Raw genomic sequence first — 50089 nt, forward strand, 5'->3', positions numbered from 1 at the left:
TAAAGGTGCTGACATGATTCATCCTTTCTGGGAGGATGAATCACAAGCAGACCCCTTTGGGAATCCCATGATTCCGGTTTTTGCAGAAACGCTTTAGGCGACATGCCAAAAAAGACAGGTCCGCCCACCCAGAAAAGGGTGGACGGACCTTCCGTCTTGGCGATTCGGCCTTAGGCTTCGGCGCGGGAGGCGCGCTTGCGCTCGTGCGGATCCAGGTGACGCTTGCGCAGGCGGATGTTCTTGGGCGTGACCTCGACCAGTTCGTCGTCGTTGATATAGGCGATGGCCTCTTCCAGCGACTGGCGGACGGGGGGCGTCAGGCGGACGGCCTCGTCCGTGCCCGAGGCGCGAACGTTGGTCAGCTGCTTGCCCTTGAGCGGGTTCACCTCCAGGTCGTTGTCCCGGCTGTGCTCGCCGATGATCATGCCTTGGTACAGCTGCTCCTGCGCGCCGATGAAGAACTTGCCGCGATCCTCCAGCTTCCACAGGGCATAGGACACGGACACGCCGTTCTCCATGCTGATCAGGACCCCCTGACGGCGGCCCTGGATGGCGCCCTTGTGCGGCGCCCATCCGTGGAAGATGCGGTTCAGCACGCCGTTGCCGCGCGTGTCGGTCATGAACTCGCCCTGATAGCCGATCAGGCCGCGCGACGGCACATGGGCCAGAATGCGCGTCTTGCCGACACCGGCGGGGCGCATGTCGACCAACTCGCCCTTGCGCTCTCCGGTCAGCTTTTCGATGACCACGCCGGTATATTCGTCGTCGACGTCGATGATGACCTCTTCGATCGGCTCCAGACGCTGGCCGTTCTCTTCCTTGTAGATCACGCGCGGACGGCTGATCGACAGCTCGAAGCCCTCGCGGCGCATGTTCTCGATCAGAACGCCCATCTGCAATTCGCCCCGGCCCGACACGACAAAGGCGTCGCCGCCCGGCGTGTCCTCGACCTTGATCGCGACGTTGATCTCGGCTTCCTTCATCAGGCGCTCGCGGATCACGCGCGACTGGACCTTCTTGCCTTCCTGACCCGCCAGCGGGCTGTCATTGATGCCAAAGGTCACGCTGATGGTCGGCGGATCGATCGGCTGCGAGGGCAGGGCCTCCATCACGTCGGGATGGCACAGCGTGTCGGCCACGGTGGCCTTGGCCATGCCCGCGATGGTCACGATGTCGCCGGCCTCGGCCATCTCGATCGGGGTCTGGGTCAGACCGCGGAAGGCCATGATCTTGCTGATGCGGAACTGCTCGATCCGCTCACCGTCGCGGGTCATCGCCTTGAGCGTGTCGCCGGCGCGGGCGGTGCCGGCCTCGACGCGACCGGTCAGCAAGCGGCCCAGGAAAGCGTCGGCGCCCAGGGTGGTCGCCAGCATCTGGAACGGCTCGTTGTTGCGGTTGATCTGCTTGGGCGGCTGGACGTGCTTGAGGATCAGGTCGAACAGCGCGTCCATGTTCTTGCGCTCGCCATCCAGCGTCGCGTCGGCCCATCCGCCGATGCCCGAGGCATAGACATGCGGAAAGTCCAGCTGCTCGTCGCTGGCGCCCAGGTTGGCGAACAGGTCGAACACGTCGTTCAGCGTCTCGTCGGGTTCGGCGGCGGGCTTGTCGACCTTGTTCAGCACGACGATGGGGCGCAGGCCCAGGGCCAGTGCCTTGGAGGTGACGAACTTGGTTTGCGGCATCGGGCCTTCGGCCGCGTCGACCAGCAGGCAGACGCCGTCGACCATCGACAGGATGCGCTCGACCTCGCCGCCGAAATCGGCGTGACCGGGCGTGTCGACGATGTTGATGCGCGTGCCCTTCCACTCGACCGAGGTGGCTTTCGCCAGAATGGTGATGCCCCGTTCGCGTTCGATGTCGTTGCTGTCCATTGCCCGTTCGGCGACGGCCTGATTGTCGCGGAACGACCCCGACTGACGCAGCAGCTGATCCACCAGGGTGGTCTTGCCGTGGTCGACGTGGGCGATGATGGCGATATTGCGGATATCCATGACGGCCTTAATCTTTAGGTTTCGCGGTTGCCCTAGCCGATCAGGCCCAAGAAAGCCAGCCTGCAATTGCGAAGGGCCCCCGGCATTGCTGCCGGGGGCCCCCGCTGTCATGGTTCCGTCACGTCGCGCGGGTCAGGCGCGGCGGCGGGTCAGACCGGACCAGACGCGGCCTGCGTCGCGGTCGGTGCCGCCCCGGATGGCGCCCAGCCATGCGGCCAGACCGGCCACCAGCGACGACACCGCCAGGAACAGGGCCGACCAGACGGCGGCACGACGAGCCGATTCCGCGGCGTCGATGGCGGCGTCCTGCGCCTCCTGCAGGCGCAGCTCGGCCTCGGCCTGCAGCTCCTGGGCGCGCTGTTCGGCGGTGGCCAGGGCTTCATCGGCCTGGGCACGGGCCTCTTCCAGACGGGCCTCGGCCTCGGCGCGCAGCTCCTGGGCCTGGGTCACGGCCTGCTCGACACGGGTGTCGATCTGAGCCGGGGTCAGCTCCGTCCGCGCAGCCAATGCGGCACGCAGATAGTCCAGGTCATCCTCGGGGACCTCGCCGGTGCGCAGCACGGTGCCCAAGATGCCCAGGACCTCGCTGCGGATCGCCTCGTCCGAGAATTGCTGCGGGGCCGCAGCCTCGCTGCGCAGCAGACGGTCGGTGACATAGTCCAGCGGATTGCCGCCCATGTCGCCACCCGCAGCCTTGCCCGCGCCGGTGATCGCACCGCCAGCCAGTTGGCCCACGCCGCTGATCGCGCCGCCCGCCAGCTGACCTGCGCCGCCGACGATGCCGCCGGCCAGCTGGCCGGTGCCCTGCAGGGCGCCGCCGACAGCCGCGCCGGTCGCCTCGACCGCGGTGCTGGCCGCGTTACCCGCCGCACGCACGCCGGAGGACAGCGCGCCCGCCGCCAGGATGCCGGTCAGGATCATGCCGATGGCCCACACGGTAAGGCCATGGACGCCGTCACGGGCCTCGGTCTCGTCCTCGGAGGCCATGCCGCGACGACGCATGCGCCCCGCCACATAGCCGCCCAGACCATACACCGCGACCATCGACACAAAGGCGAACAACCCGGTCAGGATCAGGGCGAAGGTGCCCAGACCCTGACCGGGTTCCGCCGAAACCGACCCCAGCCCGATGGCTGCGGTAAAGCCGGTGAACACGACCGAGGCGCCCGCCGCAATCGCGGCTCCGGCCAGGATCGAGGCCCAGTCCACATGCCCGCGGGGGGCTGAACCGGCTGTTTCGAGGGGTTCGTTCATCCCCGTGGGCTCAGCGCAGGCCGAGGAACGACAGGACGAACAGGACGACGACGATCAGGCCGACGATGTAGATGATCGAGTTCATGGCAATTTTCCCTTTGCTTTGGACGTCCGTCACCGCGTTTGTCGCGGCGAGGTGACGCATCTGCCAGCAAACGGGCCAATGCGCGCCCAAGTTCCCTTGGCGGCTGGAAAATTTCGGGCCGTTCAGGCAGGACGGGTGGCGGTCGCCCGCGCGCGGGCCAGCCAGCCAAGGCCGCCCTGCGTGGTTCGGGCCGGTGCATATTCAGCCGAAACCCAGCCGCGATAGCCCCAGTCGTCCAGCGCCTCGAACAGGGCCGGGTGGTCCAGATCACCGTGATCAGGCTCGTGCCGACCGGGGCTGCCCGCGATCTGGATGTGGCGCACCAGCGGCGCCACCTTGCGCCAGCAGGCCAGCATGTCGCCGGTGATCGCCTGCGCGTGATAGGTGTCCAGTTGCAGCCCCAGATTGGGCGCGGCGATCCGGTCGATGATGTCGATGGCCAGATCGTAATCGGCCAGGAAATAGCCCGGCACCTCGGTGCGGTTGATCGGCTCGATCGTCAGGCTGGCATGGGGCGCGCGTTCGGTGGCCCATGCCAGGTTCGCGACAAAGGTCGCCTGCGCCTCAGCGCCCTCGGCGCGTCCGGCCATGATGTGGATGTGGCGCGCGCGCAGCACCTGCGCCACGCGCAGGCTGCGTTCGAAATCGCGGCGAAAGCGGTCCTCCAGGCCCGGCACGGCGGCGAAACCGCGCGGGCCCCCCGCCCAGTTCGGGGGCGGTGCATTGATCAGCACGATCTCCATCCCCGACGCGACCGAGGCGCGATACAGCTCGGGGGCGGCGATGTCATAGGGAAACAGGATCTCGACCCCCTCGAAGCCCGCCTCGGCAGCGGCGGCAAAGCGGTCCAGCATCGGTATTTCGGTGAACAGCGTGGTCAGGTTGGCAGCAAATCGCGGCATCACGGCTCCAGCGCAAAGACCTGCCCGCCCGAACGGATACCCGCCCGGCCATCCGGCCCGATTTCGGCGGCCGCGGCCAGCCGGTAGAAGGTCTTGCGGTCGATCAGCGCCTCCAGCCCACGGCGGATGTGGACATAGGGGCGCGGCGCATCGGCCGTGCCGCGCACCGTGATCGCATGATCCGGCCCCGCCGTCACCCGGTCACCCACCGTCGTGGTGAACGTGATGGCATCGGGCGCGATATCGGCATCGGTCGCCAGAAAGGGCGCGTCCTCGACCCGGATGCCGATCTTTTCCACCGGAGAGACCAGGAAGAACCGGTCCCCCTCGCGCTTCAGGATGCCCGCGAACAGGCGGACCAGCGCCGGGCGCCCGATGGGCGTGCCGTCATGGACCCAGGTCCCGTCGGCGCGGATCACCAGGTCCATCTCTCCGCAATAGGGCGGGTTCCACAGATGGACCGGGGCTGGTCCGCCCTTGGCGGCAATGGCCGCGGCCTGGGCCAGACCTTCGGGGCTCACGCTTTTGTCACCGTTTTCCGCCATTCGATCTGGTCGCCTCTGGTTGGACTGCCTATGGTTGCCCTTAAACCAGCGCGGGGGCAATGTCATGACGTCGGACGAAATTCTGGTGCAAGAGGTTCAGGCCCTGGCCGCCCGCCTGTCGGATGCCCGCGCCAGCACCGAGCGCCGCTTCGTGGGCCAGCACGATGTCGTCGAACAGGTTCTGGCCGCCATCCTGGCCGGCGGGCATGCCCTGCTGATCGGCCAGCCGGGCTTGGGCAAGACGATGCTGGTCGACACGCTGTCGACCGTGCTGGGCCTGGACAGCGCCCGCATCCAGTTCACCCCCGACCTGATGCCCGCCGATATCCTGGGCTCCGAGGTGCTGGACGCGCTGCCCGATGGCAGCCGGGCGTTCCGCTTTATCGAGGGGCCGGTCTTTACCCAGCTGCTGATGGCGGATGAGATCAACCGCGCCAGCCCCCGCACCCAATCCGCCCTGCTGCAGGCCATGCAGGAGCGAGAGGTCACCATCAGCGGCCAGCACCGCCCCCTGGGCCGCCCCTTCCACGTCCTGGCCACCCAGAACCCGATCGAGCAGGAGGGCACCTATCCGCTGCCCGAGGCGCAATTGGACCGGTTCCTGCTGCAGATCGACGTCGATTACCCGGACCGCGACACCGAACGCCAGATCCTGATGGCCACGACGGGCCTTGAAGATGACACGCCGCACGCGGCCTTTACCCCCGACCAGCTGATCGCGGCACAGCGCCTGATCCGCCAGATGCCGGTCGGAGAGGCCGTGGTCGAGACGATCCTGGACCTGGTCCGCGCCGCCCGCCCCGGCGCGCCCGAGGCTGCGCCTTACGTCACCGACGCGCTGACCTGGGGGCCGGGGCCGCGCGCCGCGCAGGCGCTGATGCTGGTCACTCGCGCGCGCGCCGTGCTGAACGGGCGCTATGCGCCGACGCTGGACGATGTGGCGGCGATGGCCGCGCCGGTGCTGCGCCACCGGATGGCGCTGTCCTTTGCCGCCCGCGCCCGCGGAGAGACGGTCGATGCCGTGATCGCCCGCCTGCTGGACGACCGCATCGGGACGCGTCGCGCCGCATGAGCGTCACGCCCTCCGATCTGCGCGCACGGGCCGAAGCCGCCGCGGGGCATCTGCCCGGCCTGATCCTGTCGGCGGAACGGCTGGCGGCGCTGGTCGCGCCCGGCGCGCACGGGTTGCGCCGCGCCGGTCCGGGAGAGGATTTCTGGCAGTACCGCCCGGCAGGCGTGGGCGACGGGGCCCGCAACATCGACTGGCGCCGATCGGGCCGGTCGGACACGCAATTCGTGCGCGACCGCGAGGCGCAGACAGCGCAGTCTGCCGCGATCTGGCTGTCGCGGGGCGCGGGGATGGATTTCACCGGCGGGCCTGACCGCCCGACCAAGGCCGCGCGCGGTCAAGTCCTGGCGCTGGCTTTGGGCATGCTGATGCTGCGCGGGGGCGAAAAGGTCGGCCTTCTGGGCCAACCCGCCCGCGCCGGCCGCATCCAGGCCGACCGCCTGGCCGAGGCGCTGGCGATGCCCGCGCCGGATGCGGGGGACGCACCCGCGCCTGCGCTGCGCCCGAACCTGCGGGTGGTGATCCTCAGCGATTTTCTGACCGATCCGGCCTGGGTCGCGGCGCTGCTGGCACAGGCGGCGGGGCTGGGGGGCACCGGGCTGATGATCCAGATCCTGGACCCGGACGAGGCGCATTTCCCCTATGACGGCGCGGTCGAGTTCCGCTCGGGCAGCCTGCGCCATGACAGCCGCGATGCGGGCGGGCTGCGCGCGGCCTATCTGGCGCGGCTGGCCGAACGGCAGGCCTGGCTCTCTGAGCAGGCGCAGCGGGCGGGCTGGGGCTTTGGCACGCACCTGACCGATACGGACCCGGCGCAGGCGCTCAGCTGGGCGTGGCAGGCCCTGGGGCAGGGGGCGCGCTGATGTTGGTCCTGGGACCTTTGGGGTTCGCGGCGCCCTGGCTGCTGGCGGCGCTGATCGCGCTGCCGGTGCTGTGGGTGATCCTGCGGGCGATGCCGCCCGCGCCGCGGCGCATCGTCTTTCCGGGGGTCGCGCTGTTGGCGGGACTGGCCGACCGCGCGCCGGTCGCCACGCGCACGCCCTGGTGGCTGCTGCTGATCCGGCTGGCGGCGGTCGCGGCGCTGATCCTGGCCTTTGCCGGGCCGGTCTGGCGCCCGGCGGTGCAGGCCCCCGCCGACGGCCCGCTGCTGGTGGTGATGGATGCGGGCTTTGCCGCCGCCCCCGATTGGGCCGCCCGCCAGAGCCGGGCCGAGGTCGCGCTGACCCAGGCCGCCGCCGCCGGGCGCCCCGCTGCGCTGCTGATGGCCGATGGCCGTGACGGGCAGGGGGCGCTGACCTTCCGCCCCGGCGATGCCTGGCTGTCGGCCCTGCGCGGCGCGCAGCCGCAGCCCTGGTCCACGCGCCTGCCCGGTGATCCCACTGCCGCACTGGCGGATGCGCCGCAGGGTTCGCTGTCCACGCTGTGGCTGACGGACGGGACCGGTCATGCGAACCGCGCGTCCTGGCTGGCCGCGCTGAATGATCGTGGCCCGGTGACCGTGGTACCGCCAGCGCGGCCTCTGCGTACGCTGACGCTGGCTGGGGGCGAGACGCCGTCGCTGACGCTGCACGCGACCGATGACGCGGCGCCTGCGGTGCAGGCCATCGGCCCCGACCCGCAGGGCATCGAACGCGCGCTGGCCAGCCTGACGCCCGGCGATGCCGTGACCCGCAACGGGCTGCGTCTGCGCCCCGTGGCCATTGACCTGCCGCCCGAATTGCGCAACCGCATCACCCGCTTTCAGATCGAGGCTGAGACCCATGCCGGCGCCGTCGTCCTGGCCGATGACCGGGTGCGCCGCCGCAAGGTGGCCCTGGTCGGCGATCCGCTGGCCGAGGGGCAGCAGCTGCTGGCCCAGACCCATTACCTGCGCCAGGCCCTGGCCCCCACGACCGATCTGGTCGAGGGCACGCTTGGCGATGTGCTGGACACCGCGCCCGACGTGATCGTGCTGGCCGATCAGGTCCAGCTGGCCGAGACGGCCGAGCTGACCGATTGGGTGGGTCAGGGGGGCCTGCTGATCCGCTTTGCCGGGCCGCGCATGGCCGGATATGACCGCCTGTCCGATGAGCCGCTGCTGCCCGTGGCGCTGCGCCAGGGCGGGCGCGACATCGGCGGTGCGCTGTCCTGGGGCGACCCGCGCGGACTGGCGCCCTTCCCCGAGGACGGGCCCTTTGCCGGGCTGGCCATCCCCGACGACGTGACCGTGCGCGCCCAGCTTATGGCCCAGCCCGCCCCCGATCTGGCGGGCAAGACGCTGGCGGCGCTGTCGGACAACACGCCGCTGGTGACCCGCGACAGGCTGGGCCAGGGGCAGGTTGTGCTGATCCATGTGACCGCCAATGCGGAATGGTCCAGCCTGCCGCTGTCGGGCCTGTTCCTGCAGATGATGGAGCGGCTGGTCGCCACCGCCCGCCTGTCGCCCACCGATGCCGCGCCTCAGGACCGTGCCCAGCCCTTCTGGACGCCCGAGATCGTGCTGGACGGCTTTGGCCGCCCGTCTGAGGCGCAGGGCCTGTCCCCCGTGCCCGCCGCCGATCTGGAGCAGGGCCCCGGCCCCGACCGCCCCGCCGGGATCTATGCCGCGGGCGAGAGGCGGCAGGCGCTGAACGCGGGCGGGCCCTTCGTGCTGGCCGATTGGCCCGGTGCCACGGTCGAGGCCACAAGCACGACCCCCGGCCGCGATCTGCGCGGCGCGCTGCTGGCGGCGGCGGTGCTGCTGATGGGGCTGGATGCGGTGGGCTCGGCCTGGCTGGGGCGGGGCAGGGTTCGCGGCGCGGCGGCGGCGGCGCTGATGGCGCTGACGCTACTGCCCGGCCCCCGGGCGCAGGCGCAGGAGCTGGACCCGCAGCTGATGCAGGCGGCATCCGAGGTGGCGCTGGCCTATGTCGTGACGGGCGATGCGCGCATCGACACAGCATCGGAACAGGGGCTGGCGGGCCTGTCGCAGGCCCTGCGCAGCCGCACCTCGGTCGAGCCGGGGGCGCCCATCGGCGTCGATCTGGACCGCGATGACCTGTCGCTGCTGACCTTTCTGTACTGGCCGATCACCGAGGCGCAACCCGCGCCCGGTCCGCGCGCCTATCTGCGGCTGAACGCGTTCCTGCGGTCGGGGGGGATGATCCTCTTCGACACGCGCGACGGCGATATCGCGGGCGTGGGCGGGCCGGACATGTCGCAGGCGCTGCGCCGTCTGGCGGCCCCCCTGGACATCCCGCCGCTGGCCCCGGTGCCCGACGATCACGTCCTGACCCGCACCTTCTATCTGCTGGAGGATTTCCCGGGCCGCTGGCAGGGCAACCCGGTCTGGCTCGAGGCCCCCACCACCACCGCCCAGGCCGAGGCGGGTGTCCCCTTTCGCCAGCTGAATGACGGGGTCAGCCCGGTCGTCATCGGCGGCAACAGCTGGTCCGAAGCCTGGGCGCTGGACGAAAACGGCTATGCCGCCTATCCCATCGGCCAGGGCTGGGAGGGGGACCGCCAGCGCGAGATGGCCGTCCGCTTTGGCGTGAACCTGATCATGTATGTGCTGACCGGGAACTACAAATCCGACCAGGTGCATGTGCCCGCCCTGCTGGACCGCCTGGCGACCGAAGAGAGGTTGGCCCCATGACGCAGATCCGTTTCGACCCGGCCCTGCCCTGGTGGGCCATCGCGGTGCTGGCGGGGCTGGCCGCGCTGGTCGCGGGCTTTGCGCTGTGGCGCGGGCTGCAGGGCTGGGCGTGGCGGGGGCTGGCGGCGCTGGCCGCCTGCGCGGCGCTGGCGGGGCCTGCGCTGGAACGCGGCACACGCGCGGCGCTGTCCGATATCGTGGTGCTGCTGGACGACCGCTCCTCCAGCCAGCAATTGCCGGGCCGTCCCGCGCAGGTCGATCAGGCCGTGGCCGATCTGTCGTCCCAGATCGCGGCCCTGCCGGGGACCGATCTGCGCCGCGTGACCCTGGGCGACGGAGAGGACGGCACCGCGCTGGCCACCGCCCTTTCACGCGCCATCGCGGCCGAGCCCGAGGCGCGGCTGGCCGGGGTGATTGCGGTTACCGACGGGCGGCTGCATGACGCGCCCCAGCTGCCGCAGGGCCTGCCCGCGCCGCTGCATGTGCTGCTGACCGGCCAGCCCGATGACTGGGACCGCCGTCTGGTGATCGAGGAGGCCCCCGCCTTCGGCCTGATCGACCAGGAGGTCACCATCCGCCTGCGCGTCGAGGATCAGGGCACCGTCCCGGAGGCCAGCCGCACCGGCAGCGTGGCCCTGCGCCTGTCCGTCGATGGCGAGGACGAACAGACCTTTGCCGTGCCGATGAACACCAGCCTGACCCTGCCGGTGATCCTGGGTCATGCGGGCCAGAATGTCGTGCAGATCGCCCTGGACACCGCGCCCGGAGAGCTGACCGACCGCAACAACGCCGCCGCCGTCAGCATCAATGGCGTGCGCGACCGCCTGCGCGTGCTGCTGGTCTCCGGAGAGCCGCATGCGGGGGAACGGACCTGGCGCAACCTTCTGAAATCGGATGCGGCGGTCGATCTGATCCATTTCACCATCCTGCGCCCGCCCGACAAATTCGACGGCGTCCCGGTCAGCGAGCTGTCGCTGATCGCCTTTCCCACGCGAGAGCTGTTCCTGGAGCGGATCGACGATTTCGACCTGATCATCTTTGACCGCTACAGCGTGCGGGGCATCCTGCCGCCCGAATATTACATGAACATCGCCCGATACGTGGAGGAGGGCGGCGCGATCCTGGTGTCCGCCGGGCCCGAGATGGCCTCGGTCGAGAGCCTGCACCTGTCGCCCCTGGGCCGCATCCTGCCCGCGCGCCCCACCGGCCGCGTGATCGAGGAGGCGTTCCTGCCCCGCCTGACCGATGAGGGCCGCCGCCACCCGGTCACCGCGGGCCTGGGCGGGCCGGACCCGGACGCCCCGGATTGGGGACGCTGGCTGCGCATGTCGCAGGTAACGCCCACCGGCGACGCGCAGGTCGCGATGACCGGGGCCGAGGACGCGCCGCTTCTGGTGCTGGACCGCGTGGGCGAGGGGCGCGTGGCGCTGCTGACCTCCGATCAGGTCTGGCTCTGGGGGCGCGGCTTCGAGGGCGGCGGACCGCAGCTGGAGCTGCTGCGCCGCATCGCCCATTGGTCCATGAAAGAGCCGGAGCTGGAGGAGGAGGCCCTGCTGGCCGATATCCGCGACGGGCTGGCGGTGACCTTCACCCGCCGCACGATGCAGGACGCCGCCGGCCCGCTGCAGGTCACCGCGCCCGACGGGTCGGTCACGCCCGTGCCGCTGGTGCCCGACGGGCCGGGGCGGTTCGTGGCCGACTGGACCGCGCCAGAGCCGGGGCTGTATCGGCTGGCCGATGGCGACATGCGCCGCGTCCTGGCGCTTGGCCCCGCGGCGCCCCGCGAATTCGAGGAGACGGTGGCCGACGCCCCACTGCTGGCCCCGCTGATCGAGGCCAGCGGCGGCAGCGTCCAGCGCCTGTCCGACGGCATCCCCGACCTGCGCCAGGTCCGCGCGGGCCGGGCCGCCAGCGGCAGCGGCCTGGGCGGCCCGTGGATCGGCGTCACGCCCCGCGACGCGGCCACCGTGACCGGACTGGAGCGGCGGCCCCTGCTGCCCGCATGGGTCTGGCTGGCGCTGGTGGCGGGTCTGATCCTGACCGGCTGGCTGGCCGAGGGCCGCCGCCGCGCGGCCTGACGCTTGCCATCCGACGCCCCGGTTGGTAACCCCGACGAAACCGTCTCAAGGAACGCAAATGGCTGACGACACGCGCAATCCCGCCCCCTATACCGAGGCTGACCTGTCGCTGATCAAGCGGATCATCCCCCACCGCTATCCCTTCCTGTTCATCGACAAGGTGCGCGACATCGTGCCGTTCGAAGGCGCCGTCGGCATCAAGAACGTCACCGCCAACGAGCCGCATTTCCAGGGCCATTTCCCCAACCACCCGATCATGCCCGGCGTGACCATCATCGAGGCGATGGCCCAGACTGCCGCCGTCGTGGTGGGCATCAGCATGAACGTCATCGACGAGGAAATGCAGACCTATTTCATGGGCATCGACAACTGCAAGTTCCGCCGCATGGTCGTGCCCGGCGACGTCCTTGAGCTGCATTGCCGCGCGATCCGCGGCGGCGGCAAGATCTGGAAGTTCGAGGGCAAGGCCATGGTCGACGGCCAGCTGTGCGCATCGGCGGAATACACCGCGATGATGGCCCGCAAGGATGGCTGATGCCCTGATCCACCCTTCGGCCGTGATCGAGCCCGGCGCCGAAATCGGCGCGGGCGTCACGATCGGCCCGTTCTGCGTGGTCGGACCCAAGGTCCGGCTGGCGGACGGGGTGGAGCTGAAATCCCATGTCGTCGTCACCGGCGACACCTCGGTGGGCGAGGGGACGGTGATCTTTCCCTTCGCCAGCATCGGAGAGGTCCCCCAGGACCTGAAGTTCAAGGGCGAAGATGTCCGCCTGGAGATCGGCGCCCGCAACCGCATCCGTGAATACGTGACGATGAACCCCGGCACCGCCGGCGGCGGCAGCGTCACCACTGTGGGCGATGACGGGCTGTTCATGGCCTCCAGCCATGTCGGCCACGACTGCCGCATCGGCGACCGGGTGATCCTGGCCAACAGCGTGGCCATCGCCGGCCATTGCGTGCTGGAGGATGACGTGATCGTGGGCGGTCTGTCGGGTGTGCACCAATGGGTGCGCATCGGGCGGGGTGCGATGATCGGCGCGGTGACGATGGTGACCGCCGACGTGATCCCCTATGGCCTGGTGCAGGGCCCGCGCGGGCATCTGGACGGGCTGAACCTGGTGGGCCTCAAGCGGCGCGGTGCGACCCGCGCCGATATCGCGGCGCTGCGCGCGCTGCTGGCTGATCTGGGCACCGGATCGTTCCGCGATACCGCGCGCGGCCGTGCCGAGGCGCAGGTGACGGGGATGGAGCGCGACGTGCTGGACTTTATCCTGGGCCCCTCCGACCGCAGCTTTCTGGCGCCGCGCCCGGAATGAGCCGCATCGCCCTTATCGCGGGACAGGGCCTGCTGGCCCCCGCCGTCGCCGCCTGCCTGGACGACCCGCTGATCTACGCGCTGGAGGGGTTCGCCCCCGGAGGGCTGTCCGCGACCCCGTTCCGGTTGGAGCGGCTGGTCCCGTTCCTGGACGATCTGCACGACCGGGGCGTGTCCCGCGTGGTCTTTGCCGGGGCGATCCGCCGCCCGCGCCTGGACCCCGAGGCATTCGATCCGCGCACCGCGCAGCTGGTGCCCCGGATCTTGATGGCGATGCAGTCGGGGGACGACGCGGCCCTGAGAACTGTCCTCGACATCTTCGAGGAAAACGACCTTACTATTTGTTCCATAAGCGAAATCGCGCCTGACCTTATTCCCGCTGCGGGAGTTCTGACCGGCCAGCCCAGTGATGCCGACCGCCGCGACATTCGTCGCGCCGCGCAGATCCTGGCGCAGACCGGGCTCCTGGATCTGGGGCAGGGCGCGGTGGTGGCGCAGGGCCTGTGCCTGGCGCTGGAGACGCTGCCCGGCACAGCCGCCATGCTGAAATTCGCGGCCCGCCATGCCGATTTGCGCCCCAACCCCAAGGGCGCGCGGGGCGTGTTGTTCAAGGCGCCCAAGCCGGGTCAGGACCTGCGCATCGACCTGCCGACGCTTGGCCCCGACAGCGTCGATCAGGCGGCGGCGGCCGGTCTGGCGGGGCTGGCCTGGGCGGCGGGGCAGGTGATCCTGCTGGACCGGGCCGAGATGGTGCGGCGCGCGCAGGCAGCCGGGCTGTTCCTCTGGGCGGTCGACGCGTCCGAGGTCGCCCAGGGCTGAAAAACGCTGGCCCTTTGCGCGCGTCCCCCCTACCCATGACGAGAGATCGAAAAGGCGGCACGGCATGCGTTACTTCCTGATCGCGGGCGAGGCTTCGGGCGACCAGCTGGGCGCCGCCCTGATGGAGGGGCTGCGCCACCTGGACCCCGAGGCCACGTTCCTGGGCGTCGGCGGCCCGGCCATGACGCCCCTGGGCCTGACCAGCCTGTTCCCGATGGATGAGCTGTCCATCATGGGCATCTGGGAGGTTCTGCCGAAATACCGCCACCTGAAACGCCGCATCGCCCAGACCGCGCAGGCGGTGATCGACGAGGCCCCAGACGTTCTGATCACCATCGACAGCCCCGATTTCGGCCTGCGCGTGGCGCGCCTGGTCCGCGCGCAGCGGCCCGATCTGCGCACGGTGCACTATGTCGCGCCGTCGGTCTGGGCCTGGCGGCCGGGGCGGGCGCTGAAGATGGCGCAGGTGATCGACCACGTCCTGGCCATCCTGCCCTTCGAGCCACCGCTGATGCAGGCCGCCGGCATGACCTGCGATTTCGTGGGCCATCCGGTGGCCACCGCCGATGTGGCCGGCCCCGATCAGGCGCAGCTGTTCCGCAACGCGCATGGTATCGCGCCCGACGCGCCGGTGGTCCTTTGCCTGCCCGGATCGCGGCGCGGAGAGGTCACGCGCCTTGGCCCCCGCTTTGACGAGGCGCTTATCCGTCTGCGCGACCGCGTGCCCGAGATTCGCGTGGTCCTGCCCACGGTGCCGGGAGTGTCGGGGCTGATCCGCGACATGACCCGCCGCTGGCCCACCGCCCCCATCGTGATCGAGGAACCGGATGAGAAACGCGCGGCCTTTGCCGCAGCCGATCTGGCGCTGGCGGCGTCAGGCACCGTCAGCCTGGAGCTGGCGGCCAGCCGCATCCCCATGGTCATCGGCTATGACATGGCGCCGCTGTCACGTCTGATCGTGGGGGTGATGCTGCGCACCGATACGGTCACGCTGGTCAATCTGGTCAGCGACACGCGCGCCGTGCCCGAGTTTCTGGGGTCGCGCTGCCAGCCCGGCCCCCTGGCCCTGGCGCTGCAGGACGCGCTGGAGGACCCGCGCCTGCGCGGTGCGCAGCTGGACGCGATGGACCTGACCATGGACCGTCTTGGCAAGGGTGGTGAGGCGCCGGGCCTTCGCGCGGCGCGCTCGGTCCTTCAGGCGATCACAGCACCGCGGTGACGATGATCTCGACCTTGTAGTCGGGGGTCGCCAGCGCCGATTCGCCGGTCGCGCGGGCGGGGGCGTGGCCCTGGGGCACCCAGGCATCCCAGACGGCGTTCATCTCGGCGAATTCGGCCATGTCGGCCATCCAGATCTGGGCCGAGACGATGCGCGTCTTGTCGGTGCCCGCCTGCGCCAGCAGCGCGTCGATCTGGGACAGGATCGCGGTCGTCTGATCCGTGATCGAGGTGCCGGGCTCTCCGACCTGGCCCGCCAGAAAGACGAAACCGTTGGCGATGACCGCCTGGCTCATCCGGGTGCCGGTTTCCAGGCGCTTGATATCGGTCATGATGCTCTCCTTTGGCGATATGCGGGCGGACGCTATACGGGGGCGGCAGGGGCGGCAAGCCGGGTTGCGGGCGTTCCGGTTGCGTTCTATCCTGGGGCCATGTCCGACCTGTCCCCCTTGCCCGCCATGCCCGGCCAGCGCCTTGCGCGTGGAACGGGCCGTCTGCTGCGCAGCCTGGATCACGCGGTGCTGACCGAATTCAGCCCCGTCCGGGGCCTGCGCGTGGACCTGATCAGCCTGGGCCCCAAGGGAGAGCTGTGGGTGATCGAATGCAAAAGCGGCCGCGCCGATTTCCGCGCCGACCGCAAATGGCAGGGCTATCTGGATTGGTGCGACCGCTATTTCTGGGCGGTGGATGGCGATTTTCCCGTCGATCTGCTGCCCGACGATACGGGCCTGATCCATGCCGATGCCTTCGGCGCCGAGATCACCCGCATGGCCCCCGAACACCGCCTGTCCGCGCCGCGCCGCACCAAGGTGCAGCGCGATTTCGCCCGCGCGGCGGCGCTGCGCCTGCAGGTGCTGTGCGACCCCGAGGCGCTTATCGCCGGGGCTTCTTAGGCTTGCCGCCCTGACCCACGGCGCGGGCGGCCTCGGCGGCGGCCATCAGCTCCTCGGCGATCTCGGTCGCCTCCTCGGGGTCGAAATCCATCGGCAGGTCCACGCCCTCGCCCTGCACATAGATCCGCACCATGCCCAGGTCGGTCGGCCCGATCTGGATGTTCGCGGTGATGTCGCTTTCGCTGTTGATGCCCATGGCCTGTCCTTTCGCGTTGAAACTTTCTGTATCCCGGACGCGATTTCGCGGCAAGCGGGGCTTGCATGCCGCGTCCGACGGGGCTAAAGAACCGCCCTGTGCCGCCTTAGCTCAGTTGGTTAGAGCGCTAGATTGTGGATCTAGAGGTCACCCGTTCGAGACGGGTAGGCGGTACCACCTTCCTCTCAGATTTTCTGCAGTGCAGCATCTTGCATACCGTGCACGGTCCTGAAACCATGCCCTTCTGTCATGGGAGGACTTGCGATGGGCCTGCTGGGAATTTTCCTGTCCCTGATCTTGCTGATGTACTTGGCCTATCGGGGGATCAACGTGCTGATCCTGGCGCCCGCGCTGTCGCTGCTGGCAGTGGCGATGTCGGGGGGCCTGCCGATCCTGGCGACCTATACGCAGGTCTTCATGGGGTCGCTTGGCGGCTATGTCATCACCTATTTCCCGCTGTTCCTGCTGGGCGCGATCTTTGGCAAGGTCATGGCCGACAGCGGGGCCGCGCGCGCCATTGCGGAATGGATCGTGGACCGGCTTGGCGCCGATCGCGCCGTTCTGGCGGTGGTGCTGTCCTGCGGGGTGCTGACCTATGGCGGCGTGTCGTTGTTCGTGGTGGCCTTCGCGGTCTATCCCATCGCCAACGCGCTGTTTCGCCGCGCCGACATCCCCAAACGTCTGCTGCCGGCGGCCATCGCGCTTGGGTCCTTCACCTTCACAATGACCGCGTTCCCGGGCACGCCCGCGATTCAGAACGCGATCCCGATGCCGTTCTTTGGCACCAATGTCTTTGCCGCGCCGCTGTTCGGCCTGCTGGCCGGGGTGATGATGCTGGCGGGCGGCACGATGTGGCTGAACCGCCGCGCCCGCAGCGCCGGGGCCGAGGGCTATGGCGACCACTCTGCCACCGCCGCCGACGCGACCCTGCCCGAGGATGCCGACCTGCCGCCCTTTGCGCTGGCGGTCCTGCCGGTGGTGTCGGTGATCGTGCTCAACGCGGTGCTGACCTGGTTCGTCTTTCCCACCATGACCGCAGATTACCTGGCCCAGCCCGAATACGGAGAGACGGACTTGTCCGCCGTGGCGGGCATCTGGGCGATCATCGTATCGCTGGTGGTGTCGATCCTGCTGGCCATCGGGCTGAACTGGCGGCGTTTCACCGACCTGCGCGAAAGCGTGAATGCCGGGACGATGGGCTCTCTGCTGCCGATCTTCAACACCGCGTCCGAGGTGGGATATGGCGCTGTCATCGCCTCTCTGCCGGCCTTTGCGCTGATCCGGGACGTGGTGCTGGGCCTCTTTCCGGGCAATCCGGTCGCGTCGCTGGCGGTGGCGGTGAACGTGCTGGCGGGCATCACCGGCTCGGCCTCGGGGGGGATGTCCATCGCGCTGAACACGCTTGGCGAACAGTTCGCCGCGATGGGGCAGGCCCAGGGCATCAGCATGGAGCTGATGCACCGCGTCACGGCCCTGTCCTCGGGCGGGTTCGACGCGCTGCCCCATAACGGCGCGGTCATCACCCTGCTGGCGATCACCGGGCTGACCCACAAGAAAAGCTATGCCGACATCTTCGTCGTCGCCGTGGCGATCCCGCTGCTGGCGCTGATCACCGTGATCGTGCTGGGCACGATCTTCTAGCGATAGCCCTGGGCCTGCAGCTCGAACAGCTCCTTGTAGCGGCCGGGCCGGGCGACCAGTTCGGCATGGCTGCCCTGGTCCTGAACGCGCCCGCCCTCCAGCACGATGATCCGGTCGGCCATCCGCACCGATGAGAACCGGTGAGAGATCAGCAGCGCCGTCCGCCCCGCCGTCAGGTCGCGGAACCGCAGGAACACCTCATATTCCGCCCGCGCGTCCAGCGCGGCGGTGGGCTCGTCCAGCACCAAGAGCTGCGCGTCTCGCATATAGGCGCGGGCGATGGCCAGCTTCTGCCATTCCCCGCCCGACAGGTCCAAGCCGCGGGCAAAGCGCTTGCCAACCATCTGGTCATACCCCTTGGGCAGCTTGGCGATGACCTGATCGGCCAGCGAGCGTTCGGCGGCGGCCACGATGCGGGGGCGGTCATCGCGGGCGTCGATCCGGCCGATGGCGATGTTCTCTGCCGCCGTCACGGCATAGCGCACGAAATCCTGAAAGATTACGCCCACCGTGCCACGCAGCTGGTCCAGATCATAATCGCGCAGGTCGCGCCCATCCAGCGTGATGCGGCCTTCGTCGGGGTCATAGAGACGCGCCAGCAGCTTGACGATGGTGGTCTTGCCCGCGCCGTTTTCGCCCACCAGCGCCACCGTTTCGCCCGCGCGCAGGTCCAGCGTCATGCCGCGGATCGCCCAATCGTCGCGGCCCGGATAGCGGAAGCCCACATTCTCGAACCGGAACCCCTGCGCGATGGGCTGCGGCACCGGCAGGGGGGGCGCGGGGCTGGCGATGGCGGGGATGGCGGTGAAGAAATCGAACAGGTCGTCCAGATACATCGCCTGTCCCGCCATGCTGGAGAACCCGGCAAGCAGCCCCTCCAGCAGCCCCCGCAGGCGCAGGAAGCTGCCCGACAGGAAGGTCAGATCGCCGATGGACAGCTGCCCCGTCAGGGTGCGCGCAATGATCCACAGAAAGGCCGTGTAATAGGCCAGCGTGCCAAGGGCCGTCAGCACCGCCATGACCGACAGCTGGCGCCGCTGGATCACCCGGTTCTCCAGATAGAACCGCCGGGCCAGTGTCAGATATCTGTCGCGCAGCCAAGGGCTTAGGCCGAATATCTTGACCTCTTTCGCGGTTTCGGCCGTGGCCGCGATCATGCGCAGGTAATCGCGTTCGCGCCGGTCGGCGGCGCGGGCGTGGTTCAGCGCATAGGTGCGGGCGTTGAAATGCATCTCTCCCATCAGGGACGGGATCAGCGCCAGCGCCAGCAGCACCACCAGCCAGGGGTTGTAGACCACCAGACCCACGCCAAAGCTGAGGACCGTGACGGTATCCTGCATCTGCTGCATCAGTTGGTTCAGCAGCGGGATGCGCCCCATCGTCTGGCGCCGCGCGCGGTCCAGACGGTCCTGAAAGCTGGCATCCTCGAACGAGGCCAGATCCAGACCCGCCGCATGGTCCATCAACCGGATCGAGATGTCGATCACCAGCTTTTCCTGCAGCAGCGCATCGACATAGGCGACAAGACGGCCCAGCACGTCCTGCGCTACGGCCAGGCCCAGCTCCACCGCGACCAGCACCATCAGCGGGTCGGCTAGCCCGCTGGACCACCAGCCCGACAGCGTGTCGGGGCCGCCCGAGGCCGACAGGGCCACGACCTGGTCGATGATCAACTTGCCGACCCACAGCATCGCCACCGGCACCAGCGCCCGGATCAGGCGCAGCGCGATCATCGCCATGGTCAGCGCGGGGCTGGCCCGCCAGACCATGACCAGAAACGGGGGGATGTTCTTCAGCGCCGCCCAACGCGCCGCGTAGTCAGGCGTGGCGGGGGCGTCGGGCGGCATCTCAGGCGGCCTCGGTGCGGCGGGCGTGGGCTATTTCCGCGTCCGTCAGGGGGCCGGGGAAATGGCAGGCGACCTGATGATCGCCCACCGTCAGCACCGGCACCGATGCCGCGCATTCCGCCCGCGCGCGGGGGCATCGCGTGCGGAACACGCAGCCCGAAGGCGGGTTCATGGGCGAGGGCAGGTCCCCCGCCAGCGGCACGATGGTCTTGGCGGTCTCGATCGTGGGGTCGGGGACCGGTACGGCGGACAGCAGCGCCTGCGTATAGGGGTGCTGGGGGTTTGAATACAGCGCCTGGACCGGCCCCGTCTCCATCACCTTGCCCAGATAGAGGACCATCACCCGGTCGCTGATATGTTTCACCACCGACAGGTCATGGGCGATGAAGATCAGCGCCAGCCCCAGATCCTTTTGCAGGCGGATCAGCAGGTTGATCACCTGCGCCTGGATCGACACGTCCAGAGCGGAGACGGGTTCGTCGCAGATGATCAGCTTGGGCTCCACGATCAGGGCGCGGGCGATGCCGATGCGCTGGCACTGACCGCCGCTGAATTCATGGGGATAGCGGTTGATCTGGTTGGGCAGCAGGCCGACCTTGTCCATCATCGCCTTGACCCGGTCGCGCACCTGGGCGCGGGGCAGGTCGGGGCGATGGGTGGTCAGGGGTTCGGCGATGATCTGGCCCACGGTCATGCGCGGGTTCAGGCTGGCCAGCGGGTCCTGGAACACCATCTGGATGTCCTGGCGATAGGCCATCATTTGCCGCGGCGTCAGCGCCAGCAGGTCCTTGCCGTCGATCCATTCCGCCTGTCCGGTGGCCGGGACCAGCCCGATCAGCGCGCGGGCCAGCGTCGACTTTCCGCAGCCGGATTCGCCCACCACGCCCAGGGTTTCCCCCGGCGCCAGGGCGAAATCGACACCGTTGACGGCCCGCAGGGGCTGGGGCGCGGCCCAAGGCATCGCGCCCTCGCGCCGGAGCTGAAAGGTCACGCGCAGGTCGCGCACACTCAGAAGATCACTCATGGCTTGGCCTCCGATCCGGGGGTCTGGGTGGCGCCGGCCGCACCGGCACCGGCGACGGCGCCCTTGGGCAGGGTGTCGTCGTGGGGCAGCGCCTCGCCCGCGGCCACCAGATCGGGCTGCGGGTCGGCGCGCATGTGGCGGGCCGCGACCTCGGCCACGGGGGCGTGACAGGCGCGGGCGCGGCCGGGGGCGAATGCCTCCAGCGGGGGATCGATGCTGGCGCAACCCTCTCGGCGATAGGGGCAGCGCGGCTCGAACGCGCAGCCCGAGGGCGGGCGGCTCATGTTCGGGGGCTGGCCGGGGATGGCGCGCAGCTCCTCATCGTCCTGATCGACGCGCGGAATCGCGTCCAGCAGACCCTGCGTATAGGGATGCGTGGGGTCGGCAAAGATCGGGCGCACCGGGCCGGTTTCCCGGATGCGGCCGCCATACATCACCGCGACGCGTTCGCAGGACCCCGCGACGACACCCAGGTCATGGGTGATCAGGATCATCGCCATGCCGAAATCGCGCTGTAAGTCCGACAGCAGCGCCATGATCTGCGCCTGGACCGTCACGTCCAGCGCGGTCGTCGGCTCATCCGCGATCAGCAGCTTGGGGCGGCACAGCAGCGCCATGGCGATCATCACCCGCTGCCGCATGCCGCCCGAAAATTCATGCGGGAACAGGCGGATGCGCCCCTTGGCATCGGGGATGCGGACGGCATCCAGCATGCGCACGGATTCCGTCACGGCGTCGCGTTTGGACAGGCCCTTGTGCAGGGTCAGGACCTCGGCCATCTGGTCGGCCACCCGCATATATGGGTTCAGCGACGTCATCGGGTCCTGAAAGATCATCGCGATCTGTTCGGCCCGGATGCGGTTCAGCACCTTGACGGGGGCGTTCAGGATCTCTTGCCCGTCGAACATCACGCTGCCACTGGCGCGGCCGTTGCGCGCCAGCAGGCCCATGATGGCGAAGGACAGCTGCGACTTGCCGCTGCCGGATTCGCCGACGATGCCCAAGGTCTCGCCCGCGGCGACGGACAGGTTGACGTCGTTGACGGCGCGCACCTCGGCGTCGTTGGTCTGAAAGCGGACCGACAGGTCGGTCAGGGTCAGAAGGGTCATCCTACCGCTCCTTGGGGTCGAGGGCGTCGCGCAGGCCGTCGCCCACGAAGAAGAAGCCGAACAGCGTGATCACGAAGAAGAACAGCGGAAAGGCCAGCTGCCACAGCGTGCCATAGTTCATCGTGCCCGCGCCCTCGGAGATCAGCGCGCCCCAGGAGGTCAGGGGTTCCTGCACGCCCAGACCCAGAAAGCTGATGAAGCTTTCGGTCAGGATCATCAGCGGCACCAGCAGCGTCGCATAGACCGCGACCACGCCCAGAAGGTTCGGGACGATGTGGCGGATGATGATGCGGAACGACGACACGCCGGTCGCGCGCGCGGCCTCGATGAATTCGCGGTTCTTCAGGCTAAGCGTCTGGCCGCGAACGATTCGGCTCATGTCCAGCCAACTGATAAGGCCGATGCCCAGAAACAGCATCGACATGGACCGCCCGAACATCACCAGCAGCAGGATCAGCACGAACATGTAGGGGATCGACATCAGGATATCGACGGTGCGCATCATGATCTGGTCGGTGCGCCCGCCGACATAGCCCGCAGTGGCGCCGTACAGTGTGCCGACGATGACCGCGATGGCCGCGCCCACGATGCCCACCATCAGGCTGATCTGGGTGCCCTGCACGACGCGGGCATAAAGGTCGCGGCCCAGATTGTCGGTGCCGAAGTAATGACCGTTTTCCAGCGAGGGCTGGCCCATCTGGGCGACTTGGCCCATGACGCTGAAATCCAGCTCCTCATTGGACCATTGCGCGAACTGGCCGCCGATCACCGCGAATAGCGACACCAGGACCAGGATCGCCAGGCCCAGCATCGCGGCCCGGTTGCGCACGAAGCGGCGCCGGGCGTCGGCCCAGGGGCTGCGGCCCTTGACATCGGCCTCGACAAAGCGGTCGGCCAGCGACTGCATCTTGGATTGATCGATGACCATGACCTAGTACCTGATCTTGGGGTCGATCCATGCGTAAAGCACGTCGACGATGAGGTTGAAGAGGATGGTCAGCGCGCCCACCAGGATGGTGACGCCCATCATCACGGCATAGTCGCGGTTCAGCGCGCTGTCCACGAAGGCCTTGCCGATGCCCCCGGTCGAGAAATAGATGTCGATCACCACCGACCCGGTGATCATCGACACGAAGACCGGCCCCAGATAGCTGATCACCGGCAGCATCGCGGGTTTCAGCGCGTGGCGGATGATCACCCGGTGTTCGGGCATCCCCTTGGCCCGCGCGGTGCGGATGTGGTTCGAGCCCAGCACCTCCAGCATCGACGACCGGGTGATGCGCGCGATGGACGCCATATAGCTGGTCGACAGCGCGATCACCGGCATCACCCAGAAGCTGGGATCGTTGAACGACCAGCCCCCGCCCGGCAGCCAGCGATACCACAGCGTGAAGACCAGCACCAACAGCGGCGCCATCACGAAATTGGGCAGGACCTGCGCGCCGATCGAGATGCCCACGGCCAGGTAATCGACCCAGCTGTTGTGCCAGATCGCCGCCACCACGCCCAGGGACACCCCCAGGATCACCGCCGCCAGAAAGGACAGCCCGCCATAGGTCAGCGTCACCGGAAAGCCGTTGGCGATCAGCTGGTTCACCGTCCGGTCGGGATAGACGAAGCTGGGCCCGAAATCGAAATGGATCACGACGCTGACCAGATAGTTCCAGATCTGCAGCCACAGCGGGTCGTTCAGCCCGTATTGCGCCTCCAGGTTGGCCAGCACCTGCGGGGGCAGGGCGCGTTCGCCGGTGAAGGGGCCGCCCGGTGCCAGATGCATCAGGACGAAGGAAAAGACGATCAGCAGCAGCAGCGTGGGTATCGCCACCGCCAGCCGTCGCAGGATGAATGCGAACATCGCGAGGAGCCTTCCCTGCGGGATGGGTGAAACAGGCAGGGCCGGGGCGGCCTTCGCCACCCCGGCCCCCGGTCATGATCGCAGCTTATTCAGCGACGCGATACAGGTCCTTGGCATACCAGGTGTTCAACAGGTTCTCGCGGGGCAGGCCCTTGATCGCCGGGTTGATCATGTCGACCTTTGCATAGTGATAGACGAAGACGGCGGGAACCTCCTCGGCCAGGATCTCCTCGGCGCGCTGGTACAGGGGCGCGGTGTCCTCGGCGGTGCGGGCATCGGCCAGCAGCTGGTCGTATTCGGCATTCGACCACTTGCCGCTGTTGTATCCGTCGGTGCGGAACCAGTCCAGGAAGGTCGACGCCTCGTTATAGTCGGCGCACCAGGCATAGCGCGCGACCTCGAAGTTGCCCGACTGCAGGCGGTCGGTATGGACGGCCCATTCGACGTTGTTCAGCTCGACCTGGATGCCCAGGGGGCGCCAGAACTGCTGGGCCGCGATGGCCAGCAGGCGGTGGCTTTCGTCGGTGTTGTACTGCAGCTGCAGGCGGACCGGGTTGTCGGGGCCGTATCCGGCCTCGGCCAGCAATTCGCGGGCGCGCTCCAGGCGCTGGTCCATCGGCATGTCCTGCATGCCGCCCTCGGGCGCTGCAAAGCCGTCGATGGCCCAGTGGGTCCAGCTATAGGCCGCGCGCTGGCCGCCCTGCAGGACCTGGTCCACGATCACCTCGCGGTTCAGCGACAGGGCCATGGCCTCGCGGACGCGCTGATCCTTGAGCGCCTCGGGGCCGGTCTCGCCCAGGTTCAGCACATAGGCATAGCTGCAGCCCTGCGGCACCGAGACGGCCTGGTCGGGGAACTGTTCGGACAGGCGCGGGAACTGGCCCGCGGGGATCTGCACGCGGTCCAGCTCTCCGGCCTGATAGCGGGTCAGGGCCACGTTGGTATCGTTCACGGTGACGCCGCGGACGGTCTCCATCACCACATTCTCGGCGTCCCAATAGGCCGGGTTCTTCTGGAACACGATCTCGACGCCCAGATTGTGGCTGGCCAGCGTATAGGCGCCGTTGCCGACGATGTTGGCGGGCTGGGTCCAGGCCTGGCCGTGCTCTTCGACCACCGCGCGGGGCACGGGATAGGTCGTGGCATGCGACAGGGTGTTCAGGAAATAGGGCGTGGGCGCGGACAGCGTCACCTGCAGCGTCCGATCGTCCAGCGCCGCGACGCCCAGCTGGTCGGGCGTCATCTCGCCCGCGATGATCGCGGTTGCGTTGTCGATGTTCATCAGCTCGATGTACCAGGCGTATTCGGACGCGGTCTCGGGCGTGACGACGCGCTGCCAGGCAAAGACGAAATCATCGGCGGTGACCGGATCGCCGTTGGACCAGGTCGCCTCGCGCAGGGTGAAGGTATAGGTCAGGCCGTCGTCGCTGACCTCATGGCTCTCGGCCATGCCGGGGATCATTTCGCCGGTGGCGCTCTCGGTCATCAGGCCCTCGAACAGCGACCGCAGCGCGTCCGAACCCTCGACATCGGTGTTCAGCGCCGGGTCCAGCGACTTGATCGCGTCCAGCAGCCAATAGGTATAGGTCTGGTTCTCGGCCAGGGTCTCGCCCTCGGCGGGCTGGACGGCGAATGCGGGCATCGCCAGGGCGGTCAGCAGGGCAGTGGTTGCGAAAAGCTTGGTCATCCCAACTCCTCCAAGTTGTGTGTCGGTGTCTTCGGGCACGGGAATGGGGTGACGTTTATTGAAAGTGCAGACATGGGCAAGCGGCGTTTGCGGCTTTCCAAGCCGCGCGGGCTGTGGAAAACAGGCGCGCATGACGGAACGCGGACAGATCACCCTAGTGACCGGCGGCGCGCGGTCGGGCAAGTCGGCCCTGGCCGAGCGGCTGGTGCTGCGCCATGCGATGCCCCGGATCTATATCGCCACGGCCGAGGCCCGCGACGGCGAGATGGGCGAAAGAATCGCACAACATCAGCAGGATCGCGGCCCCGGCTGGCGCACCATAGAGGAGCCTGTGGATCTGTGCGGCGCGCTGCGGGCCAGCGACGGGCAGGGGGCCCGGCTGGTCGATTGCCTGACGCTGTGGATGTCGAACTGCATGGGCTCGGCGGATATTGGCGCATTGGTCGTGACGTTACGTCAGCAATCCTGTCCTGTTGTGCTGGTCACGAATGAACTGGGCCAGGGCATCGTGCCCGACAATGCCCTGGCGCGGCGGTTCCGCGACGATCACGGACGCATGAACCAGGCCGTTGCCCAGGCCGCGGACCAGGTCTGGATGGCCGTCAGCGGGATGCCGCTGCGGCTGAAACCCTTTGGCGAGAATCCCGATGACCCGATTTGACCAGACCGCCGCCGATGCCGCCGCCGCGCGTCAGGCCCAGCTGACCAAGCCGCCCGGATCGCTTGGCCGGCTGGAGGATCTGGCCGTGTTCATGGCGGGCTGGCAGGGCACCGACCGCCCCCGGCTGGACCGCGTGCAGGCGCTGGTCTTTGCGGGCAATCACGGGGTCACGGCGCAGGGCATCACGCCCTTTCCGCCCGCGGTGACGGCGGGAATGGTCGCGAATTTCGACGCGGGCGGCGCGGCGATCAACCAGCTGTGCCGCGTGGCGGGCGCCGATCTGGGCGTCGTCGCGCTGGATCTGGACCGGCCCACCGCCGATTTCACCCAAGGCCCCGCGATGACCATGGCCGAGGTCGCCGAGGCGATGGCGCGTGGCGCCAACGCTGTGGACCCTCAGGCGCAGGTCCTGCTGCTGGGAGAGATGGGGATCGGCAATTCCACCGTTTCGGCGGCGCTGGCGGCGGCGTGCTTCGGCGGTCGGGCCGAGGATTGGGTCGGCCCAGGCACCGGCGCGCATGGCGACATGCTGGCCGCCAAGGTCCGCGTCGTGACCGAGGGGCTGGCCCGCCATGCCGTCACGGGCACCCGCGACACGCTGGCGGCATTCGGCGGGCGCGAACAGGCGGCGATCTGCGGGGCCATCCTGCGGGCGCGCGACCTGCGCATTCCGGTGATCCTGGACGGCTTCATCTGCACGGCGGCGGCGGGGGTGCTGACCTGCGACGACCCGGATGTGCTGGCCCATTGCCTGATCGGCCATGAAAGCGCGGAGCCGGGCCACCGCCGCCTGATCGCGGCGCTTGGCATGCCGCCGGTCCTGTCGCTGGACATGCGCTTGGGCGAGGGGTCGGGGGCTGCCGTGGCGCTTCTGGTGCTGCGCGCGGCGCTGGAGTGCCATAACGGCATGGCGACCTTCGCCGAGGCCGGGCTTGTCTAGACCGCAGCAGCTGATCCTGGCGCTGGTGTTCCTGACGCGGCTGCCGCTTGGGCGGTTTCTGCCTGCGCGTGTCGTGCCTCTGTCGCAGGCGGCCTGGGCCTTTCCGCTGGCGGGGCTGGTCGTGGGTGCGCTGGCGGGGCTGCCGCTGTGGATCATGGGGCCGGGGCTGCTGCCCGCCGCGCTGACGGTGGCGGGCGCGATCTGGCTGACCGGCGCGCTGCACGAGGACGCGCTGGCCGATTTCGCCGATGCGGGCGGCGGACGCGACCGGGCCGACCGGCTGCGCATCATGCGCGATTCGACCATCGGCAGCTATGGCGCGGCGGCCCTGTTGGCCGTGGGTCTGGTGCGGGTCGCGGCGCTGGCGGGCCTGGGGCCGCTGGCGCTGATCGGCGCGATGGCTGCGGGGCGGGTGGCGCCCGTGATGCTGATGCGCGCCCTGCCTGCGGCGCGGGACGACGGGCTGGGGCAGGGGGCGGGGCGGCCGTCGCGCCGCGCCGTCGCGGTCGCGGCGCTGACCGGGGCTGTGGCGCTGCTGGTCTGCGCGCCGGGGCCGTGGGGGGCGGTGCTGGCCATGGCGCTGGCCGGGCTGTCGGTCGTGGCGGTGTCGCGCCGGGCCTGCCGGTTGCTGGGGGGACAGACGGGCGATGTGCTGGGCGCGTCGGTCCTTCTGGCGGAAACGGCGGCACTGGTGGGCATGGCCGCCTTGACCTAGGGTCAGCGTCGGGAAAAACTTGACCGCCGCGGGGCGCTTGCAGCATATCCTGCCAACCAGAAGACCCGGGTCAACCGGAACGCCGCCCATGAACGGGCGGGCCTTGAGGGAGGAACACATCATGGGTGGCCTGTTGGCCCTGTCGCGCGGCATCGACCGCGTCACCACCGTCATCGGACGCAGCGTCGCCTGGCTGATCCTGCTGGCCATCCTGGTCAGCGCGATCAACGCCATCTCGCGCAAGCTGTTCAGCCTGTCGTCGAACGCCTGGCTGGAGGCGCAGTGGTATCTGTTCGGCGGCGCCTTCATGCTGGCCTCGGCCTGGACGCTGCTGGAGAACGAGCACATCCGCATCGACGTCATCTATGGCCGCTGGTCGCGCCGCGCCCAGCATTGGATCGACGTGATCGGCACGGTGTTCTTCCTGCTGCCCTTCACCGCGATCATGCTGTGGCTGACCTGGCCCGCCTTCACGCGCAGCTGGTTCAACGGAGAGGTCTCGATGAACGCGGGCGGGCTGGCGCTGTGGCCCGCGCGGGGCATCCTGGTGCTGGGCTTTGGCCTGTTGTTCGCGCAGGGCATCTCCGAGCTGATCAAGAAGATCGCCGTCATGCGCGGCATCATCCCCGACTCCCATCACCACGAGGGCCCCCACGAGGCGGGCCTCAAGGAGGCCGGCCTCATGACCGCGGGCCTGACGCAGGACCAAGAGGCCGCCGCCCGGCCCGCAGACCCGGAGAACCGCGCGTGATCGACCTTATCGCCCACAACCTGGCCCCCATCATGTTCTTCTCGATGGTGGCGTTTCTGCTGTTCGGCTATCCGATCGCCTTCGCGCTGGCGGCCAATGGGCTGCTGTTCTTTTTCTTCGGGGTGTTCCTGACGCCGCTGTCGGACCAGGTGAACCTGGGCTGGAACCTGCTGGGTGCGCTTGGCGACCGGGTGTTCGGGGTCATGCGCAACGACACGCTGCTGGCCATCCCGTTCTTCACGCTGATGGGCATCGTGCTCGAACGCTCGCGCATGGCCGAGGAGCTGCTCGAGACCATCGGCCAGCTGTTCGGCCCGGTGCGAGGGGGCCTGGCCTATGCGGTCATCCTGGTCGGCGCGCTGCTGGCGGCGACGACGGGGGTCGTGGCGGCCTCGGTCATCTCGATGGGGCTGATCTCGCTGCCGATCATGATGCGCTATGGCTATGATAAAAGCCTGTCGACCGGCGTCATCGCGGCCTCGGGGACGCTGGCGCAGATCATCCCGCCCTCGCTGGTGCTGATCGTGCTGGCCGACCAGCTGGGCCGCTCGGTGGGCGACATGTACCGCGCCGCGATGGTGCCCGCGCTGGCGCTGGTGGCGGTCTATATCGCCTATGTACTGATCCTGTCGGTCCTGCGCCCCAAGGCGATGCCCGCCCTGCCGCTGGAGGCCCGCAGCCTGGGGTCGGGCGGCTGGTCGCTGGTCGCCGTGCTGGCGCTGGCGGTCGGCGTCTATGTGCTGGGCGGCCGCATGATGGAGGGCGGCGGCGTCGCCAACGCCTCCATCTGGGCCGCGACGCTGGCAGTCGTGGTGCTGCTGGTGCTGGCGCTGGTGGACCGGGCCCTGGGGCTGAACCTGCTGTCGCTGATGACGCGGCAGGTGATCATCGTGATGATCCCGCCGCTGGCACTGGTGTTCCTGGTGCTGGGCACGATCTTTCTGGGCATCGCCACGCCCACCGAAGGCGGCGCGATGGGCGCGGTCGGCGCGCTGGTCCTGTCGGCCATCAAGGGGCGGCTGTCCTTCGAGGTGCTGAACCAGGCCCTGCTGTCGACGGTCAAGCTGTCGGCCTTCGTTATGTTCATCCTGATCGGCGCGACGGTGTTCTCGCTGACCTATTATTCGGTGAACGGCCATGTCTGGGTGCGCGATCTGCTGACCGCGCTGCCGGGCGGGGCGCTTGGGTTCCTGGTGGTGTCCTGCACGATCATCTTCGTGCTGGGCTTTTTCCTGGACTTCTTCGAGCTGGCCTTTGTCATTGTGCCGCTGCTGATCCCGGCGGCGAACGTGCTGGGGATCGACCTGGTCTGGTTCGGGGTGATCCTGGCGGTGACCATGCAAACCTCGTTCCTGACGCCGCCTGTGGGGTTCGCGCTGTTCTATCTGCGGTCGGTGGCGCCACGACGGTCCTATCGCGACAAGATCACCGGGCTGATGATGGACCCGATCACCACGATAAACATCTATCGCGGCGCGGTGCCCTTTGTCGGGCTGCAGATGCTGATGATTGCGGCAGTGATCACGTTCCCCGGAATGGTGATGCATTACAAGGGGCCGACGGTCGATACCTCGAACATCCGGATCGAGATCCCGATGGGTGGCGGAGGACTGGGCGGCGGCCTTGGCGGGGGGGCGACCGCCCCCGCACCGGGCGGCTCGGGCTTTGGAACGCTCGGCGGTCTGGGCGGATCGCCCTTTGGGCAGCAGCCTGCGGGCGGGGCAGACGCGCCTGCCACCCCGGAACCGGCGACGCCTGCATCGGACGCCCCGGCACCGCAAACATCGGCACCGGAAACACCAGCCCAGTCAGCTCCGTCGGGCGGGCTGGGCCTGGGCTTTGGCGGGCCGCCTCCGGGTCTGTCGGGCAACTGACGGCCCCGAACCCGGACCGGCACGGAGAAGCCGCCGCGCAGGATCTGCGCGGCGGCTGTTTTCAGTCGCAAGCCGTGATCAGCCGTTCTGCGCCAGGGCGCCGTTGCGCTGCTGGATCATCATGAACGTATCAAAGGTGTATTCGGCGGTCTGCTGATACAGATACCAGTCGTCGCGGAACTGCAGCATCGCCTCGTATTGCGTCCTGAACGCCTCGTTCTCGGCCGAGACCTCGGCATAGACCTCGTTGGCGGCGGCAAAGGACGCGGTCAGGATCTCCTCGCTGAACGAGCGCAGCTGCGCGCCGGTGCCGACCAGCTCCTTGAGGGCGGTGGGGTTCAGATAGTCGTATTTCGCCAGCATGTTCTGGTCGACGGCCTGCGCGCAGGTGCGGAACAGCGACTTGTAGCTGTCGGGCAGCGCGTCCCACTGGCCCTTGTTCACGAAGAAGCTGACCGTCGGGCCACCCTCCCAGAAACCGGGATAGTAGTAATAGGGCGCGACCTTCTGGAAGCCCAGCTTGCTGTCGTCATAGGGGCCGACCCATTCGGCCGCGTCGATCGTCCCACGCTCCAGCGAGGGATAGATGTCGCTGCCCGCGATCTGCTGCGGCACGACGCCCAGCTTTTCGACGACCCGGCCCGCCAGGCCGGAAATGCGCATCTTGAGGCCCTGCAGGTCGGCCAGGGTGTTGATCTCCTTGCGATACCAGCCGCCGAACTGCACGCCGGTATTGCCGCCCGGAAAGCTGACCAGGTCATACTGCTCCAGGAACGTGTTGTAATTGTCGATGCCGCCGCCCTGATAGTTGTAGGCCGACTTGGCGCGCGCCGAGAAGGTGAAGGGCAGGTCGGCGCCACAGGCGAAAGCCGGGTCCTTGCCCCAGTTGTAATAGCCCACCGAATGCGAGCATTCGACGGTGCCGTCGGTCGTCGCGTTGATCGCGTCCAGACCCGGCACGATCTCTCCGGCCGAGAAGACCTGGATCTGGAAGCGGCCATCGGTCGCCTCGGACAGGCGCTGCGCGATCTCTTCGCCGCCGCCATAGATGGTGTCCAGCGACTTGGGGAAGCTGGAGGCGAGGCGCCAGTTGATCTGGGGGGCCTCCTGCGCGATGGCGGGTGCCGCCAGCACGCTGCCCGCCGCCGCCGCCGCACCGCCGATGGAGGCACGCGTGATAAAGGACCGCCGGTCCAGGCCTGTTGTCTTGGTCATTCTGTCTCCCTCCGCTTGGGGCGGCGGGCCCCCTCGGCCCGTTCCGTCCCGCCCCTGCATGCGTGATACTTTAGCCCCGCTTTCCCGCCTGTCGAGAGGCCAGAGACCTTGGGCGGCAGTTATTTTCAGCCCCGCCGGCCGGTCGCGGCACGGAACCGCACGGCAGCGATTGTGCCCGCAAAAACGGCGGATTAACAGGAACGGGCGGCCCGGTCACAAGGAGGTCCAGATGCGGATCGAGGAATGGCAGCCAGACCTGTCCGGACAGCCCGGCCCCAAGTTCCGGGCGCTGGCCAATGCGCTGCGCGAGGCGGCGCGATCGGGGCTGCTGGCGCCGGGCACGCGCCTGCCGCCGATGCGCGACATGGCCTGGCGCCTTAAGGTGACGACCGGCACCGTCGCGCGCGCCTATCAGGTCGCCGCCGCCGAGGGCGTGATCGAGAGCCATGTCGGGCGCGGCAGCTTTGTCGCGGCCCCGCCCGCCCGCAGGCCCGTGCCGCAGCCGCTGCTCTACGAGAGCCTGGATCACCCGATGTCCCAGCAGGGCCCCGCCGATCTGCGCATCCCGCAGCTGCCCGATTGCGGCCAGGCGCGGGTCCTGGCGCGGCATCTGACGGCGCTGGCGGATGATCTGGACGCCGATGTGCTGGACTATACGCCCCTCAGCCGCGATCAGGATTGTCGGACGGCAGCGCTGGACTGGATGGCGGTGCGGCGCGTGGGACCAGCGGCGACCGGCGACATGGTGCTGACCCATGGCGGCCAGCACGCGATCACGCTGGTCATGGCGCTGTGCCTGGCCGACCAGCCCGCGCAGGTCATGGTCGAGGCGCTGACCTATCCCGGCATCGTCCATGCCGCGCGGCTGATGCGCGCGCAGACCCTGCCGGTGGCGCTGGACGATCAGGGGATGCGCCCCGAGGATCTGGACCGCGTGGCGCGGGCATCGGGGGCGCGGCTGGTTTGCCTGACGCCCTCGGCGCAGAACCCGACGCTGGCCTCGATGGGGGCGGAACGGCGCGCGGCGATCATCGCGGTCGCGCGCCGCCACGACATCCAGATCATCGAGGATGAATGCTATGCCCCCAGCCCGGATCCGCAGGCCCCGCCCAGCCTGCGCGCGCTGGCGCCCGAGCGGGTCTGGCATGTCAGCAGCCTGTCCAAGATCATCGCCGCCGGCCTGCGTTTCGGCATCCTGATCTGCCCCGAGGGGATGGGTCAGGCGGGCCGTGTCGCAGCCCAGCACAGCCATATGGGCCTGTCGCAGCCCATCACCGGGCTGGTCACGCGGCTGATCCGGTCCGGCGATGCGGCGCAGATCGCGCGCGCGGTCAAAGAGCAGGTCGATGACCGCCTGGCCCTGGCGCGCGAGGCGCTTGACGGTCTGGGGATGCGCGGCCAGCCGGGCGTGCCGATGGTCTGGCTGCCGCTGCCCGCGCCGTGGAACGCGGTCGATTTCGTGGCGCGCGCGGCCGTGGCGGGCGTGATCGTGCGCCCGTCATCGGATTTCTGCGGCCCCGATCAGGTGCCGGTCCAGGGCGTGCGCATCGCGCTGAACTGTCGGATGCCGCGGGCGCGGCTGGCGGCGGCGCTGGACGGATTGGGCCGGATGGCCCGGTCCGGCCCCATGGCGGGGCCGGACTGAGACCTCAGCGCAGGATGCTGCGACCCGCGTATTCGGCGGTGGCGCCCAGCATTTCCTCGATGCGGATCAGCTGGTTGTATTTCGCCAACCGGTCGGACCGCGCCAGCGAGCCGGTCTTGATCTGCCCGCAATTGGTCGCGACGGCCAGGTCGGCGATGGTCGCATCCTCGGTCTCGCCCGAGCGGTGCGACATCACCGATGTGAAACCCGCACGGTCGGCCATGCGCACCGCGTCCAGCGTTTCCGACAGCGTGCCGATCTGGTTGACCTTGACCAGCAGGCTGTTGGCGCAACCGCGCTCGATCCCCTGGGCCAGACGGACGGGGTTCGTCACGAACAGATCGTCACCGACCAGCTGGATGCGGTCACCAAGGCGGTCGGTCAGCATCTTCCAGCCGTCCCAGTCATCCTCGCCGCAGCCATCCTCGATCGACAGGATCGGATAGGCGTCGCACAGCGCGGCCAGATAGTCGACGTTCTCGGCCGGGGTCAGGGACTTGCCCTCGCCCTTCATCTCGTACTTGCCGTTCTTGAAATACTCGGTGGAGGCACAATCCAGCGCCAGCATGATGTCGTCGCCGGGCTTGTATCCGGCCTTTTCGATGGCCTTCAGGATGAAATCCAGCGCGTCGCGGGTGGAGGACAGGTTGGGCGCAAAGCCGCCCTCATCGCCGATGCCGGTCGACAGGCCCGCCGCCGACAGCTCCTTCTTCAGCGTGTGGAAGATCTCGGAACCCATGCGGACGGCCTCGCGGATGTTCTCCGCGGCGACCGGCATGATCATGAATTCCTGGATGTCGATGGGGTTGTCGGCATGTTCGCCGCCATTGATGATGTTCATCATCGGCACCGGCAGGATGCGCGCCGAGGTGCCGCCGACATAGCGGTACAGCGGCTGGTTCGTGGTCTCTGCCGCGGCCTTGGCGATTGCCATCGACACGCCCAGGATCGCGTTCGCGCCAAGACGGCCCTTGTTGGGGGTGCCGTCCAGCTCGATCATCATCATGTCCAGCATGCGCTGTTCGGTCGAATCCTCGCCCACCAGATTCTCGGCGATCTCGCCGTTGACGGCGGCCACGGCCTCCAGCACGCCCTTGCCCATATAGCGTGTCATGTCGCCGTCGCGCTTTTCCACCGCCTCATGCGCGCCGGTCGACGCCCCCGAGGGAACGGCGGCGCGGCCCAGGGTGCCGTCCTCCAGCGTGACGTCGACCTCGACGGTAGGGTTGCCGCGGCTGTCCAGAATTTCACGGGCGAAGATGTCGATGATGGCGGTCATGAAGGCACTCCGTTGATGCTTGGCGCCTTGTTAGCGCCCGAAGGGCCGTTCCGCAACGCTCACGGCATCCGGATCTTCGCCCAGATCGGCAGATGGTCCGACGCCTCGCGCGCGCCCGCCTGGTTGAAGACGCCGGTGTCCAGCACATCCAGATTGCGCGACAGCGCCATCCGGTCCAGCCGCAGCTGGGGCAGGGGGGCGGGATAGGACGGCCCCGGCGCGATGATCCGGAACCCGGCCAGCGATTCCAGCCCCCGGTCGTCGCGCCATTCGTTGAAGTCGCCCATCAGGACGATGTGATCCTCGGCGATGCGCGACGCCTGCGCGCTGATCCGCGCCAGTTGCGCGCGCCGCGACGACCGCGCCAGGCCCAGATGCACGCCGATCACCGTCAGCCCCGGCAGGCGCAGGGCGACGGCGCCGCGCGGCTCCAGCCCCGGCAAAGGCAGGCGGCGCAGCACCGCCTGTTCGGCCAGGTGCGGGCGCATCAGGATGGTCTGTCCGTGCCAGCCCAGGCTGCTGTCGGTGGTGCCATAGATGTCGGCGGGGACCAGCCCCGTCTCGGCCTGGATCAGCTTGCGCGGCAGGGCCTCGGGGCGGACGCCATAGCGGAAATCGACCTCCTGCAGGGCGATGATGTCGGGGTCCAGCGCGCGGATGACGGCCAGGTTGCGCAGGGGGGCATGCGGGCCGGTCATGCCCCGGCATTTGTGCAGGTTGTAGCTGGCAAGTTTCAGCATCACGGCTCCGGAACGTCTGCGGATGATTGTGACGGCGAACGCGCGGGCCGCAAGGGGCGCGCGCGCAAAAACCCGTCAGGTGCCGCAGAAGGTCTGATGCACCAGCTGTGCGGTGGTGGGCGCGTGCGACAGGTCGGCCCAGTCGTCGCGCGCCTCGCGCGGGTTGGTCACGGCCTCCAGCAGGCGCCGGAACGGGGCCATGTCATCGGCCACGGCCGAGGCGATGGCCTGTTCCACCCGGTGATTGCGGGGGATGCGGCGCGGATTGGCCTGCGCCATCGCGGCGGCGTCCGGGGACAGCGCCTGCCAGTCGCGCGCCCAGGCATCGAAGTCCGCGCGGTCGGTGAGCTCATCGCGCGCGGTATCGTCCGACAGGCCTGCGAAAACGCGCGTGAAATCGGCGCGTTGCGTGGCCATCATCGACAGCAGCTGCTCGATCAGCGGCTGATGCTGCGCGCCGTTGATGCCCAGCTTGGCCCCGAACCGGCGCAGCCAGGCCGCCTGATAGAGGGGCGCAAAGCGGTGGACCGATGCGGTGGCGGCCTCGACCGCCTCCTCCTCGGGGCCCATCAGCGGGATCAGGCAGGTCGCGAATTGCGCCAGGTTCCAGACCGCGATGTTGGGCTGGTTCGCCCAGGCATAGCGCCCCTGTCGGTCGATCGAGGAAAACACTGTATCGGGATGATAGATATCCATAAAGGCGCAGGGCCCATAGTCGATCGTCTCGCCCGAGATCGCCATGTTGTCGGTGTTCATCACCCCGTGGATGAACCCAAGCGCCATCCAATGCGCGATGGTTTCGGCCTGGGCGGCCACCACCCGGTCCAGCAGCGCCAGCGGCCCATCCGCGCCGGGATAGTGGCGGGCGATGACGTGATCGGTCAGCGCTTGCAGGCGGTCGCGGTCGTCGCGCACGGCAAAGAACTGGAACGTGCCGACGCGGATATGGCTGGAGGCCACGCGGGTCAGCACCGCGCCGGGCAGCCCGCCCTGTTCGCGCCAGACCTGTTCGCCCGTGGCCACGGCGGCCAGGGCACGCGTGGTGGGCACGCCCATCGCGGCCATGAATTCGCTGACCAGATATTCGCGCAGCACCGGCCCCATCCAGGCGCGCCCGTCGCCCCGCCGCGAAAACGGCGTCGGCCCCGAGCCCTTGAGCTGGATGTCGAACCGCGCGCCGTCGGGGGCCACGACCTCGCCCAGCAGGACAGCGCGGCCGTCGCCCAGCTGCGGGACAAAGCCGCCGAACTGGTGGCCCGCATAGGCCTGGGCCAGGGGGGCCGCCCCGTCTGGGATGGCGTTGCCGGCCAGCATCTCGACCGTCAGCGCATCGCGATCCATCCCCAGCCTGTCAGCTAGGGGCCCGTTCAGGGCCAGCAGACGGGGGGCGGTCACCGGGGTCGGGTCCACGCGGGCAAAGAACCCCTGCGGCATCCGGGCATAGCTGTTGTCGAAACGGATCATCGCGGTCTCCTTTGTCCCATACATAGGCGCGGATGACGGCTTTGCCAGCCCGCGACCCTTGCACCGCAGGCGTCAAGGGCGTATCCGCATCCGGCAAAAGGAGCCTTTCTCATGAAATTTCTCGACCTCGCCAAAGTCTATATCCGCTCGGGCGGGGGTGGCGCGGGCTGCGTGTCGTTCCGCCGTGAGAAATTCATCGAATATGGCGGCCCCGATGGCGGCGATGGCGGCAAGGGCGGCGATGTCTGGGCCGAGGCGGTCGAGGGGCTGAACACCCTGATCGATTTCCGCTATCAGCAGCATTTCTTTGCCAAATCCGGCCAGCATGGCATGGGCAGCCAGATGACCGGCAAATCCGCCGACGATGTCACGCTGCGCATCCCCGTCGGCACCGAGATCCTGGACGAGGACGAGGAGACCGTCATCGCCGATCTGACCGAGGTCGGCCAGCGCGTGTTGCTGGCCAAGGGCGGCAATGGGGGCTGGGGCAACCTGCATTTCAAATCCTCGACCAACCGCAGCCCGCGCACCGCCAATCCGGGGCTGGAGGGGGTCGAGCGCACCATCTGGCTGCGGCTGAAGCTGATCGCGGATGCGGGGCTGGTGGGCCTGCCCAACGCGGGCAAGTCGACCTTTCTGGCGGCCGTGTCGAACGCGCGCCCCAAGATCGCCGATTATCCCTTCACCACGCTGCACCCGAACCTGGGCGTGGTGGGCGTGGACACCTATGAATTCGTGATGGCCGACATTCCGGGACTGATCGAGGGTGCGTCCGAGGGGCGCGGCCTGGGCGACCAGTTCCTGGGCCATGTCGAACGCTCGAACGTACTGCTGCATCTGGTGGACGGCACCTCCCAGACCGTGGCCGAGGATGCGCGCACCATCCTGACCGAGCTTGCGGCCTATTCGCCGGTCCTGATGCAAAAGCCCCGCGTCACCGCGCTGAACAAGATCGACGCGCTGGACGACGACGAGATCGCCGAGCGCCGCGCCGCGTTGGAGGCCGAGCTGGGTCACCCGGTCATGCTGATGTCGGGTGTGGCCCGGACCGGCGTCACGGATGTCCTGCGCGCGCTGTGGACCCAGATCGAGCCGTCGCGCGCCCCCGCAGCCCCTGAAACGCCCGACGGGACATGGCAGCCGTGACCGTGCCGCAGCTTGGCGCGGCCCGCAGGCTGGTCGTCAAGATCGGCTCGGCCCTGCTGGTTGGGCCCGAGGGGCTGCGCGGCGATTGGCTGCGCGGGCTGTGCGATGATGTGGCCGACTGGCGCGCGCGCGGTTGCGATGTGGTGCTGGTCAGCTCTGGCTCCATCGCGCTTGGGCGCCGGGTGCTGGGCCTGCCCGCAGGGGCGCTGCCGCTGGAGCAGGCGCAGGCTGCCGCCGCGGTGGGCCAGATCCGCCTGGCCCGCGCCTATGAGGAGGCGCTGGCCCCCCACGGCGTCACTACCGCACAGGTTCTGCTGACGCTGGAGGACAGCGCCGATCGCCGCCGCTATCTGAACAGCCGCGCGACCATGCAGACGCTGCTGTCCCTGGGCGTGGTGCCCATCGTGAACGAGAACGACACCGTCGCCACGGATGAGATCCGGTTCGGCGACAACGACCGGCTGGCAGCCCAGATTGCCGTGACCTGCGGCGCGGATCAGCTGTTGCTGCTGTCCGACGTGGACGGGCTGTATACCGCGAACCCCAAGACCGACCCCACGGCCCGCCACCTGCCGGTGATCGAGGCGATCACCCCCGAAATCGAGGCGATGGGTGGCGATCCCGTCTCGGGCCTGTCCAAGGGCGGCATGAAGACCAAGCTGATGGCCGCGCGCACCGCGGTGGCGGGCGGGTGCGCGATGGCGATTGCCGAGGGGTCGGTCTTCCGCCCGCTCTCGGCCGTTGCGCAGGGCGCGCGCAGCAGCTGGTTCCTGCCCGAGGCCGATCCACAGCTGGCGCGCAAACGCTGGATCGGCGCGATGAAGCCCAAGGGCAGCGTCATCGTGGACGAGGGCGCGGCGCTGGCCCTGGGGCGCGGGAAATCGCTGCTGCCCGCGGGGGTTACCGCGGTCGAGGGCGCCTTCGGACGGGGCGATCCGGTGGCGATCACCGGGCCGTTGGGCCAACGGCTGGCGACAGGATTGATCCGCTATACCGCGGCAGAGGCGAGCCAGATCGCGGGCCACCATTCTGCGCAGATCGAGGCCATTCTGGGCTATCCGGGACGGGCTGCGATGATCCATCGCGACGACATGGTCCTCTAGCCGTTCGGGGCTTGGCACGTCCGGGGGGTCCGGGGGGCTGGCCCCCCGGCCGTCGCGGGACGCAGATCAGCCGCCCACCGGCCGTCGCGCCCCCACGGCCCGCGTGACCCCGCGCGGACGGGCCAGGCGCGGCGCATCCCGGCCCGGCGCGGGCAGGGTCAGCACCGCCTCGCGCAGCGCCAGGATGGATTGGTCCGAACTGCGGGGCAGGTCCGAGGGCAGGATCGGCGCGCCGATTGTCACGCGATAGGGGTGGCGGGTCTTGTTCAGCACCTCGTTGAACAGGGTCACGTCGCGCAGGGTCGGGTGGATCTTGTCGAACAGATAGAACAGCGCCGAGTTGCGGGCCCGGATGCGCAGGGGAATGACCGGCAGGTCGAACTTGCGCGCGATCATCGCGGCACTGGCCATCCAGGGGCGCTCGTTCAGGGTCAGGCCGGTCCGTTTGGCCAGTCGCCCCGACGGAAAGATCAAACCGATGCGCCCGGCCTCGATGGCGTCGCGGGTGTAGTCCATCGTCGCGCGGGTCTTGGCATGGCTGCGCTTTTCGACGCGCCATTCCACCGGAGCGATCATGCCGATCATCTGCGGCAGCACCCGGATCATGTCGTGATTGGCATAGATGAACAGATCGTCGCGCAATTGCGAGACGATGGCGTTCAGGAAGATGCCGTCCGCGATCCCGGTCGGGTGGTTCGCCACGATCAGCGCCGGGCCGGAGGCGGGGATATGCTCCAGCCCCTCGACCTGCAGATCGTGGACGATCAGCTCGCTCATCCTGCGAAAGATCTCGGTGGGAGGCAGGTCGCGGAACTGCGCCCCCAGATCGACCGTGGCCGGATAGCGCAACACCTGCATCATCGCCCATTTCGCGGCCCGGTGGTGCAGGCGCCCGGAAAACAGCCAGGGCGCCCGTTCGGCGATCAGGGGATCAAGCCGCGCCTGCATCTCGGCGCGTGCCTCGTCGATCTTGCCCATCTTGTGACCCCCCTCACCGGCCGGCAGCGATCATGCGCGAGATCATTTCACGCGTGTTCCGGCTCAAACCCTCAAGGGTGCCGATCTGTTCCAAGGCGGCCTGCGCATGGCCGCGCCGTGTGGCGTCATAGCGGGGCCAGGTCTCGAAGGCGGTGGACATGCGCGCGGCGATCTGTGGATTGGCCGCGTCCATCCGCATTAGCCAATCGGCGGTGAAGGCATAGCCCGACCCGTCCGCCGCATGGAACCCCGCATGATTGGCCGCCAGCCCGCCCAGCAGCGCGCGAAAGCGGTTAGGGTTCTTCCAGTCGAAATCCTTGCGCCCGGCCAGCCGCCGCGCGACCGCGACCGCCTGGTCGGGAGGCGCGGCCATCACCTGGACCGAGAACCACTTGTCCATGACCAGCCGGTTGTCGCCGAATTCGTCATGGAGGATGCGCAGCGCCGCCTCTCCGCGCCCGAGGCGCAGCAGGACGGCAAGCGCAGCCATGCGTTCGGTCATGTTGCCGGCGATGCCGAACAACACCTCGGCCCGGTCGCCGCCATCGATGCGCCCCAAAAGGCCAAGCGCCGCGATGCGCAGCGACCGTCCCGCCGCCGCCTGCGCGTCGGGCGAATAGGGGCCGGTGACGGCCATCTCGTCGAACAGCCGCGCCAGCAGATCCTGATGCGTGACCGCGATGCGTCGCGCCAGATCGTCGCGCGCCGCATGGATCGCGTCCGGGTCCGGCGTCACGCCCAGGGAGGCCAGGCGCGTGGCGATCTCCTCCTCTCCGGGCAGGATCAGGCACAGCGCGCGAAAGGCCGGATCGGCGGCATCGTCCGCCGCCAGCGCGCCGATGGCGGTGATGTAATCCGTGCCCGCGTCGCGGCCCTGCGACAGGTCGGTCAGCGCGGACAGCGCCAGCTCGCGCCCGGCCTCCCACCGGGCAAAGGGGTCGTTGTCATGGGCCAGCAGAAAGGCCCGCGTCGCATCGTCCATCTGCCGCCGCAGCATCACCGGCGCCGAGAACCCCCGCAGGACCGACGCGACGGGCCGCGCGCCTAATCCCTCAAAGGCAAAGCTCTGTTGTGCCTCGGTCATCTCCAGCACGCGCGTGGGGGCGACCTCGTCGCCATTCGGGCCGATCAGGCCCACGGCGATGGGGATGACGCGGGCGGGCTTGTCGGGCTGGCCGGGCGTGGGCGGGGTGCTTTGCGCAAAGGTCAGCGTCAGGGTGCCGTCCTGCCAGTCCTCGTCCATGGTCAGGATCGGGGTGCCGGCATCGGTATACCAGCGCTTGAACTGGGACAGGTCGCGGCCGGTGGCGTCCTCGAACACCTGCAGCCAGTCCTCGATGGTCGCGGCGTCGCCGTCATGGCGGTCGAAATAGAGGTCCAGCGCCCGGGCATAGCCCTCATCACCCACCAGCCGTTTCAGCATGCCGATGACCTCGGCGCCTTTTTCATAGACCGTCGCGGTGTAGAAGTTGTTGATTTCCTCATACCGGTCGGGGCGCGGGGGGTGCGCCAGGGGGCCCTGATCCTCGCGGAACTGGCGGGCGCGGAGCGTCTGGACGTCCTCGATCCGCTTGACCGCCGCCGAACGCAGGTCACTGGTGAACTGCTGGTCGCGAAAGACCGTCAGACCCTCCTTGAGGCACAGCTGGAACCAGTCGCGGCAGGTGATGCGGTTGCCGGTCCAGTTGTGGAAATACTCATGCGCGATGACCGCCTCGATCCGCTCATAGTCGGTATCGGTCGCCGTGTCGGGCGAGGCCAGCACCAGCTTGGAGTTGAAGATGTTCAACCCCTTGTTCTCCATCGCTCCCATGTTGAAATCATCGACCGCGACGATGTTGAACACGTCCAGGTCGTATTCGCGGCCATAGACGTCCTCGTCCCACCGCATCGACTTGATCAGGCTCTCCATCGCAAAGCCCGCGCGGTCCTGATCGCCCGGGCGCACCCAGACGTTCAGCGCCACATCGCGGCCCGACCGGGTGGTGAAGCGGTCGCTGACCGCCACCAGATCGCCCGCGACCAGCGCGAGCAGATAGGCGGGTTTGGGCCACGGGTCGTGCCATTCGGCCAGGCCCGGCTCCTGCCGGACCGGGTTGCCGTTCGACAGCAGCACCGGCATGTCGCTGCGGATGATGACCCGGAATGTGGTCATCACGTCGGGGCGGTCGGGGTAGAAGGTGATGTGGCGGAACCCTTCGGCCTCGCATTGGGTGCAGAAGATGCCGCCGGACAGATACAGGCCCTCGAAGGCGGTGTTGTCCTGCGGATCGATGGCGACCTCGGTCTCCAGCGCGAAGGGCGCGGAGGGTAGGGCGGCGGCGGCAATGGTCAGCGTCTCGTCGTCGCGGCGGATGTGTGCGGGGTCGGGGGCCTGTCCGTCGATGGTCAGCGCGCGCAGGTCCAGACCCCGCCCGCCATCCAGAACCAGATCGACGGGCAGGGCGCCCGGCACCAGGTCTAGGCGGGCCCGGACGATGGTTCCGCGCGGCGCCAAGGTCACGTCCAGATGCGTTCCCGACAGGGTGAACGGATAGGGGCGGTAATCGGCAAGGTGCTGGACAGGCTGCGGTTTCGGGCCAGGCATGGTGGCGACCTCTCGCTAAAAATGCGGCGCGGGAACGGAACCCGGGCGTTCACATTGGTGTTAATCGCCTGAACGCCGGCTCGCAAGGCGGGGCATCGGGTCTTGGCGATTGACAGCCGACCGCCCGCGCGCCATCACCCCTGCGACCTTAACCCGGTCACAAGACAGTCTGAATCGGAGACCTGCATGAGCTATGATCCCAACGATCCGAACCGCCCCCAGCCCGGCGTCGAGCCGAAGGAAACCTATGTCGAGCCGGTCGAGCGGCGGTCCTCCGCGCTGCCGCTGATCATCGGCGTCCTGCTGGCGCTGGCCTTGGCCTATTTCGTGCTGCAGCGTTTCATGACCGATGACACGACCGTCGTGGAAGGCGACACGACCACCGTGACCACGACCGAGCCCGCGCCGGAAACGACCACCCCGCCCGCCGTCGTCGTGGAGCCCGAGCCCGATACCGCCTCGACCGAGGCTGAGGCAGACAATGCCGCAGCCCAGGCCGATGCGGATACCGCGGCCGAAACCACCGACCAACCGGTCGTGGGTGCCGACGGCGCCGCCACCGCTACCGAATCGGACGCAGCCAGCGCCGAGACCGAAGCCGAGCCCGCCGCCCCGGTGACCGGCACGACCGAGCCCGCACCGGCTGACGACACGCTGGACGACGCCGTCACCATCGAGGAGCCGGCGACCGAGACCACGCCGCCTGCCGCTCCGGCACCGGCGACGACTGCGCCTGCCACCCCGGCGCCCGCCAACTGATCTCTGGCGCGCTTGCGCGACGGAACAGGCCCGGATGCATCCGCATCCGGGCCTTTTTCATGTCGCCTTGGCAACGCTGCGAAAGATGACCTTGGGTCAGTCTTTCGGACGAGACTGCGGCAGCCTAGCCTTGTGAAACAATATTTCGCGATGTTATGTGTCTGACAAATCCGGAAACACCAAGGCGGGGGGCAGCCGAGCCATGAAGATTGGCGCATTGAAGGAAATTTTTGACGGTGAGGCGCGGGTGGCGATCACGCCGTCCTCGGCGGTGCATCTGGCCAAGCTGGGCCATACGGTCTTTATCGAGAGCGGGGCCGGCGCCCGCGCGGGCTTTTCAGACGACGACTATGTCAAGGCGGGCGTGACCGTCAGCCGGACCGCCGCAGAGCTGGTCGGCGCCGTCGACCTGCTGGCCAAGGTCCGGCCCGCGACCGAGGCCGAGATCGGCCAGATGCGGGCGGGCCAGACGTTGATCTCGTTCTTCTATCCGGGGCAGAATGCCGATCTGCTGGCGCGTACCAAGGATCAGGGCATCACGGCCATTGCGATGGACATGGTGCCCCGCATCAGCCGCGCGCAAAAGATGGACGCGCTGTCCTCCATGGCCAATATCGCGGGCTATCGCGCGGTGATCGAAGCTGCGAACAATTTCGGGCGCTTCTTCACGGGGCAGGTCACGGCGGCGGGCAAGGTGCCCCCGGCCAAGGTGCTGGTCGTGGGCGCGGGCGTCGCGGGTCTGGCCGCGATCGGGACGTCGGTGTCACTTGGCGCGCAGGTGCATGCCTTTGACGTGCGCCCCGAGGTGGCCGAGCAGATCGAATCGATGGGCGCGGAGTTCGTCTATCTGGAATTCGACCAGCCGGTGCAGGACGGGGCCGCGACGGGCGGCTATGCCGCGCCCTCCAGCCCCGAATTCCGCGAAAAGCAGCTGGCCAAGTTCCGCGAGCTGGCGCCGCAGATGGACATCGTGATCACCACCGCGCTGATCCCGGGCCGCGACGCGCCCAAGCTGTGGACCGCCGACATGGTGGCCATGATGAAGCAGGGCAGCGTCATCATCGACCTGGCTGCAGAGAAGGGCGGCAATTGCGACCTGACCGTGCCTGACGAACGCATCGTGACGGAAAACGGCGTGACTATCGTGGGTTACACCGATTTCCCGTCGCGCATGGGCGCGCAGGCGTCCGAGCTGTATGGCAACAACATCCGCCATTTCGTGGCCGACCTGACCCCGGCCAAGGACGGCGTCATCGTGCACAACATGGAGGATGACGTCATCCGCGGCGCCACCGTCGCCCGCGATCATGACGTGACCTGGCCGCCCCCGCCGCCCAAGATCGCGGCCATCGCGGCGCAGAAGCCCAAGGAAAAGAAGAAGGAGTTGACCCCCGACGAACGCCGCGCCGCCGAGGCCGCGGCCTTCAAGGCGGATACCGCGAGCCAGATCAAGCTGCTGGTAGGCGGCGGTCTGGTCGTACTGCTGATCGGGCTGGTCGCGCCTGCCAGCTTCATGTCGCATTTCATCGTCTTTGTGCTGGCCTGTTTTGTGGGCTTCCGAGTGATCTGGAACGTGGCTCATTCGCTGCACACGCCGCTGATGGCCATCACCAACGCGATCAGCTCGATCATCATCCTGGGCGCGCTGATGCAGATCGGTTCGGGCTCGGCCTGGGTGGTGATCCTGGGGGCGCTGGCGGTGCTGATGGCATCGGTCAACATCTTTGGTGGCTTCATGGTCACCCGGCGCATGCTTGCCATGTTCCAGAAGTCGTAAGGGATCGGGACGATGGAATACGGATTCACAACCGCGGCCTATGTGGTCGCATCGGTCCTGTTCATCCTGTCGCTTGGCGGGCTGTCGGGACAGGAAAGCGCCAAGCGCGCAATCTGGTACGGCATCGTCGGCATGGCGCTGGCGGTGGCCGCGACCCTGTTCGGGCCCGGCGCGGGCAACTGGTTCCTGTCGCTGGTGATGATCGCCATCGGCGGCACGGGCGGCTGGCTGGTCGCCAAGCGCGTCCAGATGACCGAGATGCCGCAGCTGGTCGCGGCCATGCATTCGCTGGTCGGCCTGGCCGCGGTCTTTGTCGGTTTCAACGCACAGATCGAGCTGGGTCGCGTCACGCGGCTGATCGCCGAGGGCGTGCCGGTGGCCTTCACCGGCTTTGCGGCGCTGCTGGCGGGCAAGACCGGCCCCGAGATCGCCATGCTCAAGATCGAGGTGTTCCTGGGCATTTTCATCGGCGCAGTGACCTTCACCGGGTCGGTCGTGGCCTTTGGCAAGCTGTCGGGCCGCGTGGACGGCAAGCCCAAGAAGCTGCCGGGCGGGCATATGCTGAACGCGGGCGCGCTTGCGCTGTCGATCTTGTTCGGCATTCTTTATTTTACCGGCGTCGGTCCGGCGGTGTTCTGGCTGATCCTGATCACCCTGCTGGCCTTCTTCATCGGCTATCACCTGATCATGGGCATCGGCGGTGCCGACATGCCGGTCGTGGTGTCGATGCTGAACAGCTATTCCGGTTGGGCGGCGGCGGCGATCGGCTTTACGCTTGGCAATGATCTGCTGATCGTGACGGGCGCGCTGGTCGGATCGTCGGGTGCGATCCTGTCCTACATCATGTGCAAGGCGATGAACCGGAACTTTGTCAGCGTGATTCTGGGCGGTTTCGGCGGAGAGACCGGCCCTGCCGCCGCCATCGAGGGCGAGCAGATCGCCATCGACGCGGATGGCGTTGCATCGGCCCTGAACGAGGCCGACAGCGTGGTCATCGTGCCGGGCTATGGCATGGCGGTGGCCCAAGCGCAGGGCGCGGTCAGCGAGCTGACCCGCAAGCTGCGCGCGGCGGGCAAGACGGTGCGTTTCGCGATCCACCCGGTTGCGGGGCGTTTGCCGGGGCACATGAACGTGCTGCTGGCCGAGGCCAAGGTGCCCTATGACATCGTGCTGGAAATGGACGAGATCAACGAGGATTTCCCCGCGACCGACGTCGTGATCATCATCGGGTCCAATGACATCGTGAACCCGGCGGCGCAGGATGATCCGAACAGCCCCATCGCCGGGATGCCGGTGCTGGAAGTGTGGCGTGCCAAGCAGGTCTTCGTGTCCAAGCGCGGGCAGGGCACCGGCTATAGCGGCATCGAAAATCCGTTGTTCTTCAAGGAGAACACCCGGATGTTCTATGGCGACGCCAAGGACAGCATCAACAAGCTGCTGCCGATGATCGACTGAAGCCTTCCACACGCCCGCCGGTCACATGACCGGCGGGCGCATCGAACCGGGGCAGGGGGCATGTCCCCCTCAGCAGGAGGGGCGCATGAACCCGGCCACCGAACATCCCCTGCGCTATGCGCTGGTCAACGAGCTGCATGCCCGCCCGTCGCCCCAGATCGCAGCCCCCGCGACGGCGGTCTTCGTCGCGTTCAAGGACCCGCGCGATGCGGCCAACCGGGACCGCGCGCGCGACATGGCGCATCTGACCGACCTGGTCCAGCGCCACGGCGGACCCCGTCCCGACCCCGAGGACAGCCACTATCAGGGTCAGCTGGGCCGGCATGCGCTGAAATGGGAAAGCCACACCGAATTCGTGTCCTATATGGCGACGGTGCCGGGGCTGCCGATCCGGCCCTTCGATCCGTCGGCGGCGGCGATCTTTCCCGATGCGTGGCAGCATGGGGCCCCCGGCAAGCGGGTGGCTGCGGTCATGGTCCAGGTCGACCTGCTGCCCGACGATCCGGCCGAGGCGCTGTCCCGCATGGACGGCTGGTTCGCGCAGGACAGCATGGCCGCCATCTGGGTTCTGGACGAGGCCGCGCTGGTCGCGGGCGATTTTCGCATCGATGCGGATGGCTGGATGCGCTTTGCGGTCTTTGTCCGGCCCGGCACGTCCGAGGGGCGGATCGGTCGCCTGGTGCATCGCCTGGTTGAGCTGGAGACCTATCGCGCGATGTCGATGCTGGGCCTGGGCCGGGCGCGGGGTCTGAGCAACCGGCTGAACGAGCTGGAGCCGCGTCTGACGGCGATCCTGGATTCCATGGCGGATGATGCGCAGCCTGCGGAACAGCTGCTGCACGATCTGCTGGCGGTCTCGACCCAGCTGGAGGCGCAGGCGGTGCAGCATTCGTTCCGCTTTGGCGCAACGCGGGCCTATGAGGCGATCGTGCATGACCGCATCGCCGCCCTGCGCGAGACGCGGTTTCTGGACCGCCAGATGCTGACCGAATTCATGCGCAGGCGTTATCAGCCCGCTATGCGGACGGCGCAATCGGCCGAACGGCGGCTGGCCACCATGCTGGAGCGGACGGCCCGCGCGGCGGAACTGCTGCGCACCCGCGTGGATGTCGAACGCAGCGCCCAGAACCAGAAGATCATGCACCGCATGGACCGCCGCGCCGATCTGCAGCTGCGCCTGCAGCACACGGTCGAGGGGCTGTCGGTCGTGGCCATCAGCTATTACGCGGTGGGGTTGCTGGGTTATGCGCTGGCGCCGCTGGTGGGCATCACGGGCCTGGACAAGACGCTGCTGGTGGCGGGGCTGACGCCGCTGACGGTGCTGACGGTCTGGTGGGGGATGCGCCGCGTGCGGTCCCGGTTCCACGATGCGGGCAGCGACGATTTGTGACTTGTAGCAGGCACGACGGGGCGCGATACATCAGGTCTGACCCTGAAAGGACAGCTCATGCGCGTGACTTTTGCCCTGCTTGCGACCCTGGCCCTTGCGGCCTGCGGCGTTCCCTTCGTTCCCCTGATCTGACGAGGTTACCATGTCCAAGACGTTGACGATGTTCGGTCTTTCCCATTGCTCGACCTGCCAGAAGGCGCAGGCCGCGCTGGAGGAGCATGGCTGGAGCGTGCAGTTCCGCGACGTTCAGAAAGAGCCGCTGTCCCCGGATGAGCGCGCAGCACTGGTCGCCGATTTCGGGGACAAGATCATCAACCGCGCCAGCCTGACTTGGCGCGGCATGTCCGAGGAAGAGCGTGCGGCCGATCCGGTCGCGATGATGGGCGACAAGCCGAGCGTGATGAAACGCCCGGCGATTCGCGCAGAGGGTCAGACCGCTTTGGGCTGGACCGCAAATGTCAAGCGTGCATTCGGCGTTCCGGCCTGATCGAGCGGGGCAGGGGGGCGTGGCCTGTCCTGCCCACCAGTCTCAGCCCTTGCGGCTGGCCAGAGAGGCGATCAGCGGACTGACCCCGCTGAGATCGAAGCCGGCATCCGCGGCGATGCGCAGGATCTCATCCTCGGGCAGTCGGCCTGCCTGGTTCAGCGCCCAGAGGACCGTCGAGCGATTTCCCGACCGGCAATAGGCGATCACCGGCCCCTGTCCTGCGGTCGCCGCCCCGAATTCGGCGATCAGCTGCGGCGTGATCTGACCCGGATGAAACGGCAGATAGTGATAGCGCATCCCGGCCTGTTCGGCGGCCATGGCCATCGCGTCATGGTCGATATCGGGGCCGACCTCATCATCGGGCCGGTTGTTCACCAGCACCTTGAACCCGGCTTGCGCCAAGACAGGGACATCCTCGGGCATGATCTGGGGCGAGACGGCAAGGTCGGGGGTGATTTGGCGCAGATCCATCAAAGGGCCTTTCATCGTCGGGATTGTCCGACCTGGCGTTTTTCGCAACCGCTTGTCAAGGCAAGCGAGGTCGGGCCATCAGGGTCTCTGCCACCAGATCGGGCAGTGCGTCGAAGTGATCGAATATGCCGTCATGGGGCAGCTCTGCGACCGGGCTCAGGCGATAGCCGCCGGAATAGAGCAGGAACGGCACCGGGACCGCCGTCGCGCAATGGGCGTCGAATGCGCTGTCCCCGACGAACAGCGCTTGGCCATCGACGGTGCCCAGACGCTCCAGCGCCAGCCTGAGGGGCGCCGGGTCGGGTTTTTTCTGCGGAAGTGTATCGCCCCCCACGACCACCGGGAATAGATGCGAAAGCCCGAAATGGTCCAGCACCTGCAGCGTCGGACCCATCGGCTTGTTCGTGCAGATGCCCATGGGGTGACCCGCATCGGCCAGGCGGCCAAGCGCCTCGATCACGCTTGGGAACATCCGGGTCAGCGCGGTGGCATCGTGATAGCGTGCCATGAAGGCCGCGATCAGCGCGGGTCGGTGCACTGGATCGATCGAGCAGGCGGCAATGATCCGCGACCAGAGCAGCTCCACCCCGCCGCCGATGAAACTGCGGACCCGCGGCAGAGGCAGCGGGGTGATGTGGTGCTGTCGCAGGACCGCAGTCACGCAGGCATGGATGTCCGGCGCGCTGTCGATCAGGGTGCCGTCCAGATCGAAGACAATCGGGCATGGTCGGCTCATCATGCCACCTTCCATTTGATCGAGCAGCCCATGGACGCGATCTGCTCTCTCGGGCCTTGGCCGGTTTCGGCGATCTGCATCATCGCCAGATACAGGTCGCGCCGCGCATCGGGCGCCGCCGCCTGTCGCCCGGATGCATCCAGGCGTCCGCGATATTGCAACCGGCCCTGACTGTTGTAGCCAAAGAAATCGGGGGTGCACTGGGCCCCATAGGCCCGAGCAACCTGCTGGCTGGCATCGTGGAGATAAGGAAAGCGAAAGCCGTGGTCGTCCGCCAGCAGCCGCATCTTTTCGGGACTGTCTTCCGGATAAGCATCGGCATCATTCGCTGATATCGCAAAGACGTGGATGCCGTAGTCCATCAACTCATGGGCGTCCCGGACGATGCGATCCAGGATCGATCGGACATAGGGACAGTGGTTGCAGATGAACATGACCAGCGTCGCCTTGGCCTGCCCACTATCGGTCAGGCTCCAGACGCGGCCATGGCCGTCAGGCAACGAGAATTCGTGCCACGGTGCATCGAAGTCGCAAACGGGTGGCGAAACAGCCATGAGATACTCCAAACTTTTTCCAAATGTGTAAGATCAGAGAAAGATGAGCAAGTCGTGAACGATATGGGGCTGAACAGGATTCTAGAGACATAATACAGATTATTATCTCGACCTGTGGAAACGGGGCACGCGCTATCCTGAAATGCGACTTTCTGTGCTCAACAATGGGTTGAGCCATGAAAGGATCATAGAATGAAGGTTCGGTTCTCTCACCTTTCCCT

At 68.2% G+C, this 50089-nt stretch carries 45 protein-coding genes and 1 tRNA gene; 24 read left to right on the plus strand and 22 right to left on the minus strand.

The annotated features are described in order from the left end of the window. Positions 1–170: 170 nt before the first annotated feature. From typA to ABS73_RS07335, 5 genes are all read right to left on the minus strand, one after another. Positions 171–1991 carry a translational GTPase TypA gene (typA, locus tag ABS73_RS07315; RefSeq protein WP_277021139.1) on the minus strand — a complete coding sequence of 607 codons (1821 nt, stop codon included), beginning with the start codon at positions 1989–1991 and terminating at the stop codon, positions 171–173. A 132-nt stretch (positions 1992–2123) separates the two neighbouring features. Further along, positions 2124–3245, minus strand: coding sequence for a hypothetical protein (locus ABS73_RS07320; protein WP_277021142.1), 1122 nt, complete (start codon positions 3243–3245; stop codon positions 2124–2126). A gap of 10 nt (positions 3246–3255) precedes the next feature. Then, positions 3256–3390: a hypothetical protein gene (locus ABS73_RS07325; RefSeq protein WP_277021144.1), complete on the minus strand. Its 135-nt coding sequence runs from the start codon at positions 3388–3390 to the stop codon at positions 3256–3258. Positions 3391–3452: 62 nt separating this feature from the next. Next, the gene (locus ABS73_RS07330; RefSeq protein ID WP_277021147.1) at positions 3453–4232 is read right to left on the minus strand and encodes a hydroxypyruvate isomerase family protein; all 780 of its coding nucleotides are present in this window, start codon (positions 4230–4232) and stop codon (positions 3453–3455) included. Continuing rightward, positions 4232–4777, minus strand: a complete 546-nt coding sequence (locus ABS73_RS07335) for a DUF1285 domain-containing protein (protein WP_277021148.1) — start codon at positions 4775–4777, stop codon at positions 4232–4234. Before ABS73_RS07335 ends, ABS73_RS07330 begins: the two co-directional genes overlap by 1 nt. 64 nt (positions 4778–4841) lie before the next feature. On the opposite strand from ABS73_RS07335, the gene ABS73_RS07340 reads away from it, so the two are divergent. The 8 genes from ABS73_RS07340 to lpxB all read left to right on the plus strand — a co-directional run bounded on the left by ABS73_RS07340 (position 4842) and on the right by lpxB (position 14890). Further along, the gene (locus tag ABS73_RS07340) at positions 4842–5849 is read left to right on the plus strand and encodes an AAA family ATPase (RefSeq protein ID WP_136857564.1); all 1008 of its coding nucleotides are present in this window, start codon (positions 4842–4844) and stop codon (positions 5847–5849) included. After that, positions 5846–6709, plus strand: a complete 864-nt coding sequence (locus ABS73_RS07345) for a DUF58 domain-containing protein (protein ID WP_277021152.1) — start codon at positions 5846–5848, stop codon at positions 6707–6709. The genes ABS73_RS07340 and ABS73_RS07345 overlap by 4 nt, the downstream gene beginning before the upstream one ends. Beyond that, positions 6709–9459 (plus strand): DUF4159 domain-containing protein, encoded by a 2751-nt coding sequence (locus ABS73_RS07350; RefSeq protein WP_277021155.1) that lies wholly within the window; start codon positions 6709–6711, stop codon positions 9457–9459. Before ABS73_RS07345 ends, ABS73_RS07350 begins: the two co-directional genes overlap by 1 nt. Then, complete coding sequence (locus tag ABS73_RS07355; protein WP_277021158.1) at positions 9456–11537, plus strand: hypothetical protein; 2082 nt, start codon at positions 9456–9458, stop codon at positions 11535–11537. Before ABS73_RS07350 ends, ABS73_RS07355 begins: the two co-directional genes overlap by 4 nt. A gap of 58 nt (positions 11538–11595) precedes the next feature. After that, the gene (gene fabZ, locus ABS73_RS07360) at positions 11596–12072 is read left to right on the plus strand and encodes a 3-hydroxyacyl-ACP dehydratase FabZ (protein ID WP_042244878.1); all 477 of its coding nucleotides are present in this window, start codon (positions 11596–11598) and stop codon (positions 12070–12072) included. Continuing rightward, entirely contained in the window at positions 12065–12853 is a 789-nt protein-coding gene (lpxA, locus tag ABS73_RS07365; RefSeq protein ID WP_277021163.1) for an acyl-ACP--UDP-N-acetylglucosamine O-acyltransferase, read from the plus strand. The genes fabZ and lpxA overlap by 8 nt, the downstream gene beginning before the upstream one ends. Continuing rightward, entirely contained in the window at positions 12850–13671 is an 822-nt protein-coding gene (locus tag ABS73_RS07370) for an LpxI family protein (RefSeq protein WP_277021165.1), read from the plus strand. Before lpxA ends, ABS73_RS07370 begins: the two co-directional genes overlap by 4 nt. 64 nt (positions 13672–13735) lie before the next feature. Beyond that, positions 13736–14890: a lipid-A-disaccharide synthase gene (gene lpxB, locus ABS73_RS07375; protein WP_277021168.1), complete on the plus strand. Its 1155-nt coding sequence runs from the start codon at positions 13736–13738 to the stop codon at positions 14888–14890. On the opposite strand, the gene ABS73_RS07380 is transcribed toward lpxB, so the two are convergent. Continuing rightward, positions 14874–15221, minus strand: coding sequence for a RidA family protein (locus ABS73_RS07380; protein ID WP_277021171.1), 348 nt, complete (start codon positions 15219–15221; stop codon positions 14874–14876). The two genes, lpxB and ABS73_RS07380, sit on opposite strands and share 17 nt — an antisense overlap. A gap of 99 nt (positions 15222–15320) precedes the next feature. Between ABS73_RS07380 and ABS73_RS07385 the strand changes: the two genes are divergently transcribed. Next, on the plus strand, positions 15321–15782 hold the full coding sequence (locus tag ABS73_RS07385; RefSeq protein ID WP_277021174.1) for an MmcB family DNA repair protein: 462 nt from the start codon (positions 15321–15323) through the stop codon (positions 15780–15782). On the opposite strand, the gene ABS73_RS07390 is transcribed toward ABS73_RS07385, so the two are convergent. Then, positions 15763–15978, minus strand: a complete 216-nt coding sequence (locus tag ABS73_RS07390; RefSeq protein ID WP_136857574.1) for a DUF6324 family protein — start codon at positions 15976–15978, stop codon at positions 15763–15765. The two genes, ABS73_RS07385 and ABS73_RS07390, sit on opposite strands and share 20 nt — an antisense overlap. Before the next feature lie 100 nt (positions 15979–16078). Between ABS73_RS07390 and ABS73_RS07395 the strand changes: the two genes are divergently transcribed. Beyond that, positions 16079–16155: transfer RNA gene (locus ABS73_RS07395), tRNA-His, on the plus strand. 87 nt (positions 16156–16242) lie between these two features. Beyond that, positions 16243–17619, plus strand: a complete 1377-nt coding sequence (locus ABS73_RS07400) for a GntP family permease (protein WP_277021177.1) — start codon at positions 16243–16245, stop codon at positions 17617–17619. On the opposite strand, the gene ABS73_RS07405 is transcribed toward ABS73_RS07400, so the two are convergent. The 6 genes from ABS73_RS07405 to ABS73_RS07430 all read right to left on the minus strand — a co-directional run bounded on the left by ABS73_RS07405 (position 17616) and on the right by ABS73_RS07430 (position 25141). Beyond that, positions 17616–19466, minus strand: a complete 1851-nt coding sequence (locus tag ABS73_RS07405; RefSeq protein WP_277021179.1) for an ABC transporter ATP-binding protein — start codon at positions 19464–19466, stop codon at positions 17616–17618. The two genes, ABS73_RS07400 and ABS73_RS07405, sit on opposite strands and share 4 nt — an antisense overlap. A 1-nt stretch (position 19467) precedes the next feature. Continuing rightward, positions 19468–20490: an oligopeptide/dipeptide ABC transporter ATP-binding protein gene (locus tag ABS73_RS07410; RefSeq protein ID WP_277021182.1), complete on the minus strand. Its 1023-nt coding sequence runs from the start codon at positions 20488–20490 to the stop codon at positions 19468–19470. Further along, positions 20487–21599 (minus strand): oligopeptide/dipeptide ABC transporter ATP-binding protein, encoded by a 1113-nt coding sequence (locus ABS73_RS07415; protein WP_277021184.1) that lies wholly within the window; start codon positions 21597–21599, stop codon positions 20487–20489. Before ABS73_RS07415 ends, ABS73_RS07410 begins: the two co-directional genes overlap by 4 nt. A 1-nt stretch (position 21600) precedes the next feature. Continuing rightward, a complete protein-coding gene (locus ABS73_RS07420; RefSeq protein ID WP_277021187.1) occupies positions 21601–22527 on the minus strand; it encodes an ABC transporter permease subunit in 927 nt (308 codons plus the stop codon). Between the two features lie 3 nt (positions 22528–22530). Further along, on the minus strand, positions 22531–23454 hold the full coding sequence (gene oppB / locus ABS73_RS07425; protein WP_136857579.1) for an oligopeptide ABC transporter permease OppB: 924 nt from the start codon (positions 23452–23454) through the stop codon (positions 22531–22533). 85 nt (positions 23455–23539) lie between these two features. After that, the gene (locus ABS73_RS07430) at positions 23540–25141 is read right to left on the minus strand and encodes a peptide ABC transporter substrate-binding protein (RefSeq protein WP_277021192.1); all 1602 of its coding nucleotides are present in this window, start codon (positions 25139–25141) and stop codon (positions 23540–23542) included. Between the two features lie 130 nt (positions 25142–25271). On the opposite strand from ABS73_RS07430, the gene cobU reads away from it, so the two are divergent. The 5 genes from cobU (at position 25272) to ABS73_RS07455 (ending at position 30082) form a co-directional block, all read left to right on the plus strand. Beyond that, positions 25272–25802 (plus strand): bifunctional adenosylcobinamide kinase/adenosylcobinamide-phosphate guanylyltransferase, encoded by a 531-nt coding sequence (gene cobU / locus ABS73_RS07435; protein ID WP_277021195.1) that lies wholly within the window; start codon positions 25272–25274, stop codon positions 25800–25802. Next, entirely contained in the window at positions 25789–26742 is a 954-nt protein-coding gene (gene cobT / locus ABS73_RS07440) for a nicotinate-nucleotide--dimethylbenzimidazole phosphoribosyltransferase (RefSeq protein ID WP_277021198.1), read from the plus strand. The genes cobU and cobT overlap by 14 nt, the downstream gene beginning before the upstream one ends. Continuing rightward, complete coding sequence (gene cobS, locus ABS73_RS07445) at positions 26735–27457, plus strand: adenosylcobinamide-GDP ribazoletransferase (RefSeq protein ID WP_277021201.1); 723 nt, start codon at positions 26735–26737, stop codon at positions 27455–27457. Before cobT ends, cobS begins: the two co-directional genes overlap by 8 nt. 121 nt (positions 27458–27578) lie before the next feature. Next, positions 27579–28208 (plus strand): TRAP transporter small permease subunit, encoded by a 630-nt coding sequence (locus tag ABS73_RS07450; protein WP_277021204.1) that lies wholly within the window; start codon positions 27579–27581, stop codon positions 28206–28208. Further along, positions 28205–30082 (plus strand): TRAP transporter large permease, encoded by a 1878-nt coding sequence (locus ABS73_RS07455; RefSeq protein ID WP_286693423.1) that lies wholly within the window; start codon positions 28205–28207, stop codon positions 30080–30082. Before ABS73_RS07450 ends, ABS73_RS07455 begins: the two co-directional genes overlap by 4 nt. A 78-nt stretch (positions 30083–30160) precedes the next feature. Here the strand turns inward: ABS73_RS07455 and ABS73_RS07460 are convergent, their stop codons facing one another. Next, entirely contained in the window at positions 30161–31279 is a 1119-nt protein-coding gene (locus tag ABS73_RS07460; protein WP_277021676.1) for a TRAP transporter substrate-binding protein, read from the minus strand. A gap of 247 nt (positions 31280–31526) precedes the next feature. Here ABS73_RS07460 and ABS73_RS07465 point away from each other — a divergent pair, with 247 nt between their 5' ends. Further along, positions 31527–32942 carry an aminotransferase-like domain-containing protein gene (locus ABS73_RS07465; RefSeq protein WP_277021674.1) on the plus strand — a complete coding sequence of 472 codons (1416 nt, stop codon included), beginning with the start codon at positions 31527–31529 and terminating at the stop codon, positions 32940–32942. A gap of 4 nt (positions 32943–32946) precedes the next feature. Here the strand turns inward: ABS73_RS07465 and eno are convergent, their stop codons facing one another. From eno to ABS73_RS07480, 3 genes are all read right to left on the minus strand, one after another. After that, positions 32947–34221: a phosphopyruvate hydratase gene (eno, locus tag ABS73_RS07470; RefSeq protein ID WP_277021672.1), complete on the minus strand. Its 1275-nt coding sequence runs from the start codon at positions 34219–34221 to the stop codon at positions 32947–32949. Between the two features lie 59 nt (positions 34222–34280). Beyond that, positions 34281–34961, minus strand: coding sequence for an endonuclease/exonuclease/phosphatase family protein (locus tag ABS73_RS07475; protein WP_277021671.1), 681 nt, complete (start codon positions 34959–34961; stop codon positions 34281–34283). Between the two features lie 75 nt (positions 34962–35036). After that, positions 35037–36425 carry a protein adenylyltransferase SelO gene (locus tag ABS73_RS07480; RefSeq protein ID WP_277021669.1) on the minus strand — a complete coding sequence of 463 codons (1389 nt, stop codon included), beginning with the start codon at positions 36423–36425 and terminating at the stop codon, positions 35037–35039. A gap of 111 nt (positions 36426–36536) precedes the next feature. On the opposite strand from ABS73_RS07480, the gene obgE reads away from it, so the two are divergent. Together obgE and proB are read left to right on the plus strand one after the other, a co-directional pair. Beyond that, a complete protein-coding gene (gene obgE / locus ABS73_RS07485; RefSeq protein ID WP_277021668.1) occupies positions 36537–37571 on the plus strand; it encodes a GTPase ObgE in 1035 nt (344 codons plus the stop codon). After that, the gene (proB, locus tag ABS73_RS07490) at positions 37559–38674 is read left to right on the plus strand and encodes a glutamate 5-kinase (RefSeq protein WP_277021665.1); all 1116 of its coding nucleotides are present in this window, start codon (positions 37559–37561) and stop codon (positions 38672–38674) included. Before obgE ends, proB begins: the two co-directional genes overlap by 13 nt. Before the next feature lie 66 nt (positions 38675–38740). Here the strand turns inward: proB and ABS73_RS07495 are convergent, their stop codons facing one another. Together ABS73_RS07495 and pepN are read right to left on the minus strand one after the other, a co-directional pair. Next, on the minus strand, positions 38741–39652 hold the full coding sequence (locus ABS73_RS07495; RefSeq protein WP_277021663.1) for a 1-acyl-sn-glycerol-3-phosphate acyltransferase: 912 nt from the start codon (positions 39650–39652) through the stop codon (positions 38741–38743). 13 nt (positions 39653–39665) lie between these two features. Continuing rightward, a complete protein-coding gene (gene pepN / locus ABS73_RS07500; RefSeq protein ID WP_277021661.1) occupies positions 39666–42239 on the minus strand; it encodes an aminopeptidase N in 2574 nt (857 codons plus the stop codon). A gap of 186 nt (positions 42240–42425) precedes the next feature. On the opposite strand from pepN, the gene ABS73_RS07505 reads away from it, so the two are divergent. From ABS73_RS07505 to ABS73_RS07525, 5 genes are all read left to right on the plus strand, one after another. After that, complete coding sequence (locus tag ABS73_RS07505) at positions 42426–42998, plus strand: hypothetical protein (protein ID WP_277021658.1); 573 nt, start codon at positions 42426–42428, stop codon at positions 42996–42998. 202 nt (positions 42999–43200) lie between these two features. Then, a complete protein-coding gene (locus ABS73_RS07510; RefSeq protein ID WP_277021655.1) occupies positions 43201–44775 on the plus strand; it encodes a Re/Si-specific NAD(P)(+) transhydrogenase subunit alpha in 1575 nt (524 codons plus the stop codon). 12 nt (positions 44776–44787) lie between these two features. Then, a complete protein-coding gene (locus ABS73_RS07515) occupies positions 44788–46230 on the plus strand; it encodes an NAD(P)(+) transhydrogenase (Re/Si-specific) subunit beta (protein WP_277021652.1) in 1443 nt (480 codons plus the stop codon). Positions 46231–46315: 85 nt separating this feature from the next. Continuing rightward, entirely contained in the window at positions 46316–47620 is a 1305-nt protein-coding gene (locus tag ABS73_RS07520; protein ID WP_277021649.1) for a DUF3422 family protein, read from the plus strand. A gap of 160 nt (positions 47621–47780) precedes the next feature. Continuing rightward, positions 47781–48107 (plus strand): arsenate reductase family protein, encoded by a 327-nt coding sequence (locus ABS73_RS07525; RefSeq protein ID WP_277021646.1) that lies wholly within the window; start codon positions 47781–47783, stop codon positions 48105–48107. Positions 48108–48149: 42 nt separating this feature from the next. Here ABS73_RS07525 and ABS73_RS07530 read toward each other — a convergent pair whose 3' ends face one another. From ABS73_RS07530 to ABS73_RS07540, 3 genes are read right to left on the minus strand one after another with little or no spacing between them, the layout of a single operon-like run. Continuing rightward, on the minus strand, positions 48150–48578 hold the full coding sequence (locus ABS73_RS07530; protein WP_277021643.1) for a protein tyrosine phosphatase family protein: 429 nt from the start codon (positions 48576–48578) through the stop codon (positions 48150–48152). Between the two features lie 55 nt (positions 48579–48633). After that, a complete protein-coding gene (gene gph, locus ABS73_RS07535; RefSeq protein ID WP_277021640.1) occupies positions 48634–49314 on the minus strand; it encodes a phosphoglycolate phosphatase in 681 nt (226 codons plus the stop codon). Continuing rightward, a complete protein-coding gene (locus tag ABS73_RS07540) occupies positions 49314–49868 on the minus strand; it encodes a thioredoxin family protein (protein ID WP_277021637.1) in 555 nt (184 codons plus the stop codon). Before ABS73_RS07540 ends, gph begins: the two co-directional genes overlap by 1 nt. Positions 49869–50089: the final 221 nt, after the last annotated feature.

It is taken from the genome of Paracoccus sp. SCN 68-21, assembly GCF_001724535.1.
GTDB classification, from domain to species: domain Bacteria; phylum Pseudomonadota; class Alphaproteobacteria; order Rhodobacterales; family Rhodobacteraceae; genus Paracoccus; species Paracoccus hibiscisoli.

Bases quoted from the DNA above. Each gene is read 5' to 3' on its own strand.
- fabZ (WP_042244878.1), top strand. From the start codon at position 11,596: ATGGCTGACGACACGCGCAATCCCGCCCCCTATACCGAGGCTGACCTG.
- ABS73_RS07410 (WP_277021182.1), bottom strand. From the start codon at position 20,490: ATGAGTGATCTTCTGAGTGTGCGCGACCTGCGCGTGACCTTTCAGCTC.
- ABS73_RS07335 (WP_277021148.1), bottom strand. From the start codon at position 4,777: ATGGCGGAAAACGGTGACAAAAGCGTGAGCCCCGAAGGTCTGGCCCAG.
- ABS73_RS07340 (WP_136857564.1), top strand. From the start codon at position 4,842: ATGACGTCGGACGAAATTCTGGTGCAAGAGGTTCAGGCCCTGGCCGCC.
- ABS73_RS07320 (WP_277021142.1), bottom strand. From the start codon at position 3,245: ATGAACGAACCCCTCGAAACAGCCGGTTCAGCCCCCCGCGGGCATGTG.
- ABS73_RS07355 (WP_277021158.1), top strand. From the start codon at position 9,456: ATGACGCAGATCCGTTTCGACCCGGCCCTGCCCTGGTGGGCCATCGCG.
- ABS73_RS07505 (WP_277021658.1), top strand. From the start codon at position 42,426: ATGAGCTATGATCCCAACGATCCGAACCGCCCCCAGCCCGGCGTCGAG.
- proB (WP_277021665.1), top strand. From the start codon at position 37,559: ATGGCAGCCGTGACCGTGCCGCAGCTTGGCGCGGCCCGCAGGCTGGTC.
- lpxA (WP_277021163.1), top strand. From the start codon at position 12,065: ATGGCTGATGCCCTGATCCACCCTTCGGCCGTGATCGAGCCCGGCGCC.
- ABS73_RS07390 (WP_136857574.1), bottom strand. From the start codon at position 15,978: ATGGGCATCAACAGCGAAAGCGACATCACCGCGAACATCCAGATCGGG.
- obgE (WP_277021668.1), top strand. From the start codon at position 36,537: ATGAAATTTCTCGACCTCGCCAAAGTCTATATCCGCTCGGGCGGGGGT.
- cobU (WP_277021195.1), top strand. From the start codon at position 25,272: ATGACGGAACGCGGACAGATCACCCTAGTGACCGGCGGCGCGCGGTCG.
- ABS73_RS07450 (WP_277021204.1), top strand. From the start codon at position 27,579: ATGGGTGGCCTGTTGGCCCTGTCGCGCGGCATCGACCGCGTCACCACC.
- ABS73_RS07510 (WP_277021655.1), top strand. From the start codon at position 43,201: ATGAAGATTGGCGCATTGAAGGAAATTTTTGACGGTGAGGCGCGGGTG.
- cobT (WP_277021198.1), top strand. From the start codon at position 25,789: ATGACCCGATTTGACCAGACCGCCGCCGATGCCGCCGCCGCGCGTCAG.
- ABS73_RS07515 (WP_277021652.1), top strand. From the start codon at position 44,788: ATGGAATACGGATTCACAACCGCGGCCTATGTGGTCGCATCGGTCCTG.
- lpxB (WP_277021168.1), top strand. From the start codon at position 13,736: ATGCGTTACTTCCTGATCGCGGGCGAGGCTTCGGGCGACCAGCTGGGC.
- ABS73_RS07540 (WP_277021637.1), bottom strand. From the start codon at position 49,868: ATGGCTGTTTCGCCACCCGTTTGCGACTTCGATGCACCGTGGCACGAA.
- ABS73_RS07415 (WP_277021184.1), bottom strand. From the start codon at position 21,599: ATGACCCTTCTGACCCTGACCGACCTGTCGGTCCGCTTTCAGACCAAC.
- ABS73_RS07370 (WP_277021165.1), top strand. From the start codon at position 12,850: ATGAGCCGCATCGCCCTTATCGCGGGACAGGGCCTGCTGGCCCCCGCC.
- ABS73_RS07405 (WP_277021179.1), bottom strand. From the start codon at position 19,466: ATGCCGCCCGACGCCCCCGCCACGCCTGACTACGCGGCGCGTTGGGCG.
- ABS73_RS07400 (WP_277021177.1), top strand. From the start codon at position 16,243: ATGGGCCTGCTGGGAATTTTCCTGTCCCTGATCTTGCTGATGTACTTG.
- ABS73_RS07350 (WP_277021155.1), top strand. From the start codon at position 6,709: ATGTTGGTCCTGGGACCTTTGGGGTTCGCGGCGCCCTGGCTGCTGGCG.
- ABS73_RS07345 (WP_277021152.1), top strand. From the start codon at position 5,846: ATGAGCGTCACGCCCTCCGATCTGCGCGCACGGGCCGAAGCCGCCGCG.
- typA (WP_277021139.1), bottom strand. From the start codon at position 1,991: ATGGATATCCGCAATATCGCCATCATCGCCCACGTCGACCACGGCAAG.
- ABS73_RS07430 (WP_277021192.1), bottom strand. From the start codon at position 25,141: ATGACCAAGCTTTTCGCAACCACTGCCCTGCTGACCGCCCTGGCGATG.
- ABS73_RS07475 (WP_277021671.1), bottom strand. From the start codon at position 34,961: ATGCTGAAACTTGCCAGCTACAACCTGCACAAATGCCGGGGCATGACC.
- ABS73_RS07330 (WP_277021147.1), bottom strand. From the start codon at position 4,232: ATGCCGCGATTTGCTGCCAACCTGACCACGCTGTTCACCGAAATACCG.
- ABS73_RS07530 (WP_277021643.1), bottom strand. From the start codon at position 48,578: ATGGATCTGCGCCAAATCACCCCCGACCTTGCCGTCTCGCCCCAGATC.
- ABS73_RS07385 (WP_277021174.1), top strand. From the start codon at position 15,321: ATGTCCGACCTGTCCCCCTTGCCCGCCATGCCCGGCCAGCGCCTTGCG.
- ABS73_RS07495 (WP_277021663.1), bottom strand. From the start codon at position 39,652: ATGGGCAAGATCGACGAGGCACGCGCCGAGATGCAGGCGCGGCTTGAT.
- ABS73_RS07325 (WP_277021144.1), bottom strand. From the start codon at position 3,390: ATGCGTCACCTCGCCGCGACAAACGCGGTGACGGACGTCCAAAGCAAA.
- oppB (WP_136857579.1), bottom strand. From the start codon at position 23,454: ATGTTCGCATTCATCCTGCGACGGCTGGCGGTGGCGATACCCACGCTG.
- ABS73_RS07465 (WP_277021674.1), top strand. From the start codon at position 31,527: ATGCGGATCGAGGAATGGCAGCCAGACCTGTCCGGACAGCCCGGCCCC.
- ABS73_RS07520 (WP_277021649.1), top strand. From the start codon at position 46,316: ATGAACCCGGCCACCGAACATCCCCTGCGCTATGCGCTGGTCAACGAG.
- ABS73_RS07525 (WP_277021646.1), top strand. From the start codon at position 47,781: ATGTTCGGTCTTTCCCATTGCTCGACCTGCCAGAAGGCGCAGGCCGCG.
- ABS73_RS07420 (WP_277021187.1), bottom strand. From the start codon at position 22,527: ATGGTCATCGATCAATCCAAGATGCAGTCGCTGGCCGACCGCTTTGTC.
- gph (WP_277021640.1), bottom strand. From the start codon at position 49,314: ATGAGCCGACCATGCCCGATTGTCTTCGATCTGGACGGCACCCTGATC.
- pepN (WP_277021661.1), bottom strand. From the start codon at position 42,239: ATGCCTGGCCCGAAACCGCAGCCTGTCCAGCACCTTGCCGATTACCGC.
- ABS73_RS07380 (WP_277021171.1), bottom strand. From the start codon at position 15,221: ATGACCGATATCAAGCGCCTGGAAACCGGCACCCGGATGAGCCAGGCG.
- ABS73_RS07480 (WP_277021669.1), bottom strand. From the start codon at position 36,425: ATGATCCGTTTCGACAACAGCTATGCCCGGATGCCGCAGGGGTTCTTT.
- eno (WP_277021672.1), bottom strand. From the start codon at position 34,221: ATGACCGCCATCATCGACATCTTCGCCCGTGAAATTCTGGACAGCCGC.